General features: G+C 45.1%; 40 protein-coding genes. 18 read left to right on the forward strand and 22 right to left on the reverse strand.

The annotated features are described in order from the left end of the window. From L1D15_RS20605 to L1D15_RS20630, 6 genes are all read right to left on the reverse strand, one after another. The coding region (locus L1D15_RS20605) for a transposase domain-containing protein (RefSeq protein WP_239876879.1) at positions 1-302 on the reverse strand (302 nt) is incomplete at its 3' end. A gap of 524 nt (positions 303-826) precedes the next feature. After that, complete coding sequence (locus tag L1D15_RS20610) at positions 827-1,777, reverse strand: hypothetical protein (RefSeq protein WP_239876880.1); 951 nt, start codon at positions 1,775-1,777, stop codon at positions 827-829. Positions 1,778-2,160: 383 nt separating this feature from the next. Then, entirely contained in the window at positions 2,161-2,451 is a 291-nt protein-coding gene (gene yggU / locus L1D15_RS20615; protein WP_239876882.1) for a DUF167 family protein YggU, read from the reverse strand. Continuing rightward, the gene (locus L1D15_RS20620; RefSeq protein WP_239868989.1) at positions 2,451-3,008 is read right to left on the reverse strand and encodes a YggT family protein; all 558 of its coding nucleotides are present in this window, start codon (positions 3,006-3,008) and stop codon (positions 2,451-2,453) included. Before L1D15_RS20620 ends, yggU begins: the two co-directional genes overlap by 1 nt. Before the next feature lie 38 nt (positions 3,009-3,046). Then, positions 3,047-3,865 (reverse strand): pyrroline-5-carboxylate reductase, encoded by an 819-nt coding sequence (gene proC, locus L1D15_RS20625; RefSeq protein ID WP_239876883.1) that lies wholly within the window; start codon positions 3,863-3,865, stop codon positions 3,047-3,049. A 26-nt stretch (positions 3,866-3,891) separates the two neighbouring features. After that, entirely contained in the window at positions 3,892-4,608 is a 717-nt protein-coding gene (locus tag L1D15_RS20630) for a YggS family pyridoxal phosphate-dependent enzyme (protein ID WP_239876884.1), read from the reverse strand. 24 nt (positions 4,609-4,632) lie between these two features. Here L1D15_RS20630 and L1D15_RS20635 point away from each other — a divergent pair, with 24 nt between their 5' ends. Together L1D15_RS20635 and L1D15_RS20640 are read left to right on the forward strand one after the other, a co-directional pair. Next, positions 4,633-5,670 (forward strand): type IV pilus twitching motility protein PilT, encoded by a 1,038-nt coding sequence (locus L1D15_RS20635; RefSeq protein ID WP_239868974.1) that lies wholly within the window; start codon positions 4,633-4,635, stop codon positions 5,668-5,670. An 11-nt stretch (positions 5,671-5,681) separates the two neighbouring features. Then, complete coding sequence (locus L1D15_RS20640) at positions 5,682-6,788, forward strand: PilT/PilU family type 4a pilus ATPase (protein WP_239876900.1); 1,107 nt, start codon at positions 5,682-5,684, stop codon at positions 6,786-6,788. A gap of 95 nt (positions 6,789-6,883) precedes the next feature. On the opposite strand, the gene ruvX is transcribed toward L1D15_RS20640, so the two are convergent. From ruvX to metK, 8 genes are all read right to left on the reverse strand, one after another. Beyond that, entirely contained in the window at positions 6,884-7,306 is a 423-nt protein-coding gene (gene ruvX / locus L1D15_RS20645) for a Holliday junction resolvase RuvX (RefSeq protein WP_029236265.1), read from the reverse strand. 17 nt (positions 7,307-7,323) lie between these two features. Continuing rightward, entirely contained in the window at positions 7,324-7,887 is a 564-nt protein-coding gene (locus L1D15_RS20650) for a YqgE/AlgH family protein (RefSeq protein WP_239876885.1), read from the reverse strand. A gap of 56 nt (positions 7,888-7,943) precedes the next feature. Beyond that, on the reverse strand, positions 7,944-8,894 hold the full coding sequence (gshB, locus tag L1D15_RS20655) for a glutathione synthase (RefSeq protein ID WP_019277263.1): 951 nt from the start codon (positions 8,892-8,894) through the stop codon (positions 7,944-7,946). A 13-nt stretch (positions 8,895-8,907) separates the two neighbouring features. Continuing rightward, positions 8,908-9,639 carry a 16S rRNA (uracil(1498)-N(3))-methyltransferase gene (gene rsmE / locus L1D15_RS20660; protein WP_239876886.1) on the reverse strand — a complete coding sequence of 244 codons (732 nt, stop codon included), beginning with the start codon at positions 9,637-9,639 and terminating at the stop codon, positions 8,908-8,910. 108 nt (positions 9,640-9,747) lie between these two features. Continuing rightward, positions 9,748-10,452: an endonuclease gene (locus L1D15_RS20665; RefSeq protein ID WP_239876887.1), complete on the reverse strand. Its 705-nt coding sequence runs from the start codon at positions 10,450-10,452 to the stop codon at positions 9,748-9,750. Between the two features lie 78 nt (positions 10,453-10,530). Continuing rightward, positions 10,531-11,028 (reverse strand): SprT family zinc-dependent metalloprotease, encoded by a 498-nt coding sequence (locus tag L1D15_RS20670; protein WP_239876888.1) that lies wholly within the window; start codon positions 11,026-11,028, stop codon positions 10,531-10,533. Between the two features lie 67 nt (positions 11,029-11,095). Beyond that, positions 11,096-11,890 carry a DUF2189 domain-containing protein gene (locus L1D15_RS20675; RefSeq protein ID WP_239868949.1) on the reverse strand — a complete coding sequence of 265 codons (795 nt, stop codon included), beginning with the start codon at positions 11,888-11,890 and terminating at the stop codon, positions 11,096-11,098. Positions 11,891-12,166: 276 nt separating this feature from the next. Next, positions 12,167-13,321, reverse strand: a complete 1,155-nt coding sequence (gene metK / locus L1D15_RS20680; RefSeq protein ID WP_239876889.1) for a methionine adenosyltransferase — start codon at positions 13,319-13,321, stop codon at positions 12,167-12,169. A 322-nt stretch (positions 13,322-13,643) separates the two neighbouring features. Here metK and tkt point away from each other — a divergent pair, with 322 nt between their 5' ends. The 5 genes from tkt to mscS all read left to right on the forward strand — a co-directional run bounded on the left by tkt (position 13,644) and on the right by mscS (position 20,700). Continuing rightward, positions 13,644-15,758 carry a transketolase gene (tkt, locus tag L1D15_RS20685; protein ID WP_239876890.1) on the forward strand — a complete coding sequence of 705 codons (2,115 nt, stop codon included), beginning with the start codon at positions 13,644-13,646 and terminating at the stop codon, positions 15,756-15,758. 133 nt (positions 15,759-15,891) lie between these two features. Next, the gene (gene epd, locus L1D15_RS20690) at positions 15,892-16,926 is read left to right on the forward strand and encodes an erythrose-4-phosphate dehydrogenase (RefSeq protein ID WP_239868945.1); all 1,035 of its coding nucleotides are present in this window, start codon (positions 15,892-15,894) and stop codon (positions 16,924-16,926) included. 182 nt (positions 16,927-17,108) lie between these two features. Then, positions 17,109-18,269: a phosphoglycerate kinase gene (locus tag L1D15_RS20695; protein WP_239838571.1), complete on the forward strand. Its 1,161-nt coding sequence runs from the start codon at positions 17,109-17,111 to the stop codon at positions 18,267-18,269. A gap of 153 nt (positions 18,270-18,422) precedes the next feature. Continuing rightward, a complete protein-coding gene (gene fbaA, locus L1D15_RS20700) occupies positions 18,423-19,499 on the forward strand; it encodes a class II fructose-bisphosphate aldolase (RefSeq protein WP_239876891.1) in 1,077 nt (358 codons plus the stop codon). 334 nt (positions 19,500-19,833) lie between these two features. Then, positions 19,834-20,700, forward strand: coding sequence for a small-conductance mechanosensitive channel MscS (gene mscS / locus L1D15_RS20705; RefSeq protein ID WP_239868939.1), 867 nt, complete (start codon positions 19,834-19,836; stop codon positions 20,698-20,700). 42 nt (positions 20,701-20,742) lie between these two features. Here the strand turns inward: mscS and L1D15_RS20710 are convergent, their stop codons facing one another. Both L1D15_RS20710 and L1D15_RS20715 read right to left on the reverse strand, forming a co-directional pair. Beyond that, the gene (locus L1D15_RS20710; RefSeq protein ID WP_239876892.1) at positions 20,743-21,225 is read right to left on the reverse strand and encodes a YbaK/EbsC family protein; all 483 of its coding nucleotides are present in this window, start codon (positions 21,223-21,225) and stop codon (positions 20,743-20,745) included. 4 nt (positions 21,226-21,229) lie between these two features. Beyond that, positions 21,230-21,859 carry a LysE/ArgO family amino acid transporter gene (locus tag L1D15_RS20715; RefSeq protein ID WP_239868935.1) on the reverse strand — a complete coding sequence of 210 codons (630 nt, stop codon included), beginning with the start codon at positions 21,857-21,859 and terminating at the stop codon, positions 21,230-21,232. 112 nt (positions 21,860-21,971) lie between these two features. On the opposite strand from L1D15_RS20715, the gene L1D15_RS20720 reads away from it, so the two are divergent. The 3 genes from L1D15_RS20720 to L1D15_RS20730 all read left to right on the forward strand — a co-directional run bounded on the left by L1D15_RS20720 (position 21,972) and on the right by L1D15_RS20730 (position 25,673). After that, complete coding sequence (locus L1D15_RS20720) at positions 21,972-22,868, forward strand: LysR family transcriptional regulator ArgP (protein ID WP_239868933.1); 897 nt, start codon at positions 21,972-21,974, stop codon at positions 22,866-22,868. A 96-nt stretch (positions 22,869-22,964) separates the two neighbouring features. Continuing rightward, positions 22,965-23,657, forward strand: a complete 693-nt coding sequence (locus tag L1D15_RS20725) for an oxidative stress defense protein (protein WP_239838566.1) — start codon at positions 22,965-22,967, stop codon at positions 23,655-23,657. A 129-nt stretch (positions 23,658-23,786) separates the two neighbouring features. Then, positions 23,787-25,673: a sensor domain-containing diguanylate cyclase gene (locus L1D15_RS20730; protein ID WP_239876893.1), complete on the forward strand. Its 1,887-nt coding sequence runs from the start codon at positions 23,787-23,789 to the stop codon at positions 25,671-25,673. A gap of 35 nt (positions 25,674-25,708) precedes the next feature. On the opposite strand, the gene L1D15_RS20735 is transcribed toward L1D15_RS20730, so the two are convergent. Both L1D15_RS20735 and pykF read right to left on the reverse strand, forming a co-directional pair. Further along, complete coding sequence (locus tag L1D15_RS20735; protein ID WP_239838564.1) at positions 25,709-26,368, reverse strand: GntR family transcriptional regulator; 660 nt, start codon at positions 26,366-26,368, stop codon at positions 25,709-25,711. A gap of 168 nt (positions 26,369-26,536) precedes the next feature. Next, the gene (pykF, locus tag L1D15_RS20740; RefSeq protein ID WP_239838563.1) at positions 26,537-27,949 is read right to left on the reverse strand and encodes a pyruvate kinase PykF; all 1,413 of its coding nucleotides are present in this window, start codon (positions 27,947-27,949) and stop codon (positions 26,537-26,539) included. A gap of 432 nt (positions 27,950-28,381) precedes the next feature. On the opposite strand from pykF, the gene L1D15_RS20745 reads away from it, so the two are divergent. Together L1D15_RS20745 and glmS are read left to right on the forward strand one after the other, a co-directional pair. Beyond that, positions 28,382-29,143, forward strand: coding sequence for a DeoR family transcriptional regulator (locus tag L1D15_RS20745; protein WP_239876894.1), 762 nt, complete (start codon positions 28,382-28,384; stop codon positions 29,141-29,143). A gap of 110 nt (positions 29,144-29,253) precedes the next feature. Then, a complete protein-coding gene (gene glmS, locus L1D15_RS20750) occupies positions 29,254-31,086 on the forward strand; it encodes a glutamine--fructose-6-phosphate transaminase (isomerizing) (protein ID WP_239876895.1) in 1,833 nt (610 codons plus the stop codon). A 195-nt stretch (positions 31,087-31,281) separates the two neighbouring features. On the opposite strand, the gene leuD is transcribed toward glmS, so the two are convergent. The 4 genes from leuD to leuA are packed head-to-tail and all read right to left on the reverse strand — an operon-like array spanning position 31,282 to position 36,048. Further along, entirely contained in the window at positions 31,282-31,884 is a 603-nt protein-coding gene (gene leuD / locus L1D15_RS20755; RefSeq protein WP_239838560.1) for a 3-isopropylmalate dehydratase small subunit, read from the reverse strand. Positions 31,885-31,895: 11 nt separating this feature from the next. Then, positions 31,896-33,296: a 3-isopropylmalate dehydratase large subunit gene (gene leuC, locus L1D15_RS20760; RefSeq protein ID WP_239868921.1), complete on the reverse strand. Its 1,401-nt coding sequence runs from the start codon at positions 33,294-33,296 to the stop codon at positions 31,896-31,898. A 54-nt stretch (positions 33,297-33,350) separates the two neighbouring features. Beyond that, positions 33,351-34,442, reverse strand: a complete 1,092-nt coding sequence (gene leuB / locus L1D15_RS20765; RefSeq protein WP_239838558.1) for a 3-isopropylmalate dehydrogenase — start codon at positions 34,440-34,442, stop codon at positions 33,351-33,353. Positions 34,443-34,500: 58 nt separating this feature from the next. Further along, the gene (leuA, locus tag L1D15_RS20770) at positions 34,501-36,048 is read right to left on the reverse strand and encodes a 2-isopropylmalate synthase (protein WP_239876896.1); all 1,548 of its coding nucleotides are present in this window, start codon (positions 36,046-36,048) and stop codon (positions 34,501-34,503) included. A gap of 605 nt (positions 36,049-36,653) precedes the next feature. Here leuA and L1D15_RS20775 point away from each other — a divergent pair. The 6 genes from L1D15_RS20775 to ilvN all read left to right on the forward strand — a co-directional run bounded on the left by L1D15_RS20775 (position 36,654) and on the right by ilvN (position 44,217). After that, positions 36,654-37,184, forward strand: coding sequence for a phosphatase PAP2 family protein (locus L1D15_RS20775; RefSeq protein ID WP_239868917.1), 531 nt, complete (start codon positions 36,654-36,656; stop codon positions 37,182-37,184). A gap of 3 nt (positions 37,185-37,187) precedes the next feature. Next, complete coding sequence (locus tag L1D15_RS20780; RefSeq protein ID WP_239876897.1) at positions 37,188-38,234, forward strand: MJ1255/VC2487 family glycosyltransferase; 1,047 nt, start codon at positions 37,188-37,190, stop codon at positions 38,232-38,234. Between the two features lie 392 nt (positions 38,235-38,626). Then, complete coding sequence (gene leuO, locus L1D15_RS20785) at positions 38,627-39,586, forward strand: transcriptional regulator LeuO (RefSeq protein WP_239868901.1); 960 nt, start codon at positions 38,627-38,629, stop codon at positions 39,584-39,586. A gap of 165 nt (positions 39,587-39,751) precedes the next feature. Beyond that, positions 39,752-41,560: a long-chain fatty acid--CoA ligase gene (locus L1D15_RS20790; RefSeq protein WP_239876898.1), complete on the forward strand. Its 1,809-nt coding sequence runs from the start codon at positions 39,752-39,754 to the stop codon at positions 41,558-41,560. Between the two features lie 436 nt (positions 41,561-41,996). Continuing rightward, positions 41,997-43,721, forward strand: coding sequence for an acetolactate synthase 3 large subunit (locus L1D15_RS20795; protein ID WP_239876899.1), 1,725 nt, complete (start codon positions 41,997-41,999; stop codon positions 43,719-43,721). 1 nt (position 43,722) lies between these two features. Next, positions 43,723-44,217, forward strand: a complete 495-nt coding sequence (gene ilvN / locus L1D15_RS20800) for an acetolactate synthase small subunit (RefSeq protein WP_006957816.1) — start codon at positions 43,723-43,725, stop codon at positions 44,215-44,217. The last annotated feature ends 209 nt before the right edge of the window (positions 44,218-44,426 follow it).

Here is a 44,426-nt window from a genome sequence, read left to right on the forward strand (position 1 = left end):
CGTTGTCTTGCTTGGGTTAAGGCGCTCTTTGCCAATAGCTCTTCATCAGCCAAACCGTCAGCACAGACGTTCATTCTTCGAGCGACTTCGGCAATGGGTTCATTGCGGAAAAAAGCCATACCCACAATCAGCCACAACACCATATCGCTYGGTAATCGGCGTCGACGGATAGTCGCTTTATCGGACAGTGAGGCTGCTTTAGCTACCCACGCATCGGGAATGTGTTCAGAAAAGGTGGTGAGTTGGGCRACATCAACAGGGTTTTCTTCGAGGAAGTCGGCAAAGAAGTTTTGAATAGACATAAAAATCGGAAACCTATAAACAGGTTTCCGATTGTCTCTCATCAGAAGGATCGGTCAACCGATCCTTATCTGATCTACATTGCGCTTCAAGAGCGGGATGTTATCATTTATTGGTTTCTAGCGTATACACATCGTAATCAAGTTTAAATAGGCCGCGCCTTTCTCGTACTTTTTCAAAAGAATAGCCATTCTTTATGAGTACGTTCTCTTTGTATTCTTTGTAGATGTATCCGCATGGAATTGATACGGCTAACAATCCGATTATTACTATTGTTGTTTTGTTGTTAGATAAGGTGGCCCACAATTCAACTGGCTCACTTCTTCTTCTAAAGTTATACAACAAAAAGGCTATGGAGTAGGCCAAAAATAGAACACTTGAATATAGAGTTATCCCACTACCAAAAGACACCTCGATTACTTCTAGTTTTTGGGCAATGTCTTCTTGAAACCCAATGTATATATTGCTGTAGGAAAACCAACACATAAACAAGCTGAAAAGTAGGAAAAAGCACATTCCTAGATATCTATACTTCAGTGGCACTTTCTAACTCCGTTGTTATTTTCTCTTGAACTTTATACTCTTCCCAAACCTCATCAACTACAAGACCAACAACAATGGCTAGTGCGGCAATTACTAATATTGGTAAGCTTGACGGGATTGCAATTAAGGCAATGACACTCACCACTCCCAATTTTAGCAATTCACTTCCCATCTCTCCGTACCAGTCGGTCATGTGGTATTCATCATTATTTACAAGCTGTTCTGTAGCTATTGCTGCACTAATAACGATGGACAAAGCTCCAGCCTTTAATGCACCTCGAATTTTTGTTTTCCGAGCAAAGCCTAATTGGTGCATTTTCGGGTTATCCATAAGGTAAGGATGATTTTTCTTTATGTTAACGCCATTTACTGTTGCGTAGTGCATTTTACTATCATTCCATACGCTAGAGATGATAATCGCAGCCTTTCCATTTTTAGTCTTGGTTTCCTTCGCCACAATACCTAACCCGCCTAAGGCTTTTGCTAAGTATGCTGCGTGAAGAATTTCTTTACCGTTGTCCAGATATCCTCGAATTTCATTCATTGTTTCGATGATTTTTGTACTGAATATCTCCCCGTCTTCTGTTCTGGCCGTCCAGTTATTCACAACATAGACCATCGTATCCCAGATAGTCATGATATGAACTTTTATGTGATTGCGTTCAAGAGCTTCTTTTAGTTTGCTGGATAGATCTTTCTCGCCTTCAGGAGCCAAAGGGTTATAAGGAGGCCACGCCATGTTTGATTGTGTTTCTGCAAAAGCAGTCTGTTGGGGTGAAGGTGTTGCAGGTGCAGCACTAGATGATTCAGCAATACGGTTTATTCTCTTGGCTTCTAAAGCTTGGCTCGCAGGTGACTTTATTGGGTTACGCTGCATCGTCTTGGCAACGCCTTGTTGAGACTCGTATAGAGAAACAGCCTCATCATAGCTCACTGAGGTACTGTGACTTTTCCAGTAGGCGGACGTTGGGGGTGGGAATGGATATTCAGGTTTATGCATTTAAAAAAGAACAAAAGGTTATCAACAGTAATTTGAATCCTACCGTGCCTCATAGTATTTCTGAGGTATTCAGTTGTTAATTAGCATAATTTTTTGAAAATTGAGTGATGATCGAAAAACATCCGAATACTAATGTTCAATAACTTAATAACTATAGAGTTACCAGTATTCGTTCTAAGCAATTCTATAATTAGAAACGTTACTTATTTTCAGTAAGTGTGTAACCACATAAAAATGACCAAGTGCTTCTGTGTATTTGTGTGCTCGTGGTCTTATTTGGTTATACATTTTCAATGTTTTTATAAATAAAAAGACCATCACAAGATGGCCTTTATTGTTTCGGGGATATGAGTTGGGGACTGGATTCGGACTTGTTTATGTCGCCCGAGTTCCCCTTTCTCTATGGTGACTAGCCCTTTTGCTACTTTGAACTGTTTGGACAGATATTTGCTCAGGTGAGCGTTTGCTTTTCCGTCTACAGGCGGGGCTGTGATGGCGATTTTTATTTCATCGCCATGCAGCCCAATCAGCTTATCTCTGCTTGCTTTGGGCTGAATGTAGAGCCTGAGTAGGAGAGTATCACCTTCTAACCAAGCGGCTTTTGCCATTATAGCTGGAACCAAACGGGACCAATGAGATCACCCATTAGGAAGTTGGCAAACTGCAGAGCAATAAACAAAACCAGCACACTTAAGTCGAAGCCACCCATGGCTGGAATCACACGACGAATCGGCGCCAGCATAGGCTCAGTTAGTTGGTGAAATACGTACTCGATAGGGCTTCGTCCTTGGCTTACCCAGCTCAGAATAGCTCGGATAAGTAGCACCCAAAATAGTAAGCCACCAGCGGCTTTGATGAGGGATAGCAGGCCAAGGTAGAAAAATTCTGCACTGAAGGAAACAGCGCCACTGGAGGCAAGCAGGATCAGAGCGACAAATTTCAGTACGCACAGCACATAGGCAAAGAGTACAGTGGCCAGATCGATACCACCAACTGAAGGTACAATCCTGCGCAGCGGTGCAATCACTGGTTGAGTGGCTTTGACGATAAATTGTGAGAATGGGTTGTAGAAGTCTGCACGTGCAGCTTGCAACCAAATACGTAAGATCACCACCATGATGTAGAGATCAAACAGGGTGGAAATCAGAAAACTTATTGAATTCATAGGTTACCCTTATTTCGTAGAGCTATAGCTCAATCTAATTAAAACAGTTTTTCCATCTCTTCAGCACGTGCTACGGCAGCTTGCATCGCTTTCGCTACTATATCTGAAAGTTGGTGTTCGTTGAATGTGCGTAGCGCTTCTGCCGTCGTGCCACCTTTTGAGGTCACATTTTCGCGCAGTGTAGACAACTCAACTTCAGGGTTGCCGACGACCATACTTGCCGCGCCCAGTGCGGATTGCTGAACTAATAGGCGCGCTGTCTCTTTATCAAAACCTTGAGCAATGGCTTCATTTTGCATCGCTTCCATAAAGCGGAAGAAGTAAGCTGGAGCACTACCTGCTGCCGCGATGATGTTATTAATGCCGGACTCTTGCTCCACCCAGCAGACCTTGCCACATGACTCCATTAGTTCAGCGGCAAACGCTTTATCTTGCTCAGAAACATTAGAAGGGGCGTATAGGCCACTCATTCCTAAGCCAAGCTGACTTGGCGTATTTGGCATTACACGGACAATGTTGAGTTGGTGATTGAGCATCTCGCACAGACGCTGGCTGCTGATGCCTGCAGCAATCGAGATAACCAATTTACCTGACCAGTCGATCGATTGAAGCGGTTTACATACCTCTGCCATCATTTGTGGCTTGACAGAAAGAACGATGACATCCGCCTCGCTGGCAGCGGCTAGGTTGTCGCTGGTGGTCTTAATGGCGAAATCCTTCTCCAGCGGTAGTCGTCGAGTTTCAGATGGGGCTGTCGCTGTGATCATTTCAGCGGGATATCCCCCAGATACCAATCCAGAGACGATAGCCTTGACCATATTACCTGCGCCGATAAAGGCAATGTTCTTATGTTCCATTGAGTCTGTTCTTCCTGTCTTACTAATTAAGCTTTATTGCTGTAGTCACGCGCGCCAAAAATAGCGGTACCGATACGGACCATGGTACTTCCTGCTTCAATCGCTGCTTCCATGTCACCACTCATACCCATAGAAAGCGTATCGAGGTTGAGATGCGGATAGCGTTGCGCCAATCGGTTTTTTAGTTCAGCTAGATGATGAAAAGCGGCAAGCTGAGACTGGTAATCGGAAACATTCGCTGGTATTGACATCAATCCTCTTAAGGTGAGGTTTGGCAGGGAAGAAATCAACTCTGCCAAAGTAAAGATTTCGTCATCGCTGGCGCCAGATTTAGAGCTTTCACTGCTGGTATTAACTTGAATAAGAACTTGCAGCGGCGCCATTCCTTCCGGCCTTTGATCGTTAAGTCGCTGTGCGATCTTGGTTCGATCCACGGTATGTACCCAAGCAAAATTCTCAGCTACAGGGCGTGTTTTGTTGGACTGGATTGGGCCGATAAAGTGCCATTCTAGGGCTAATTCAGGGTGGTTTTCTGATAAATAGGCAATCTTATCAATACCTTCCTGTACGTAATTCTCGCCAAAAGCGACCTGACCGGCGCGAGCCGCTTCTAAAATGGCTTCAGAAGGCTTGGTTTTACTCACCGCCAGAAGTTGCACTGAGCCTAGAGGGCGTCCACACTTTTGTTGTGCCGCTTCAATCTGTGAGGTGATCTGTTCAATGTTTTGTTGAATACTACTCATAGCTAACTTTATTAAGGATTTTAAATGGATATCGCTGAATTACTGGATTTTAGTGTAAAGCATAATGCTTCAGATCTACATCTTTCTGCTGGTGTATCTCCCATGGTACGCATTGATGGTGAAGTAAGAAAGCTTGGCGTACCAGCATTCAACCATTCTGAAGTGCATCGTTTGGTGTTCGACATTATGAATGATGCTCAGCGTAGTGAATTTGAAGAGCGTCTCGAAGTCGACTTCTCCTTTGAGCTGCCAGACGTTGGCCGTTTCAGGGTTAATGCTTTTAATCAGTCACGAGGTTGTGCGGCGGTTTTCCGTACCATTCCAACCGATATCCCGACTTTAGAGCAGTTGGATGCACCGGCCATCTTTGAAAGTATTGCTAACATGGAAAAAGGCCTGATTTTGGTCACAGGGCCAACGGGATCTGGTAAATCGACGACATTGGCAGCAATGGTGGATCATATTAATCGCCACCATAACAAGCATATCCTTACGATTGAAGATCCGATTGAGTTTGTGCATACCAATAACAAATGTCTGATCAACCAGCGCGAAGTTCATAGTAATACCCATAGTTTTAATAACGCGCTGCGCAGTGCTCTACGTGAAGACCCTGATGTTATTCTAGTAGGCGAGTTACGTGATCAGGAAACGATCAGTCTAGCGCTGACCGCTGCTGAAACCGGCCACTTGGTGTTTGGTACTTTGCACACCAGTTCGGCGGCGAAAACTATCGACCGTATTATTGATGTTTTTCCGGGCAGCGATAAAGGCATGGTGCGTTCCATGCTTTCTGAGTCTCTGCGTGCGGTGATCGCTCAGAAATTGCTCAAGCGCATTGGCGGCGGGAGAACGGCTTGTCATGAAATCATGATGGCAACGCCTGCGATTCGTAACTTGATCCGCGAAGATAAAGTGGCGCAAATGCAGTCTGTGATCCAGACAGGTGCAGCACATGGTATGCAGACCATGGAGCAGCACTCGAAACAGTTGATTGCTCAAGGTCTGGTTGATGCAGAAGAAGTGTCGAAAAAAATTGAAGTTGAGCAAGGTCTGTTCTGAGAGAGGTCATGATGGATATCAATGCTTATCTGCAAGACATGCTGACTGAGAAAGCGTCAGACTTATACATCACTGTTGGTGCGCCGATACTTTATCGTGTTGATGGTGAGTTGAAGCCGCATGGAGAGAGCTTATCGGAAGCCGAAGTGTTGACGCTACTCCACAGCACCATGGATGAAGAGCGCCAGAGTGAGTATAGCCACAGTCGAGAAGCGAACTTTGCTGTTGTGCGAGATTTTGGTCGCTTTCGTGTGTCCGCTTTCTACCAGCGAGAATTACCCGGTGCGGTTATTCGTAGAATTGAAACCACTATACCCACATTTGATGACTTAAAACTGCCCGAAACTCTGAAAGATCTTTCCATCGCCAAGCGCGGTTTGGTGTTAGTGGTGGGTGCCACAGGTTCTGGTAAATCCACAACAATGGCAGCGATGACGGGTTATCGAAATACTGAGCGCAGCGGCCATATTCTGACGGTGGAAGATCCGATTGAGTTTGTTCATGAGCATCAGAAATGCATCGTCACGCAACGTGAGGTCGGCTTAGACACAGAAAGTTATGAAGTCGCACTGAAGAACTCTTTGCGTCAGGCTCCTGATATGATCTTGATCGGTGAGATCCGCTCGCGAGAGACCATGGAGTACGCGATGACCTTCGCCGAAACGGGCCATCTGTGTATGGCGACGTTGCACGCCAATAATGCTAACCAAGCTTTGGAAAGGATCCTGCACCTTGTACCGAAAGAGCAAAAAGAGCAGTTCCTGTTTGATCTTTCAATGAACCTCAAAGGTGTTATCGGTCAGCAGTTGATTCGAGATAAAAACGGTCAAGGTCGGCATGGTGTGTTTGAAATCTTACTCAACAGTCCACGAGTATCGGATCTCATTCGACGCGGTGATCTGCATGAACTCAAATCAACCATGGCGAAATCTCAGGAAATGGGTATGCAGACGTTTGATCAGGCGCTTTACCAACTGGTGGTGAATGACAAAATTACTGAAGAAGATGCGCTGCACAGTGCGGATTCAGCCAATGATCTGCGTATTATGCTTAAAACTCAACGAGGTGAAAGCTTCGGTGGTGGTGCGCTGGCAGATGTGAAGATTGATATGGACTAGAGCCGTTTGAGGATTATATATTTCTATCGTGCTCTATTTGTAGTGCTGAAATGTAAAGGGTTGGCGCAATGTGCCAACCCTTTCTGTTTTCTCGCTTAGCCGTATTGAGCTTCAAACCAGCTTTCAAGGATAACGACCGCTGACTGGCAGTCTACATTCCCTTTGCTGAGCGCCTTGTAGCCGCCCATACTGAACAGCTCTGAGCGAGCTTCTGTAGTGGATAAGCGCTCATCGTGCAGCTCGACAGGAAGGCCGAAGCGACCGTGAAGGCGATTAGCAAACTTTTTCGCTCTAGGAGTAATCGTTTCCAGATCTTTGCCGTGAAGGTCTGTTGGCAGGCCGACAACCAGTAGATTTGGTTGCCATTCTTTGATCTGCTTTTCAATATCGTCCCAGTTGGGAATACCATCGTTGGCTTTAAAGGCTTTCAGCGGCGATGCCGTGCCTGTAATCTCCTGACCAATGGCACTGCCAATACTTTTAGTGCCAAAGTCAAAAGCCATAATTGTTCTAGACATAAATTTTAGTAGTGAGGTTATGCGTGACCAATATCACTGGACAGTTGAGACGCATCGATGCCAAGCATCTGCACGGCTTTCTGCCAACGTTCATTGATTGGTGTGTTAAACATGACATCAGGGTCGGCTTCAATCGTTAACCAAGAGTTTTCCGAAAGCTCGCTCTCCAACTGGCCAGCTTCCCAACCTGAGTAACCTAATGCAACAATGTACTCTGGTGGTTCGGCTTCTGTACCGAGTACCGCGAGAATATCCTTAGAAGTTGTAACAGAGATACAGTCAGTCATCTGAATGCTGGACTCATAATGATCTTTTGGTTGGTGAAGAATAAAACCGCGATCTCCTGACACCGGACCGCCATTGAGAACTGGTTTCTCAAGACTGCCGACTTTCAGTTGCGGTTGAGCCGCTTCAACGTCGACCTGTTTGAGCATTTTCCCTACTGTAATGTCGATTGGAGCATTAATCATTAAACCCATTGCGCCATCATCGTTGTGCTCACACACATAGATAACGCTGCGTTGGAAGTAGGGATCTTTCATCCCCGGCATAGCAACTAAAAAGTGGTTGGTTAAATTCATAGTTACTCCAGCGTATAGTGGGCAATACATGATCGCCCAATGATCCTGTGGGTAAATTACTGCTTATTGAGACGGCGCTCAATGGCATCCATCAATTTACCCGTGATTGAGATATCAAACGCAGCCTCAATTTCGCGAATACAAGTTGGGCTGGTTACATTAATCTCAGTCAACTTGTCACCAATGACGTCTAGGCCTACAAAGATCAAACCTTTTTCTTTAAGTGTAGGCGCTACAGCCGCTGCGATCTGTTTATCTGTTTCGCTCAGTGGTCGGGCTTCACCGGTGCCACCCGCTGCAAGGTTGCCACGCGTTTCTCCTTTTGCCGGAATACGTGCCAAGCAGTATGGCATTGCTTCACCGTCTACAACCAGAATTCTTTTGTCGCCATTGCTGATATCAGGAACGAATGTTTGTGCCATCGCATAGTTTTGACCGTGGTTAGTCAGGGTTTCGATAATCACAGAAACATTTGGATCGTTCTCTTTGACTCGGAAAATAGATGCACCACCCATGCCATCTAATGGTTTTAAGATCACATCTCCGTGCTGTTCGCGGAATTGTTTAATCTTCTCCGCTTTGCGGGTCACGATCGTGGTTGGGGTGAGTTCTGGGAACCAGGCTGTGAACAGCTTTTCGTTACAGTCACGCAGGCTCTGAGGTTTGTTGACGATTAACGTGCCTTTCTCTTCTGCGCGCTCAAGAATGTAGGTTGCGTAGATGTATTCAGTATCAAACGGAGGATCTTTACGCATCAATACCGCATCAAGCTCTGACAACTCAATAGTTTGCTCTGACTTAAACTGGAACCAGCCCGTTGGATCTTCTTTGAGTTCCACCACTTTGGTGTCTGCAACAGCAACACCTTGGTCTAGGTGCAGATCATGCATTTCCATGTAGTGGATTTCGTAGCCGCGGCGCTGCGCTTCAAGCATCATGGCAAAGCTAGAGTCTTTCTTGATGTTGATGGACTCGATAGGGTCCATCACGATACCTAATTTGATCATGGTTTTTCTCCGTTTAACCAAGGTCGCCAAAGCGAACTTGAAGGGCAGTAATTGCGGTAAGAGCTGCGGTCTCTGTGCGTAATACGCGTGGGCCTAGCAGAGTCTCTTCAAATTGATATTCTCGGGTTTTATCGATCTCTTCTGCGGATAAGCCACCTTCGGGGCCAATCAACAGGCGAACTTTCTCGACCGGCGCTGGTAGCGTATTGATTGAGTATTTTGCTCTGGGGTGAAGATTGAGCTTGAGGCCGTCATAGTCTTCGGCGCACCAGTCTTCTAACTGCATGATAGGGCGAATCTGCGGAACGATATTGCGTCCACTTTGCTCGCAAGCGCTGATGGCAACTTTCTGCCATTGGGCGAGCTTTTTCTCAAAACGTTTTTGATCTAGCTTGACGCCACAACGCTCAGAAATCAGTGGGGTAATGGTATTAACGCCCAGCTCTACGGACTTCTGAATGGTGAACTCCATCTTTTCCCCGCGAGAAATGACCTGACCTAAATGCAGGTCCAGTGGTGACTCGCTGCTGCGTTCAACACGTTCAGTGATATTCACCGTGACGGACTTTTTGCTGACTTCTTCAATTACGGCTGGAAACTCAGCGCCATAACCATCAAAAAGTAACACTTCCTGTCCAACCTTCATCCGCAAGACTCTTCCTACATGGCCGGCTGCATCTTCGCTAAGCGCTAAACTGCCAAGTTGGGTTATAGGTTCAGGGTGATAAATTCGAGGAATTCGCATCAGCTTTGTATCCGGCCAGATAATTGAGAATGAACTCCTAACATGGATGCTTTATGCCTAAAAAACAAGGGGCAGGCTGTACATATCGCTACAATTCATAAGGGGCAATTACAGAGCCTGACATGCCTTGAAAACGAAAGGGTTATGATTGCCCTGAATCTTGAAGATTCGACGCTCACGTTCACATTCCCATGTGTCGACAGGATAGAGTTTATTCCAAGCTGCCATGAGTTGGTTTTGTTGCTTCGATAGCTTGAATCCGTATTCCTCACTCATGTACAGGTAAGTACGAGCAATCGATCCTTTAGCGCGATCTGGCGGCATGACTCTGCGTTGTTTAAAGTTAACCTGCACTTCACATTGACCATAGGTGGCGCCATCCACGCCATTCCACTGGCTGAAATGGTAATTAGATCGGTCACCATTAACTTCACCGATAGCTGGTGTGAGGTTATGTAGATCTGCCTCCATCAAGCGAAAGGTACGATCGTTTTTGGTGCAGTTCTTTCTACCACCAGACTGCCAGCATTGTCGTTGGTGGCCAAACTGCCATGCAGGTACTACGTGCTCCCATTCAATTCTGGAGGCACGCTTTTGTTGCTTTCTTACTGAGTAGCCACATGAGGTTAAATCAGGAATACCTTTCTTTCCCTGCCAAGTGATATCACATCCGCAATAAAAGCTGGTGGGATGATCCGCGTATATCTTCAGCGCTTCTTTCTTGGCTTTCGAAAACGAAGATGGAGGGGCAGAGAGTGCCTGAGATGAAGCAATAAGTAAGGTTAAGAAAATGAAAAATGCACGAAGTTTCATGTCGATAAGTATTAGAAAAGTATGACTTATCGCAGTCTAACATGCATTTGTTGGGTTTTTTACTGATAGTGCGTTGAGTTATGAGAGTTGTTTGCCAGTAAACGTAAGGGGTTGTTGGCATTTCTGGCAGCGATAGCTGCTTTGCTGACGTAGAACTTTATTATGACGCCTGATGGTTAGCGGATAGATCTGGCATCCGCAGCGGTACTCGAAGGTTTTCCCTTGTACGGAAGTTATTTCAAAACTGTGTGTAGTACGAGCAGGGACGCCGAACACGCTTTCCATGACCGATTGCCATTCTTTACCGTGAGGTTTGACCCTGCCATAGACTTGATAGGTCACCAAGTGAGCGACTTCATGCGGAATCACTTCATCGAAAAAGGCTTGCTGGTTTTCGATAAATAAAGTTGGATTGAGACGAATTTCATTGAGCTGGAGGTAGGCTTTGCCTGCGGCTTTCCCCCGTAGTTTGTAGCTGATAGAAGGGAAAGAGAATGAACGCTGAAAAGCACTCTGGGCTTGAGTGATACAATGAGCGACGATTTGTTGTGTGCGATAGCTGAGTTCTTTATCCATCAATGATTCGAAAAAATTCGCCCCTTACTTTGCAGGGGCGAATCATATACTGGATTAGAAGTTGGTGCTAATGGTGCTTTTTCTTGATGGTTTCATGATAGGCGTGCCAAGTACCGTAGCCAAGAATGGGCATCGTAAATAACATGCCGATTCCGTAAGTCGCAAAGCCAATTAGGATACCGCCACAGATCACGCCGGCCCATACGATCATTGCAGGAATGTTTGACTTGACCGCGTTAAAGCTGGTGAACACAGCTGTCATCATATCAACTCGTCGTTCCATCATCAGAGGAATGGAGAAGGCTGAAATACTAAACACAATTGCTGCCAGTACCATGCCGACTAAAGAGCCGATAACAAGGAAGGGTAGGAAATCGGTTAATGGAGCACCTTGAACGGACGGGTAAAGCGCATGAAGCAGCGCGGCAATACGCATCCAGAAAATCATACACACGGCGAGCATCACAGCAAACGCCCATTGTGATGAAGAATTGCGTCCAATGGCTTTCATGGAGTGAATCAAGCTAGCGTTATGGCCTTTTTCTCGTTCCCAACTAGCGTCATAGAGTCCTAGAGCTAAGAAAGGACCAATTAACATATAAACGACCAAGCTAGGCATCACGACTAAGTGTGTGCCTTGCCATTGAACTAATAAAACAATACCAATCGCTGCTGCCATAAAACACAAACCGTAAAAGGCACTGATCAGTGGCATGCGAACAAAATCGTGTAGCCCTAGTGACAGCCAATGAAACGGGGCCGATATGCTGAGCTGATTGCACGGGATAGTACGTGCGTATTCGTTATCTGGGACTTCCTTGCGTTTCTCGTTGAAGTCTTGTGGATTCACCGTACGAGGCATACATCCTCCTTGATCGATTCTCGGTCATAGGCCACCCGTTATTTCAAGGTGACATGGAACTCGATGCTCGGCTTTGCGACTGCTGGGTAAGCTGCGCATCTGTTTGACTTGTTAGAAGAAACTCACTTAGCTTTAAGCTTGCTCTTTTAACATATTGTTAACTATTGACCCCATGACAAAAAAATACAAATTTGTTGTTTGATTTTTGCGCACAAAAAAAAAGGGCTTCTGGTTCCCCAGAAGCCCTTGAATAGCAAATTAGTGCGGTAATTTAAATTACTTAAGGCCAGCGAAGTCGCGTAGAAGTGCAGCCTTATCAGTCGCTTCCCATGGGAACTCTTCACGACCGAAGTGGCCGTATGCCGCTGTTTTCTTGTAGATTGGTTGAAGTAGGTTCAGCATTTCTTGTAGGCCGTATGGGCGAAGATCGAAGTGCTGGCGTACCGCTTCAACAATGATGTCTTGAGATACTTTTTCAGTACCAAATGTTTCCACCATGATAGACGTTGGATCAGCGACGCCGATTGCGTAAGAAAGCTGAATCTCACAACGGTCAGCAAGGCCAGCCGCAACGATGTTTTTCGCAACGTAACGTGCAGCGTAAGCCGCAGAGCGGTCAACTTTTGATGGATCCTTACCAGAGAAGGCACCACCACCATGACGAGCAGCACCACCGTAAGTATCAACGATGATCTTACGACCAGTCAGACCACAATCACCCATTGGGCCACCGATAACAAAACGGCCAGTTGGGTTGATGAAGAAGTTAGTGTCTTTGTTTAGCCACTCTGATGGTAGAACTGGCTTAATGATCTCTTCCATAACCGCTTCACGTAGGTCTGGAGTAGAGATTGAATCACAATGCTGAGTCGAAAGAACAACAGCATCAATACCAACGATCTTACCTTGGTCGTATTGGAAGGTTACCTGAGATTTTGCATCAGGACGTAGCCAAGGAAGTGTGCCGTTTTTACGCACTTCCGCTTGTTTTTGAACAAGTAGGTGAGAGTACGTAATTGGAGCTGGCATTAGCACGTCGGTCTCGTTAGTCGCGTAGCCAAACATGATGCCCTGGTCACCCGCACCTTGCTCTTTTGGATCCGCTTTATCAACCCCTTGGTTGATATCTGGAGACTGTTTACCGATGGTGTTCAGTACCGCACAAGAATCGGCATCAAAACCCATTTCAGAGTTTACATAACCAATTTCACGCACAGTTTGGCGAGTAAGCTCTTCGATGTCTACCCATGCTGAGGTGGTGATCTCACCACCGACCATTACCATGCCTGTTTTCACGTATGTTTCACACGCAACACGGGCTTTTGGGTCTTGTTCAAGAATCGCATCAAGGACTGCATCAGAAATCTGATCTGCAATTTTATCTGGATGGCCTTCTGATACCGACTCAGAAGTAAACAGGTGCTTAGCCATGTTAGCTCCACTTTAATTTGGTTTAGAGTCAGTGAATGTGTTTAATCACTGACATTGAATAATATTAATAATTGTAGGTGTATCTACATCTAGACGTCTATTCTAATTTTCATTGTTTGAATTACAAGCTCTTTTTTAATTTAATACATATCCAAACGTTTGCTTCTAAAGAGTTAAATATTAATAACTTTGATAGAAATGGTGGAAAATAGGCGGAAATCCCCTGTATTCAGACTGTAAAACGTTTGCAGAGCTCAGGCGCCTTTGAGAGAATAATCGCCCACCAAAATTAGTTTTTCGCTTAACGCACTCAGGAGCAGACATGTCTTCCCGTAAACATCTAGCAAATGCAATCCGTGCTCTTAGCATGGACGGCGTACAACAAGCCAACTCTGGCCACCCAGGCGCACCTATGGGGATGGCGGATATCGCTGAAGTTCTTTGGCGTGACCACCTAAACCACAATCCAGCTAACCCAGAGTGGGCTGACCGCGACCGCTTTGTGCTTTCAAACGGCCACGGCTCTATGCTGATTTACTCTCTGCTTCACCTTGCGGGTTACGAGCTGTCCATCGATGATCTAAAGAACTTCCGTCAACTGCACTCTAAGACTCCGGGTCACCCTGAGTACGGTTACGCACCGGGTATCGAAACAACCACAGGTCCTCTAGGTCAAGGTATTACGAACGCTGTGGGTATGGCGCTAGCTGAGAAGACTCTAGCAGCACAGTTTAACAAAGAAGGTCACGACATCGTTGACCACTTCACTTATGCCTTCATGGGTGACGGCTGTCTGATGGAAGGTATCTCTCACGAAGCATGTTCGCTAGCAGGTACACTAGGGCTGGGTAAACTGATCGCTTTCTGGGATGACAACGGCATTTCTATCGATGGTCACGTTGAAGGTTGGTTCTCTGACGATACACCTAAGCGTTTTGAAGCATACGGCTGGCATGTAATCCCTGCAGTAGACGGTCACGATCCAGAAGCGATCAATGCCGCTATTGCTGCAGCGAAAGCTGACCCTCGTCCTACTCTAATCTGTACTAAAACTATCATCGGTTTTGGTTCTCCAAACAAGTCTGGTTCACACGACTGTCACGGTGCTCCACTAGGCGCTGACGAAATTGCAGCAACTCGTAAAGCGCTAGGTTGGGAACACGGTCCTTTTGAAATCCCAGCTGACGTTTACGCAGAGTGGGATGCAAAAGAAGCAGGCGCAGCTAAAGAAGCAGCTTGGAATGCTAAGTTTGACGCATACACTGCAGCTTACCCTGCAGAAGCCGCAGAACTTAAGCGTCGTCTAAACGGTGAATTGCCAGCTGAGTGGGAAGAGAAAGCAACACAAATCATTGCTGACCTTCAAGCTAACCCTGCAAACATCGCATCACGTAAAGCATCTCAAAACGCACTAGAAGCGTTTGGTCAAATGCTACCTGAATTCCTAGGCGGCTCTGCTGACCTTGCACCTTCTAACCTAACTATGTGGTCTGGTTCTAAGTCAGTATCGGCTGAAGATGCGTCGGGCAACTACATCCACTACGGTGTACGTGAGTTCGGTATGACGGCTATCATGAACGGTATTGCTCTGCACGGTGGTTTCGTACCATACGGCGCAACCTTCCTAATGTTCATGGAATACGCACGTAACGCAATGCGTATGGCGGCTCTGATGAAAGTTCAGAACATCCAAGTATACACGCATGACTCTATCGGTCTTGGCGAAGATGGCCCAACTCACCAACCAGTTGAGCAAATGGCCTCTCTACGTCTAACGCCAAACATGAGCACATGGCGTCCATGTGACCAAGTGGAATACACGCATGACTCTATCGGTCTTGGCGAAGATGGCCCAACTCACCAACCAGTTGAGCAAATGGCCTCTCTACGTCTAACGCCAAACATGAGCACATGGCGTCCATGTGACCAAGTGGAATCGGCAGTTGCTTGGAAACTGGCAATCGAACGTAAAGATGGCCCAACATCGCTAATCTTCTCTCGTCAAAACCTTGCACAGCAAGAGCGTAACGAAGAGCAAGTGGCAAACATTGCACGCGGTGGCTACATCCTGAAAGATTGTGAAGGCAAGCCAGAGCTTATTCTTATCGCAACGGGTTCTGAAGTTGAGCTAGCGGTGAGCGCTGCGGCTGAACTAACTGCGGAAGGTAAGCAAGTACGTGTTGTGTCAATGCCATCAACGGATGCATTCGACAAGCAAGACGCAGCTTACCGTGAATCTGTACTGCCTTCTGACGTAACAGCTCGTATCGCTGTAGAAGCGGGCATCGCTGACTTCTGGTACAAGTACGTTGGTTTCGGTGGCAAGATCATCGGTATGACAACCTTCGGTGAATCTGCACCAGCAGGTGAGCTATTCAAGATGTTCGGTTTCACGACTGAAAACGTAGTAAACACAGCGAAAGAGCTATTGGCTTAACTGTGGTTAGCTATGAAAGCCGAGTCCTCGTGACTCGGCTTTTTTGTTTTGACCCGATAGGATGAACCGGATGAGTTTTATAAATCTATCAGGTACTATTTGTGACACGAAAAAGATGTAGAGCGATGGAATCATGCTAAAAGTTGCGATCAACGGATTTGGACGTATTGGGCGTAATGTGTTACGAGCAGTCTATGAAAGTGGCAAGAGTCAAGAGATTAAAGTAGTAGCAGTCAATGAGCTGGCACAGCCTGATGCGATGGCCCATTTGCTGCAGTATGATACGAGTCATGGCCGTTTTGGTAAGAAGATTACGAACGATCAAGAACATATCTATGTTCACCATGAAAGTGGAGAGTTTGACTCCATTCGCATTCTCCACCTGGCGGAAATCGACTTGCTGCCATGGCGTGATTTAGAAGTTGACCTAGTTTTGGACTGTACTGGCGTATTTGGCTCGCAAGCCGATGGTCAAGAGCATATCAAAGCAGGAGCTAAGAAAGTTTTATTCTCACACCCTGGTGCCAATGATCTCGACAATACCATTATCTATGGTGTGAACCACGACACGTTGAAAGCGGAACACAAGGTGGTATCAAACGGCTCATGTACGACTAACTGTATTGTTCCGATAATTAAGGCATTAGATGAAGCCTTTGGCATCGAGTCAGGAACCATCACTACTATTCACTCTTCAATGAATGATCAGCAAGTTATTGATGCTTACCATTCAGATCTGCGACGTACCCGAGCCGCGAGCCAATCGATCATACCTGTGGACACCAAGTTGCATAAGGGTATTGAAAGAATCTTCCCGAAATTTTCTAACAAATTTGAGGCAATTTCAGTCCGAGTGCCGACTGTAAACGTCACAGCGATGGATTTAAGCGTCACAATTAATACAAATGTGAAAGTTAATGACGTAAATCAAACCATTGTTAACGCATCTCAGTGTACATTACAGGGCATTGTTGACTATACTGAAGCGCCGCTTGTTTCCATCGACTTTAATCATGATCCCCATAGTGCGATCGTTGATGGTACTCAAACCCGAGTCAGTAATGGCCATTTAGTTAAAATGCTGGTTTGGTGTGATAACGAATGGGGTTTTGCGAACCGTATGTTAGATACGGCCCTCGCGATGCAAGCCGCTCCCCGTCATGCTTGACGCTGCAACGCCAACTATCTTAGGGCTGTTGTAGACAGGTGGCGATGGAGAAATGTTTATTTCCAGCCTTGAAATAAATATTGATAATCTCCATATCTAAATCAGTTTGAAGAATTATTGAGCTTGGCAGGGTCGCCGAGCTTCTAAAAACTTTACTTTTTGAATATTTGAGAGGACACATCATGTCTGTAATCAAGATGACTGACCTGGATTTAGCAGGTAAACGTGTATTTATCCGTGCGGACCTAAACGTACCTGTGAAAGAAGGCAAAGTGACTTCTGATGCACGTATCTTAGCATCTCTACCAACGATCAAGCACTGTCTAGAAGCTGGCGCTAAAGTTATGGTTACGTCTCACCTAGGTCGTCCTACTGAAGGTGAATACGCAGAAGAGTTCTCTCTACAACCTGTCGTTAATTACCTAAACGACGCACTAGATTGCGATGTTAAGCTAGCAAAAGATTACCTAGAAGGCCTAGAGCTGAACACTGGTGAGCTTGTTGTTCTAGAAAACGTTCGCTTCAACAAAGGCGAGAAGAAGAACGAAGAAGAGCTATCTAAGAAGTACGCTGCACTATGTGACATCTTCGTAATGGATGCATTCGGTACTGCTCACCGTGCTCAAGCATCTACTCACGGTGTTGGCATGAACGCACCTGTTGCGTGTGCTGGTCCTCTTCTAGCCGCTGAACTTGAAGCCCTAGGTAAAGCAATGGACAACCCAGAGCGTCCACTGGTTGCTATCGTAGGTGGTTCTAAAGTTTCTACTAAGCTAACCGTTCTAGAATCTCTATCTAAAGTTGCTGACCAACTCGTTGTTGGTGGTGGTATCGCAAACACATTCATCGCAGCTGATGGTCACAATGTAGGTAAGTCTCTATACGAAGCAGACCTAGTTGAAACAGCGCAAAAGCTAATGAAAGAGTGTTCAATCCCAGTAGCAACTGACGTTGCATGTGCGAAAGCATTTGATGAAAACGCAGAAGCTGAAATCAAGCACGTTTCAGAAGTGGCTGATGACGACATGATCTTCGACCTAGGTCCAGAATCAACTGCAGCACTAGCTGAAATCATCGCTAATGCAAAAACTATCCTATGGAACGGTCCTGTAGGTGTATTTGAATTCAAGAACTTCGAAGCTGGTACAAAAGGTATCTCAGAAGCAATCGCTCAGTCTGCAGGTTTCTCTGTAGCAGGTGGCGGTGACACGCTAGCAGCTATCGATAAGTTCGGTATTAAAGCTGACGTTTCTTACATCTCTACGGGTGGTGGTGCATTCCTTGAGTTTGTGGAAGGCAAAGTCCTACCAGCCGTAGCTATGCTAGAAGAGCGCGCTAAGTAATTAAACCAAAGCGGGGGAGTCTCTCCCGCTTTGTTGTTTGCTGCAAGTCACATTATTCTTTGTTAGAATGGCGCACGTTGTGAGCAAACGTTTGCAAGAATTTAAACTTAACAAGTTTTATTTTTAAAACGACAGATAAATAGGATTACATCCATGTCTAAGATCTTCGATTTCGTAAAACCAGGTGTTATCTCTGGTGATGACGTACAGAAAGTTTTTGAAGTAGCAAAAGAAAACAACTTTGCGCTTCCAGCAGTAAACGTTGTTGGTACTGACTCAGTTAACGCAGTACTTGAAGCTGCAGCAAAAGTAAAAGCGCCTGTTGTTGTTCAGTTCTCTAACGGTGGTGCCGCTTTCTTCGCTGGTAAAGGCCTAAAACTAGAAGGCCAAGGTGCTCAAATTCTTGGTGCTGTTGCTGGTGCTAAGTACGTTCACGCAGTCGCTGAATCTTACGGTGTTCCAGTAATCCTACACACTGACCACGCAGCTAAGAAACTTCTACCATGGATCGACGGTCTTCTAGACGCAGGTGAAGAGTTCTTTGCTCAAACGGGTAAGCCACTATTCTCTTCTCACATGATCGATTTATCTGAAGAATCTCTAGAAGAGAACATCGAAATCTGTGCTAAATACCTAGAGCGCATGGCTAAGATGAACATGACGCTAGAAATTGAACTAGGTTGTACTGGTGGTGAAGAAGACGGCGTTGATAACTCTGACATGGACGCTTCTGAGCTTTACACTTCTCCAGAAGACGTTGCATACGCATACGAGAAATTAAGTGCAGTTAGCCCACGTTTCACTATCGCAGCATCTTTTGGTAACGTACACGGCGTTTACAAGCCAGGTAACGTTGTTCTAACTCCAACTATCCTACGTGACTCTCAAGCATACTGTGCAGAGAAGTTTGGTATCGCACCAAACGCTCTAAACTTCGTATTCCACGGTGGTTCAGGTTCTACTGAAGCTGAAATCCAAGAGTCTATCGGCTACGGTGTTATCAAGATGAACATCGATACTGATACTCAGTGGGCAACTTGGGATGGTATCCGTAAGTATGAAGCTGAGAACCGTGATTACCTACAAGGTCAAATCGGTAACCCAACAGGTGAAGATGCGCCAAACAAGAAGTACTACGATCCACGCGTATGGCTACGTGCTGGTCAAGCTTCAATGGTAGCTCGTCTAGAGAAAGCATTTGCTGACCTAAACGCAGTAGACGTTCTATAATTCGTCTCAAATCAGCACTCTGTTAATGCTAAAACCCGTTCTAAGAACGGGTTTTTTTGTATTTATCGATTTGTTTTATGAATGGGAGCGTGCGCACTAAAAATAATGGCGAAAAGATAAACCATTGCGTATCTTGTAACGAGTCTATATCAGTTTGCTATAACCCTTTGTTTTTGCATTCTTTGCATAAACTTCACTTTATGTATTGTCATAACTGATATATGGTGCCAAAAATCTGACTTATATCAGATGAGCAATAAGGGCACCATCGCCTATTCGTGATAGAAAGCAGTGTGATTCATAGGATCGCCAGAACTTGTAGAGGAAATATATTATGGCAGGAGAGTCGGTGGAGATTGAAACTCCATTAGTTGATGGCTTGGCGCAGGCTGAATCTTGGATTACCAATAATTCTGACTTGCTGATTCAGTATAGCGTGAATGTACTTGCAGCCATCCTTATTCTATTCATCGGTAATATTTTTACTAAGATGGTGGCGAACAGCGTTGCGAAGATGCTGAAAAAGAAAAATATGGATAAGGCGGTTATTGAATTTATCCATGGCTTGGTGCGCTACTTGTTGTTTGTGATTGTACTGATTGCGGCACTCAGCCGTATCGGTGTGCAGACCGCCTCTGTAGTTGCTGTTATCGGTGCGGCAGGCTTAGCGGTTGGTTTGGCGCTTCAGGGATCATTATCTAACTTTGCTGCTGGGGTACTGATTGTTGCTTTCCGTCCATTTAAATCTGGTGATTATGTCGAAATAGGTGGAGTAGCGGGTAGCGTTGAGTCTATCCAAATCTTCCAAACGGTTTTGAAAACACCGGATAATAAAATGATTGTTGTCCCGAATGGTAGTGTAATTGGAGGCCCAATTACTAACTACTCGCGTCACGAAACTCGCCGTATTGATTTGGTGATCGGAGTGTCTTATAACGCTGATTTGCAGAAAACCAAAGAGCTACTAACGAAGATTTGTGAGTCGGATGAGCGAATCCTTAAAGAACCTGCGATTCAGGTTGGTGTCCATACACTGGCAGACTCCTCGGTCAACTTCGTTGTTCGCCCATGGGTTAAAACTTCCGATTACTGGGGGGTGTATTTCGACCTAATGCAAGCTATCAAAGAAGGTCTAGATAACGAAGGTATTGAAATTCCGTTCCCGCAGATGGATGTTCATTTAAATAAGGTTGAATCTTAATCGGTTTCATCTATGCAAAAGCGAGGCTTCTAGCCTCGCTTTTTACATTTCAGTGATGGAGTTTGGCAGAGCGTTAAGCAAAGTCGGCAGGACAGCCCCTTGAATACCTATGGTCCGTTCTGGGTAGCCGGGTGTATAGAGAATTTCAGGATGATGGTATAGCGAGCGATCGACTAGAATTTCGATACTTTCAGGCATCCCAAAGGGGCATACGGCACCGGGCATGCAACCGAGCTGCTGCATCATTTCTTCATCACTGCATATAGACGGGCGTTTTCCCAGTTTTTGTTTGATTGCTTTACTGTCTAAACGCGCATCTTTGTGAGTTAGAAATAGGGCGTGTCCAGCGCCTTTGAACTTAAGAAACAGACTCTTACTATGCGTACCTGTCCAACCTAGTTGCTCAGCGACGCGTAAATCGGTGGCAAAATCTAGAATTGGCTTATGTCGCCACTCTTTGTATTGAACATTAAGCCGCTTAAGAAGTGCTGTATTGTATTGATAAATACTTTCAAGTCTATCCATGTTGCTATCCGTGTTGAGCTATTAATTCGTTGATCAGCATGAATGCGATGGAGAACATCATTAGTGCTATCGCAATGTCTATCCCTTGTTTTACTTTTGGTTTTGACAGTGTCGGACCAAGTTTAGCTGCGCCTATCGATAAGGTATAGAACCACACGAATGAGGCCAAGATAGTGCCAAGAGCAAAGGCCATTCGGTCTTGTCCTTCGAACTGACCACCAATTGAACCTAGGATGACGACAGTATCAAGATACAGGTGTGGGTTGAGTACTGTGACAGCTAATGCCCCAAGGATCACGGCACGACGGCCGCGAGCAGACACTTGATGTGTTGACTCTGACATCTGGTCACTTTGTCGTGCACTTTTGAGTGAAAGTAAGCCATAGAAGGTCAAAAATGCAATACCGCCCAGAGTCACTACGGTCAGTAGCGTTTTGTTTTGTGATAACAAAGCTCCACCACCGAAAACACCGAGTGAGATGAATATCACATCGAGAACACTACAAATCGTTGCAGTGGTTAAGTGATGGTTTCTCTTAATACCTTGATTAAGAACGTAAGCGTTCTGTGCGCCAATAGGAATGATCATGCTGGCACCGAGCCCAAAGCCTTGTAATAACACCCATAAGTTCACGTTTTTCTCTCCAAGTGAGCTGACAATTTGAGTGTTGAGAATAGAGACAGTAAAGTTATAAGTATAATTAATGATTTTAATATATTATCAGTTTTTCTTATTAGGTAGGGCGATGCGAGGATTAGATTACAAATGGATTGAAGCTCTTGAATCTGTGGTCACTCAAGGTAGCTTTGAACGAGCGGCAGAATCGCTCTACATTTCTCAGTCTGCGGTATCACAACGTATTAAACAGCTCGAAAAATTTCTCGCTCAGCCAGTACTCGTCCGTGAGCAGCCGCCTCGCGCGACTGTAGTTGGTAAAAAGCTGCTGGGCCTTTACCATAGGGTACAATTGCTAGAAAGTGAGCTGGTTCCAGAATTAACCAATAGTGATTCAGAGCGGCCACTCGCGATTTCTATTGCTACCAATGCCGATAGTTTGGCTACTTGGTTACTACCGTCATTACAGCAGGTACTAACCACTCGTAACATTGAGCTCAGGCTTGCTGTGCTTAATGAGGTTAGAGCGATAGAAAAACTGAAAAGTGGTGAAGTCACAGGAGCGATCAGCCTAGAATCAAGACCGATTCCTGGCTGTCAGGCTGATTACCTTGGTCGGGTCGATTATGTCTGTGTAGCGAATCCACAGTTCGTTGCGCGTTATTTTTCTCATGGTGTAAATTATGACTCTTTGCTTCAAGCCCCAGCCGTAGCGTACGATCAACATGATGAACAGCATCAGCAATTTCTCAAAGAACACTTTAATATTTTGCCAGACAACGTGAGAACACATCGAGTAGCCAGTTCTGAAGCGTTCGTGAAAATGGCTGTTGCAGGAGTGGCATATTGCTTGATCCCCAGCTTCCAAATTAAACGCGAGCTGGAGGAGGGGACTTTAGTTGATATATTACCTGGCTTCTTGAGCTCTTATCGCATCTATTGGCATCACTGGCAGTTAGAGTCTGGTGTGTTGGAAGAAGTCACGCAAGCCATTGTCACTTATGCGAAAAAGGTATTATCGAGCTAGTGCTTGGTCAAAGTTATGTCAGAACACGGAACAAGGCTCCTCAATTAGTATCTAAACGCTATGATGTATGTAACTAGTTAAATAAGGTGAACAATAATGAAGAGAGTTTCTAGCCTAGCGATTGCTGTTTCAGGCTTAGTGAGTATCGGTGCTTATGCGGATACACCTAACTTCCCACACCTAGCAACGACCGGTTATGGTGAAGTCGTAGCAAAGCCAGACATGGCTAAATTTACAGTTCGTGTGGTGGAAACCACAATGACGGCAGAGCAAGCTAAGCAGACGGTGGATAAAGTTGTCTCTGACTTTTTGTCTGAGCTGAAAGATGAAGGCATGAGTGCGGATAACATCACGAGTTCTAACCTTTATATCTCTCCTCAATACCATTACCCGAAAGATGGCAAACCTGAGCTGGTAGGCTATCGTGCATCGAGAACGGTCAACGTGACGGTTGATGAGTTGGCTAATCTTAACCAGTACCTAGATATTGCGCTGAACTCCGGTATCAATCAGGTGGAAAATATTCAATTAAAGGTCAAAGAGCAGGCTAAGTACCAAGAACAAGCGCGTCAAGCGGCCATTAAGGACGCCAACAGCAAGGCTGAGTCATTAGCTTCTGGTTTTGGTAAAGATATCAATGGTGTATGGCGAATCGATTATAATATGCCAAGTTCTCAGCCCGTCCTCATGCGTTCTATGGCGATGGATGCGAAAGCGGAGTCTAATACCTACCAAGATTCAACAATTGTGATTCGTGATCGAGTTGACGTCATTTACCAGTTAGATTAACCATCAAAAGCGCCTTTTTTAGTAATAACTAAGGCGCTTTATAAAATTATCAATTGCCGTTCGGGTTATTCTTAACCACTTTTTTATTCGGTGATATACTGCCCCGCCTTCGATTTAGGAGCAGTGGTAGTGAGACAACAAAAAAACATCTTTTGGCACTTGTGCATTACCACTATTGTGTTGGTGTCAGTGGTGCTTGCTTACTATGCCCAGCGCTACCAAACCCTCCAAAAAGACACTGTCGAGTTAACAGCTAAGCAGGCCATGCATCAATTGGCCTACAGTGAGCGTGAATATCAGGGTGTCCGCAGTCAGTTTGTTTCCATTATTAAACTTCTTTCGCATAGTCGAAGTTTGTACGATTATATCTTAGTGCCGAATGATGATAATCGTCAGGTGGTGGAAGAAATTTGGTCATCGGTTGCTATTAACCAAAAATGGTATACCCAAATTCGTTTCCTTGATAATTCTGGCTATGAGAAACTCAGACTTAACTACTTACTGAGTGGCAATCGCGCCAGCATTGTAGACCAACTGCAAGACAAATCGCATCGTGGTTATTTCCGCTACGCTCAACAGCTGAAAGATGATCAGATTGGTGCATGGGGCATTGACCTCGAGATGGAAAATGGCGAACTGGTTTATCCTTATAAACCCGCCTTGCGTTTGATCACGCCCGTTGAAGTTGGAGAAGAACGAGTAGGTTATTTGATCCTCAATATTGATGTTTGGTATCTGAGCTCTCGTCTTAACTATTCGCCTGATGACTTCTTTCGTCCAGAGCTTGTTGGCGAAAAAGGTTTTTACTCGGTGAGTGACGATCCGAGTAAATTATTTGGTAATTTATTAGCCAGTCGTAGTCAGCATAACTTAGCGAGTCTCTACCCTAAGACTTGGCAAACCATGCAAACGAAAAAGTCGGGTTATGTGATAGAAAATGATCATCTGGTGGTATTCAATCTACTGCAGATATCCCCTCGCCATAAATTGTATCTGGTAATCGATTTAAGTCGTGACGAGCTCAAAGCCCGCAGTGAAAGAGACTACCAGTTGTTAGTAAAAGAAGCTTCGATTGTACTGCTGGTGGTGCTCGCTTTTACGATTCCTGCAACCTGTATCTTGGTTTACTATCGCAAACGCAGCCTTGAAAGTCAGCTAGCCAGAGCTGCACTAAGTGGTATGTCAGCCGTGGTGATCTCAGACAAGCGCCACCGAGTCGTGCTTGTTAATCATGAGTTTGAAAAGCTGACAGGTTATCGCCAAAAAGAGATCTCCTCCAAAAATATAATTCAAACATTGGTAGGAGAGAAGACGTTTGCTTCCATGCTTGCCTTGTTCAAGAAAGCGACTTCTAGCCAAACGTGGGAGGATGAAGTCAGCATTGAGAATCCCAAAACAGGCTCTAAGGTGACAGCAATAATGCGAGTGCAGTGTGTGTTGGCGAAAGGAAAAAAAGTCAGTTACTACATTACCTCGCTGGTGGATATTTCAGAGCGTAAGGAACTTGAAGAGCGTTTACGTATTTTGAGTGAGAAGGATGAATTGACGCAGCTCTGGAATCGCCGGAAATTTGAGCAAGAACTGCGCCGCAGTGCCAAGTTAACGCAACGCTACCCTAAGGTGCAGGACACTTGCTTGGCGTTACTGGATATTGATTTCTTTAAGCGAGTGAATGATGAGCAAGGTCATGATGAAGGTGACAGAGTGATAAGCCGTGTAGGCGCTATTATTATTGAGACCTTGCGTGAGACGGATTTTATTGCTCGTATTGGCGGTGAAGAGTTCGCGATTATCATGCCGCATAGCAGTATTGATGAAGCAGAGCAGGCGCTGAACCGGGTGCGAGTCGCGGTTGAAATGGCTTCAGATGTCCCTGTCACTGTCAGTGTTGGGTTGACGGATCTGACGGCAGATAGCACTCGCTGTTATAAATGTGCAGATATTGCTCTGTACGAGTCTAAGACGCTAGGGCGAAATCGAGTCTCTGTGTGTAAAAGCAGTGATGAGATTGCTTAAAAAATCGAGCCGAGGCTCGATTTCTCTTTTCAGGATTAAGCCGCGTGCTCAATGGTGGTTTGGATTTGTTCCATTGAACGATGAAGGTGACGATCAAATTGCTCGGCAGCTTGTTCTGTATCTTTGGCCAGTACCAACTTCATGATTTTCTCACACTCATCGATTTCAAATTGACGTGGGTCTAGTCCGTTGTTACGCGCAAAGTAGCGATAACGCTTAATTTGGTTGATAAGATCTGTGAAAAACTCAAACATATTGCGTGAATTGGCACCTTCGAGCAGGGCGATATGGAATTGATGCAGACGCTCTTCCCATTCTTTCCAGTCGAATTCATCATTGGTTAGGCTGACTCGCGATAACTTATGAAATGATGTTAGCACTTCCAGCTCCCACTCTTCTCCTCCTGAACGAATCGATTTTTTCAACAATACGGCGGCGACAGTGCGTAGGCTTTCGTAGAGATCAGCCAGTTCATCAACACATACTGGCGACACCCAACAGCCCTTTTGTGGCTCTAAACTTACATACTTCGTCCATGAGAGTTGCACAAGTGCTTCTCTGATTGGTGAGGCCCCCACGCGGTATCGGTTTTTTAGATCTGCGACAACAAGCTTTTGGTTTGGTTTGAGCTCACCACTTAGGATGTCTTGGTAGATCATTTTCGAGACTTTATCAGTCAACGTTGGGCTAGACACTTTCCTTTCCTCATATGCATAAATACCGCGTTATATAAAACCGCGGTGAATTTAATGGTACGCAATACTTTGATTGATAATACAGCGTGCTGAATAGTGAGACAAGGGGAGGGGATAAAAAAAGAGGGCTAGAGCCCTCTTTTATAAATATGAATTTTTATTCAGTTCTTACAGAACGTGTACAGAAGCTGTATTAGTTGTACCAGAAGCGACTAGAGCACCTGATACCATAACAACGATATCACCTTTTTTGCCTAGACCTGAATCTAGTGCTAGCTCTTTACCTAGAACGTAGAACGCGTCAGTACTATCGATAGAATCAACCAATACAGGACGAACGCCTTTTGTTAGTACAAGCTGAGCAGCAGTTTTTGCATTATTAGTCAGTGCAAGGATGTTTGCTGTTGGGAAGTACTTACGTACTGAGCGAGCTGATTTACCACCTTCAGTTGCAACAACAATCAGTGGAGCTGCTAGCTTTTCAGCAGTGTCTACCGCGCCTTTACATACTGCTTCTGTGATACGTAGACGAGGGCTGTCTAGGCGAGAACCTAGTTCAGCTTTTAGTGCTGCATCTGTGCGGTTTGCGATCTGAGCCATGATAGTAACTGCTTCAACAGGGTACTTACCTTTGGCTGTTTCACCAGAAAGCATCACAGCATCAGTACCGTCCATCACAGCGTTCGCTACGTCACCTGCTTCTGCACGAGTAGGACGTGGGTTGTTGATCATAGAATCAAGCATTTGAGTTGCTGTGATAACCATCTTACGTGCACGGTTACATTTCTCGATCATCATCTTCTGAGCGAAGATCACTTCTTCCGCTGGGATTTCAACACCTAGGTCACCACGAGCAACCATGATACCGTCAGACAGCTCTAGGATCTCATCGAAGTTATCAACACCTTCTTGGTTTTCGATCTTAGATATGATGTGGATGTTTTCACCGCCGTTAGCCGCAAGTACTTCGCGAATTTCTTTTACGTCAGACGCTTTACGGATGAAAGAGGCTGCAACGAAGTCAACGCCTTGCTCACAACCAAACTTAAGGTCGTTCTTATCTTTTTCAGATAGAGCAGGTAGGTTTACTGAAACGCCAGGTAGGTTAACGCCTTTGTTTTCGCCTAGTGCGCCGTTGTTCAGTACCTTACATTTCACTTCAGTTTCTGAAGTTGCTAGTACTTCCATTTCGATTAGACCGTCGTCCACTAGGATCGTGTTACCAACGTTAAGGTCTGCTGCGAAACCTGCGTAAGTTACCGCTACTTTGTCTTTGTCGCCCACAACTGAAGTGTCAGTTGTGAAAGTGAACTCCTGACCAGCAACCAGATCAACATCGTCGCCATTTTCTAGCTTGATAGTACGGATCTCTGGACCTTTAGTATCTAAAAGGATAGCCAGTTGCTTACCAGACTCTTCCATTACTTTACGGAAGTTCGCAATACGAGTGCCGTGCTCTTGGTAGTCACCGTGAGAGAAGTTTAGGCGCATTACGTTCATGCCTGCATTTACGAGTTCAGTTAGCTTCTCTACAGATTCAGTTTTAGGGCCAATCGTACATACGATTTTGGTCTTTTTCATGGAAGATATTCTCCGGTCAATAATAGTTACAATCTGAAAGTCATTTATCTCGCTGAAGTCGAGGGTTCCCGCCTGGCATTTCGTGCCTTCTATATACAAGAGAACATCAATGTTGTCGTCGACTTCAGAACTGAAAGTCTTTCAACAAGTTTAGTCATTTTATGACCAAACTGTCTGGATAATACTCAGCATTTCTGTGACTAACCTAGGATATATGCGGTTAGTTGCAAAAAAATAACGGTCAATTCTGTAATTTTTTTTCTTTTCGGTGGCGAATTCTACCACTGATTCACGCCAATATCACTGTTTAAGAATTGTCTTAGGACAAGGTTTTGCCGCTATTTTTTATTTTTTGGTTCAAAATAAATGGACTTTAAAGTTTCGGTTTGACTATAATTTCTTTCACAACGAAACTTATTAAATGAAATTAAGATGTCGAAACGAAACACGCAACTAAGAAGACACGCAATTTCTAATTTGGTAAATGAAAAAGGTGAGGTCAGTGTTGAGTCTTTGTCTCTCCAATTTGAGACTTCTGAAGTCACAATTCGAAAGGATCTTGCCTCTTTAGAGAAAAATGGCCAATTATTGCGTCGCTATGGTGGTGCTATCGCATTACCAAAAGAAGTCGTCAGCGATGAATTGAGCGAAAATGTTTCGATTCGTAAGAATGAACTCGCCCAAGCGGCCGCCAAGCTGATCCGCGAGCACAATCGCATTGTGATCGACAGTGGCAGCACAACCGCTTCATTGATCAAGCAACTGGATGGTATGCGTGGTTTGGTTGTGATGACTAACTCACTCAATGTGGCGAACGCGCTTAATGAGCTTGAAAGTGAGCCTACGTTATTGATGACGGGCGGGACTTGGGATGCACATTCTGAGTCTTTTCAAGGACAAGTGGCTGAGTCGGTACTACGCTCATATGACTTTGACCAGCTATTTATTGGTGCTGATGGCGTTGACTTAGAGCGAGGTACGACAACATTTAATGAATTGGTCGGCCTAAGTAAAGTGATGGCTGAAGTGTCACGTGAAGTCATTGTGATGGTCGAATCGGGAAAAATTGGTCGTAAGATTCCAAACCTCGAACTGGCTTGGACTTCCATCGATATCTTAATTACTAACAAAGACTTGAATCCTGAGTTCAAACAGCAAATTGAATCTCAAGATGTGAAAGTTATTTGCGTATAAAGCTATTTAAAACAATGTAATCAATTTAATCCCGTCAATTTGGCTTTTTTGCTTGCTGTCTAGATTGCGTACCTCGGATGAGGAAGGGATACCAAAACGGAGATACAAATATGTGTGGAATCGTCGGTGCAGTAGCACAACGAGATGTGGCTGAAATTCTGGTGGAAGGCTTACGCCGCCTTGAATACCGTGGTTATGACTCTGCAGGTGTTGCTGTAGTTGATGGTGATTCTAATCTGACTCGCCTTCGTCGTCTGGGTAAAGTTCAGGAACTGGCGGACGCTGTGGACGCAGCGGAAGTGGTCGGTGGGACAGGTATCGCACACACGCGTTGGGCAACCCACGGTGAGCCTTCAGAGACTAACGCACACCCGCACATGTCAGGTGATATTGCTGTTGTGCATAATGGTATCATTGAAAATCATGAAGAGCTGCGTGAGCTGCTAAAGTCTCGTGGCTATGTATTTGACTCCCAAACGGACACTGAAGTTATTGCTCATATGGTTGAGTGGGAGCTACGCACTGCTGACTCATTACTTGAGGCGGTTCAGAAAACAGCCAAGCAACTTGAAGGCGCTTACGGTACAGTTGCTGTTGATCGCAAAGATCCTTCACGCATTGTTGTTGCTCGCTCTGGCAGCCCGATCGTCATTGGTTTCGGTGTCGGTGAAAACTTCCTCGCTTCAGATCAGCTTGCATTGCTAAATGTGACCCGTCGCTTTATGTATCTGGAAGAAGGCGATGTGGCTGAAATCACTCGTCGTGAAGTGAACGTATTTGATCTTTCTGGTGAGCGTGTCGAGCGTGAAGTGATTGAATCAAACGCAGAGCACGATGCGGGTGACAAGGGCCAGTACCGCCACTTCATGCAAAAAGAAATCTATGAGCAACCTACTGCTCTGATTAACACAATGGAAGGACGTTTGACGTCTGATTCTGTGGTGACGGAAGCGATTGGTGTCAATGCCGCTGAGATTTTGAGCAAAGTTGAACACGTCCAGATCGTTGCGTGTGGTACGTCTTACAACGCGGGTATGACTGCGCGTTATTGGTTTGAAGATATTGCTGGTGTAAGTTGTGATGTCGAAATTGCATCTGAGTTCCGCTACCGTAAATTTGTGACTCGTCCAAACAGCCTACTGATCACGCTTTCTCAGTCTGGTGAGACAGCAGATACTTTGGCGGCACTTCGTCTTGCCAAAGAGAAAGGCTACATGGCGGCGATGACGATTTGTAACGTTGCAGGCTCTTCGTTAGTTCGTGAGTCTGATTTTGCTTTCATGACACGTGCTGGCGTCGAAATCGGCGTTGCATCTACTAAAGCCTTCACCACTCAGCTTTCAGCACTGCTAATGCTAGTGACGGCACTCGGTAAGCAGCAAAACCGTGTAAGCAAAGAGAAAGAAAAAGAGATCGTTGAAGCGCTACATGCATTGCCAAAACAGATCAACTCGGCACTTTCATTTGAGAAAGATATTGAAGCTTTAGCGGAAGATTTTGCGGATAAGCATCACACTTTGTTCCTTGGTCGTGGTGAGTTTTACCCGATCGCCATGGAAGCGTCGTTGAAACTTAAAGAGATTTCTTACATTCACGCTGAAGCTTATGCAGCAGGTGAATTGAAGCATGGTCCACTGGCACTCATTGATGCTGACATGCCAGTCGTTGTCGTCGCACCGAGCAATGAACTGCTGGAAAAACTTAAGTCGAATATTGAAGAAGTGCGTGCTCGTGGTGGCTTGCTGTATGTATTTGCGGATGCGGATGCGGGCTTTGAAGCTGATGAAACCATGAAGATCATCACTATGCCTCACGTAAGCGAAATCACAGCCCCTATCTACTACACGATTCCGATGCAGCTGCTATCGTACTATGTCGCGCTCATCAAAGGGACAGATGTAGATCAACCACGTAACTTGGCAAAAGCGGTAACGGTAGAGTAACTTAATCCAGAAAACAGAGTTTCATACTGTAATTAAGGCTCAAATATAAACCAAGATTCTCAAGTTGAGAGTCTTGGTTTTTTTATGTGCGCCTTTCGGGAGCCCACGTTGCGTGTGACAAGAGCAGTCACTCAGTGACTGCTCTATTACTTTCAGCTTACGCTTTTACAAACGGTTTAGTTTTACGCTTCTCAACTATTTAAGAAACGAAGGAATGCGATTTTCGTATTCAGCGATTTTGTCTTCGTGTTGAAGAGTTAAGCCTATGTTATCTAAACCGTTTAATAGACAGTGGCGACGGAACTCGTCAATCTCAAATGTGTATTCTTTTCCATTTGCGCGAACCACGTTGGCTTCTAGATCAACTTCTACTTGCGCGCCTTCATTGGCTTCAACAAATTGGAAGATCTCATCGACTTCTTGCTCTGTGAGACGAACTGGTACCATCTGGTTGTTGATAGAGTTACCGTAGAAGATATCGGCAAAGCTTGGTGCGATCATTGCTTTGATGCCGTAATCTGCTAGTGCCCAAGGCGCGTGTTCACGGGATGATCCACAACCAAAGTTTTCACGAGCAAGAAGAATCGAAGCGCCTTGATAACGAGGAGCATTCATTACGAATTCTGGATTGGGTTGCTCACCTGCATCATCAAGGAAGCGCCAATCATGGAATAAATGTTTACCAAATCCTAGGCGAGAAACCTTTTGTAGAAATTGTTTGGGGATAATAGCATCGGTATCGACATTCGCTGCATCTAGAGGAACAACCAAACCTGTGTGTTGTTTAAAACCTGACATTTGTTCTCTCCTTAGTCCAATTCACGAATATCAACAAAGTGACCAGCAATAGCGGCTGCCGCTGCCATCGCTGGGCTCACTAGATGGGTACGACCGTCACGGCCTTGGCGACCTTCAAAGTTACGGTTTGAGGTTGATGCACAACGCTCATGTGGACCTAGGCGGTCATTGTTCATTGCCAGACACATAGAACACCCTGGTAGGCGCCACTCAAAGCCGGCGTCTTTAAAGATGATATCCAAGCCTTCAGCTTCTGCCTGCGCTTTTACCTGTTCAGAGCCAGGTACGATAAGCGCCTGTACGTTGTCAGCGACTTTGCGTCCTTTGGCGATTTCAGCCGCGGCACGCATATCTTCGATACGAGAGTTCGTACAAGAGCCGACAAAAACTTTATCTACTTTGTAGTCAGATAGCGCTTTGCCTGCTTCTAGCCCCATGTAGGCTAAGGCTTTTTCTGCTGATGCTTTTTCTACAGGGTCCGCAAAGCTTTCAGGAGCAGGGATTGGCTCATCGACAGCGATGACCTGACCTGGGTTTGTTCCCCAAGTGATCTGAGGCTTAATGTCTGCTGCGTTAAGTGTGACAACCGCATCAAACTCTGCATCATCATCCGTTTTTAGTGATTTCCAGTATTCAATTGCCGCGTCTAGATCTTCACCTTGTGGTGCGAACTTGCGGCCTTTGATGTATTCGAATGTGGTTTCATCGGGTGCGATTAGACCCGCTTTCGCCCCCAATTCGATAGCCATGTTACAGACTGTCATGCGACCTTCCATTGTAAGATCGGTAATCGCTTCACCGCAGAACTCGACCACATATCCCGTACCGCCAGCCGCCGTGGTTTCACCGATGATGGCGAGTACGATATCTTTTGCTGTGATGCCCGGTGCGACTTTGCCTTTCACTTCGATTTTCATGGTTTTGGCGCGCGCTTGCTTTAGCGTTTGAGTCGCTAAAACGTGTTCCACTTCTGACGTACCGATACCAAAAGCTAGCGAGCCAAATGCACCATGGGTTGCTGTGTGTGAGTCACCACAGACAATCGTCATGCCCGGAAGCGTAATGCCTAGCTCTGGGCCCATAACGTGCACAATGCCTTGGTATTTGTGATTAATGTCGTACAGGGTGACACCAAATTCTTCACAGTTTTTCGATAGTGTTTCCATCTGGATACGTGCCATCTCGCCGGAGGCATTGATGTCTTTCGTCTGGGTGGAAACGTTGTGGTCCATGGTGGCAAACGTCTTGCCAACTTGACGTACTTTACGGCCTTTTTCGCGCAAGCCATCAAAAGCTTGTGGAGAAGTCACTTCATGCACTAAATGACGGTCGATGTATAAGATAGGGTTTTCACCCTCTGCGGCCACAGCAACGTGTGCGTCGTAGACCTTTTCGTATAGTGTTTTGCCCATTATTACTGTCCTGTGTGTCGCTCCTGACAACGGCTTATCAGGAGCAAATAATTATTATGAATTTAGAATGTACTCGGCGATTTTGTCGCCCATTTCTGCAGTTGAAAGTGCTGGATTATTACCTGCTAGATCCGCTGTCAGCTCTCCAGCAGAAAGGGCTTTGGATACAGCAACTTCGATATCCTGAGCAGCAGCTTCTTCACCTAAGCTATACCGCAGCATGAGTGCGGCAGAGAGGATTTGCGCAACTGGGTTGGCGATGTTTTTACCTGCAATGTCTGGTGCACTACCCCCTGCTGGTTCGTAAAGGCCGAATTTACTCTCATTTAAAGAGGCTGAAGGCAACATGCCCATAGAACCAGTGATCATGGCACATTCATCAGAAATGATATCGCCGAAAATATTTGAGCAAAGCATAACGTCAAACTGGGCTGGATCTTTGATGAGCTGCATGGTCGCATTGTCTATATACATGTGTGATAGCTCGACATCTGGGTAATCTTTAGCTATTTCTTCGACTACTTCTCGCCATAGAATCGAGCTCTGCAGAACATTGGCTTTATCGATAGAACATACTTTCTTGTCACGCAAACGCGCGGACTCAAAGGCAATCTTTGCAATGCGCTCAATTTCAAAACGATGATAAACTTCAGTATCAAACGCTTTTTCATTTGCGCCTTCACCCTCACGGCCTTTTGGTTGACCGAAGTAGATTCCTCCAGTCAGTTCACGTACCACAACAATATCAAAGCCGTTGCCAGAAATATCTGCGCGCAGTGGTGAGAACGCCTCTAGACCCTTATGAATTTGTGCTGGGCGTAAATTACAGAAAAGTTGGAAGTGCTTACGAAGTGGGAGTAGAGCGCCACGTTCCGGTTGATCATTTGGTGGTAAATGTTCCCATTTAGGGCCACCAACAGAGCCAAATAATACTGCATCGGATTCTTCACAGGCTTTGATTGTGCTGTCCGGAAGTGGGCAACCGTGATTGTCAATAGCGATACCACCAACATCGTGTTCATCGCGAGTCAATTCGATAGAGTGTTTCTTTTCGATGGCATCTAGCACTTTGTGTGCTTGCTGCATTACTTCTGGGCCAATACCGTCTCCTGGTAACACGGCAATTTTGTAAGATTTGTCTGTCATGGTAATCCTTTAATTTTTTATTTTGGTTCCAGGAACGACTCTCGTCCCCGGAGTCTATTTATACTGTTGCGATTTTTTTCTGTTTAATTTCTGCAATTTTGTCGGCACGGTGAATGCTGTTGATTACATGCAATAGCGCCTGACCAGAAGCTTCTACGATATCGGTGGAAACACCGGTACCGTGGTATTTTCGGCCTTTATAGTTAGCGATGATGTCTGCTTGACCTAAACCGTCTTCACCTTCGCCTTTCGCGGTTAAATCAAACTTGTCTAGCACGATATCATATCCGGTGACGCGATAGATACATTGGTATAGAGCATCAACTGGGCCATTACCTACCGCGGCTTCGCATTGCTCTTCATCACCACATTGCAATTTGATACTGGTGGTTGCCATGACGCTGCCGGACTGAACGCTTAGGTAGTTTAGCTTGTAGAAATCGTCTTCTTCGCGAAGGTTTGAGAAGTGCATCAAGGCTTCTAAATCGTAGTCGAACACTTGTCCTTTACGATCTGCAAGCTTCAAGAAATCTTCATACAAAGCATCTAGGCTGTATTCTTCCTCTTTGTAGCCCATGCTATCCATGTGGCTTTTTACTGCGGCGCGACCACTCCGACTGGTTAAATTCAATGCCTGATTCTTAAGGCCAATTGACTCGGGTGTCATGATCTCATAGGTGTTTTTATTCTTTAGCATGCCATCTTGGTGGATGCCGGAAGAGTGGCTGAATGCGTTGGCACCAACAATGGCTTTGTTGCTTTGGATTGGCATGTTACATAGCTGACTGACCAATTTGCTGGTGCGATGAATCTCATCGTGCTTAAGACCCGTGTGAACCCCTAAGAATTCCTGACGAGTTTTGATGATCATGGCTATTTCTTCTAGAGAACAGTTACCGGCACGCTCACCAATACCATTAATCGTCCCTTCTATCTGGCGTGCTCCTGCTTGAACGGCAGCAATCGAGTTCGCAACCGACATGCCCAAGTCGTCGTGACAGTGAACAGAAATGATGGCTTTATCAATGTTAGGAACACGGTTAAATAAGGTTTGAATGATACCGCCAAACTCATTGGGTACTGTGTAGCCCACTGTGTCTGGGATGTTGATAGTCCTAGCACCTGCATCAATTGCCGCTTCGACCATGCGACATAAGTTGTCAATTGGAGTGCGTCCTGCGTCTTCACATGAGAACTCGACATCATCCGTATATTGACGAGCATGTTTAACTGCTTTGACTCCCATTTCTACGACATCATCGTAACTGCGGCGTAGTTTATCTTGAACATGAACAGTGGAAGTAGAAATGAAGGTGTGAATTCGGAATTGCTCAGCAACTTTTAAAGCTTCAGCCGCGGCATCGATGTCTTTCGCAACGGCACGCGAAAGGGCACAGATTCGGCTGTCTTTAATGTGTTTGGCGATGGTTTGTACTGACTCGAAATCACCAGGCGAAGACACAGGAAAGCCGGCTTCAATCACATCAACGCCGAGTCTTTCCAGCGCATAGGCAATCTGCAGTTTCTCTTTAACTGTCAAGCTTGCTGACAACGCTTGTTCGCCATCACGTAATGTGGTGTCGAATATTATGACTTGATCGTTCATGTTGCTTCCTTCCTGATGTTTGTGTTTTGTACGCAGTAAATCGTTTTCTTCCGCTTAGCTATAAAAAGCTAGGTATAAAAAAACCCGCATCTGTGTGCGGGTTTGTGAAATCTTGTTGTGGTTATTTTTCTTCCACAGCCTACCCGCGCGATCTGGTCACGATAAGGAGGAGGCTCAGCAGGATAGAAAAACGCTTCATCATTGTTAACGGTTCCTGTAAGGGCGTTAAATAAACCACAAAATTAAGTTAACAAATTAGTACCGCACTCCACAGTGCACGTCAACCCTTAAGTTGTTTTTTTATTCATCAATAAGTAAATGAAAAGAAATAGTGGGATTATTCATAGTGAATTTGCTGGATTAAGCCAATCAAGCATAGAAGCAATCAATGGTAAGGCCTGTTCGCCAGTTACATCTTTGGTTTACCCCTCGCGCGCTATTGTGGACGACAAGATCAAATAACAAGAGAAAAGTGGTCGTGCACTCTTGTACCCATCGTTAGATTGGATTTTGACAATGTAACTGAATCAACCTCAAAGCTTCACTGATTTGTCATTTCAGTCTCTTAAGTTTGAAGGCATAACCGCGGTAACAAGGAGCCGGTCATGCGTTCAATCGAGCCTATTGCCAAGTTTGATCTGGCGTTTTCACTATTTTGCTTGCAACATAAATTCTCTTATCCGCTTTCCCGCTTGAGTAAAGCGATATCGCATACAGGGGATGGGCATTTGTATGCTGTTATTGGTTTGCTCGCTTGGGGGCTAGGTGGGGAAACAGGCACGCTCTTTCTGCTGGCTGGTTTACTTGCTTTTGTGGTGGAGCTTCCGATTTATTGGGCAGCGAAAAATGTCTTCAAGCGTCGCCGTCCGGAAGAGCTGTCTGAGTTGGTCACTTCGTTCATCACCCCTTCAGATCGTTATAGCTTACCTTCAGGCCATACCGCCGCCGCTTTCTTAATGGCTACATTGATCAGTGTCTTTTATGTCGAGCTCGAATTGTTTGCTTTTGCTTGGGCTACGTTGATTGCTACTTCGCGTATTTTACTCGGCGTACACTTTTTGACTGATGTAGTGTTGGGGGCTCTGCTGGGTATTGGCTGCGCGCAAATGGCACTATCTGTGATTATGGGAGCGTAACGAATGAGAATCCTCTACGGTGTTCAAGGAACAGGTAATGGTCATATCGCTCGTGCGAGAGCGATGAGCTATGCACTTAAGAAGCGTGGTATTGAGGTAGAGTTCCTCTTCTCTGGCCGTGCCGCCGATAAGTATTTCTCTATGGAAGCGTTTGGTGACTATCAAACACGTCGTGGCTTAACATTCGTAACTGAAAATGGTCAGGTCAACTATCAAAAAACCTGTTTCAGTAATAACCTGTTAGCCTTCTACCAAGAAGTGAAGCAGCTTGATTTAAATCACTTTGATTTAGTGCTGAATGACTTTGAGCCAGTGTCTGCTTGGGCGGCGAAAATGCAAGGTAAAGCGTCTATCAGCATTAGCCATCAAAATGCATTTCGTTACTCAGTGCCACTCAGGGGAGCAAGCTGGCTAGACAAAAAAATCGTCAAGTACTTTGCGCCTGCGCAGCATCATATCGGCTTACATTGGTATCATTTTGATCAGCCCATTCTTCCTCCTATCGTTCATACCCATAAAGAGCACGTCGTAGGCGAAGATTTTGTCCTCGTATATCTGCCGTTCGAAAGCATTCATGATATTGCCGAATTATTGCTACGTTTCTCACAGCAGCGATTTGTTTGCTTTCATCCTGAGGTGATAGAAGAACAGATTGTCGACAATGTTCACTATTTGCCACTTAGTTTCCAAAGGTTTCAATATTCGCTTAATCGTTGTAATGGTGTCATTGCCAATGGTGGTTTTGAGTTGCCCTCTGAAGCGTTGACACTAGGTAAGAAGTTATTACTCAAACCACTCAGCGGGCAATTTGAACAGATGAGCAATGTTGCAACACTGGAGGAGCTGGGATTAGCCAGCTGTATGGAGATGCTTGATGCCTCGGTTGTACGTCGTTGGTTAGATGAAGAGCAGGCTGAAAGTGTCAGCTACCCTGATGTGGCTGACGCGATTGCAGATTGGCTGCTCAAAGGGGACTGGGAGAATAAGATGGAGTTGACTCAGAGTCTCTGGGATAAAGTTGATTTCCCTAGTTACGTTACTAATATTTAGCTCACTATTATGTCTTCATGACTTCAACAGCATCAAATTATTGATGCTGTTTTTGTTTCAACCTATGGAATTATTTTTCTTGCAAATAGTTCCGGTCTGACTCTTCACACTCCCCCATAGACTTAATTGATCCATTAAATCCTTACAGTATGAGAGATTTATACTTTTTTATATATAGCGTAAGTTGATGATTAATAAGCTTAATTTTATGACTTAAGTAAAAAATACTGATTAATTATCAATCTTGTTGCTAATCATTGATTGATTCGTTGATAGTAGAAATCCGCCAGAACATATCTGACGGATAAATATAACAAGATCTGGGTTATCTATTCCCAACCAACATTCATTTTAAGAACCATTTACATTGACGAATACAAGAGGCTTGCCTGATGATTGATAAAAAAGAGTCTATGAGTGCGATTGCTAGCTACCGAATGGAAAGCACTCTACGTGGAGTAGATCTAAACCTTCTCACTGTGTTTGATGCAGTAATGCAAGAGCAAAATATTACCCGTGCCGCTCATAACCTTGGCATGTCTCAACCCGCAGTTAGTAATGCTGTAGCACGTCTAAAAGTTATGTTTAATGACGAGTTATTTATGCGTCAGGGACGTGGCATTCAGCCGACTCAGCGTGCACGCCAGCTATTTGGTCCTGTTCGCCAAGCACTGCAACTTATCCGTAATGAGCTGCCAAGCTCTATTTTCTCGCCTGAAACATCAACGCGTTTGTTCAAACTGGCGATTTGCAGCCCATGTGATATGCGCTTTGCACCAAAGATTATGTCGACAATTCATGATCAGGCTCCTAATGTTCAACTTCACCTTGATGCGGAATTTGATCGCCAACTGGCTGAAAGAATGCGCTACCAAGAAATCGACTTTGTGATTGATTACGCTCGCTTTGATGAGCAAGGTTTCTCAAGCACAGAAATCTTCCAAGATGAGCTAGTGGTAGTGGCGTCTAAGTCTCACCCACGTATCCAAGAAGCCGTAACGGCAGACCTTCTGAAAGGTGAACGTCATGCGAAACTGTCTCGCGTACATGGTCAACGTAGCTTCTCAGAGCAAGCATATTGCGACTTAGATGTTCAGGCATACTATGAAGGCACCAGCCTGAGCAATGTTCTTTATGTTGTAGGTCAGTCTGAACTTGTTACGATTGCACCACGCTGGATGGTAGAAAACGCAGCGAACAAAGATCAGTTACAAGTGTTGGATTTCCCATTCGAGAATAGCAAAATTAGCGGCTTCCTAAGCTGGCATGAATCAAGCGAAAAAGACAAAGGTCATATCTGGCTACGTGACCAGTTAATGATGATCTGCGGTGAAGTCGTTGCTCTAGACTAATTAGCTGTTATTTAAGAGAAGAATGAAACCTTGGGTGTCGATAAGGCATTCAAGGTTTTTTACTATTTAATTGATAAGTTTGATACCCGTCAGTTGCCTTTTACGAACTGAAATGTACACTTGTGCGCTGAAAAAGCTTACAGGTGTAAGCTAAAGGTAGAAGAGATGACCAACTTAGATTTTCATGTTGTAAAAAGAATTCGTGAACAGATTGCCAAGAGTGGTGATCGTATTGCTCTCAAACACAAAGTGGGCGATATGTGGAATGGCATTAGTTGGAAGCAGTTTGGCCAGCAGGTGGATGCTCTATCACTGGCGTTGTTGACGCACAATATTAAAGTCCAAGATAAAATCGGTATCTTTGCCAACAATATGCCGCAGTGGACAATCGCAGATATTGCGGCGTTACAAGCTCGTGCTGTGACTGTGCCTATCTACCCAACCAATACAGCGGCTCAATCCTCTTATATTCTGCAAAATGCCGATGTTCGTATTCTCTTTGTCGGTGAACAAGCGCAACTGGATGCGGCCATCTCTATTTTTGAACAATGTCCACAGTTGGAACTGATTGTGGTCATGTCTGACGATATTAGTACGGGTTTACCTTCATTTGTCCGTACTTGGCAGCAATTTTTAGCTGCCGCAGATGGTGCAATGCAAAGCGAGTTAGATGAGCGTTTAGCCAACGCTAATATTGATGACCTACTGACTCTGATATACACCTCTGGCACGACAGGTCAGCCTAAAGGGGTCATGCTGGATTATCGTAATATTGCCGCTCAACTCGAAGGACATGACTCGCGCCTGAGCTTAACCCAAGACGATGTTTCGCTTTGTTTCCTTCCTTTGTCACATGTGTTTGAACGAGCGTGGACTTTCTATGTGCTCTACCGTGGTGCGACGAACTGCTATTTGCAAGATACCATGCAGGTGCGTGAAGCACTGAGTGAGGTTCGCCCAACAGTCATGTGCGCGGTTCCGAGGTTCTACGAAAAGATCTTCTCCGCGATTCATGAAAAAGTCGCTAAAGCACCCATTATTCGCAAAGTTTTGTTCACATGGGCTGTGAATATGGGGGCCAAAATGGCGGCTTGTGCTCAGGAAGGGCGAGAACCATCCTTAGTCTTGAAAAAATCTCATCAGTTAGCCGATAAGTTAGTGCTTTCTAAGTTACGTGCACTATTGGGTGGACGAATTAACTTTATGCCTTGTGGTGGAGCGAAACTGGATGAAACAATTGGTCGCTTTTTCCATGCAATGGGGATCAACGTCAAGCTGGGCTATGGCATGACAGAAACTACGGCCACGGTCTCCTGTTGGGGGGATAGTCGTTTTAACCCAGACTCTATTGGGACGGCGATGCCCGGTGCACAAGTGAAAATCGGCGAGAATAATGAAATTCTCGTGCGTGGCCCTATGGTGATGCGTGGTTATTACAAGATGCCGGAAGAAACGGCGAAGACTTTTGATGAGCATGGCTTCCTCAAAACTGGTGATGCGGGCCATATTGATGAGGATGGTCATCTGTTTATTACCGACCGCATCAAAGAATTGATGAAGACGTCTGGTGGAAAATATATTGCGCCTCAGATGATTGAAGGAGCAATCGGTAAAGACCACTTTATCGAGCAGATCGCCGTGATTGCGGATACGCGCAAGTTCGTTTCCGCATTGATAGTGCCGTGCTACGACAGTCTGGAGGAGTACGCGAAAGAACTGAACATCAAGTACCATGATCGTGTTGAACTGATTAAGCATCATCAAGTGGTGGAGATGTTGGAAAAGCGAGTGAATGATCTACAAAAAGAGCTTGCCAAGTTTGAACAGGTGAAGAAGTTCAAGCTGCTACCCAAAGCATTTTCGATGGACGAAGGGGAGATGACGCCTACTCAAAAACTGCGGCGTAAGGTCATTAATGACAAATACCAAGATGAAATCGAAGAAATGTACACTGATAATGCAGTAAAAAAGTGATTCTTGAACAGGTTAATTTTTAAAGTGCTTAAAAATCCCTCAATCTAGCTTTAGTGGCTGATGAGGGATTTTTTATACCTCACGTTTACGAGATAGGTTGGTTTCAATGTTGTAAAAGTGCATTACTGGATAATATTTTATTCTGTATTTCTACTGTTAATTTTGCAAACTATCTATTTGTTTCTGTGTGTTTGGTGTTCCTTCCTTATATTAGTTTGATAAGTAGCATCTTGTTTAAAATGAGAGTTAAGTCGCATTAGATCCTTTGATAAGAAAACGTTACATTTGTTGCGTGAACTTGTTTTCTGTTACGACAGAGCAAGACATAGCCGAAAAAGTGGAAGTATTTCGATTAGGCTACGAATAAGCCCTAGACTATGTAAAACCAGCCCAATACGTTGACCTTACGAATTGGTAGCTTGGTGAGGAGAATAATATGGCAGCAATGTTGTCCGGTGCAGAGATGGTTGTCCAATCTCTGATCGAAGAAGGTGTTGAACAAATTTTTGGATATCCTGGCGGCTCCGTTTTGGATATTTACGATGCACTTCATGCTAAGACAGATCAAATCAAGCACGTCCTCGTTCGTCATGAACAAGCCGCTACCCATATGGCAGATGGTTATACTCGCGCAACAGGCAAGCCAGGTGTCGTTCTGGTGTGCTCTGGTCCAGGCGCAACCAATACTGTAACGGGTATTGCGACCGCGTATATGGACTCAATTCCAATGATCGTGATTTCAGGTAACGTACCTAACAACCTGATTGGTAATGATGCCTTCCAAGAGTGTGATATTGTCGGTGTCTCGCGTCCGATTGTTAAGCATAGCTTCTTGGTTAAGAAAGCCGAAGATATTCCTGAAATCATGAAGAAAGCTTTCTATATTTCGACAACAGGGCGCCCTGGCCCAGTTGTTATCGATCTGCCTAAAGATGTAATGAATCCGCAGATCAAACTGCCATATGAATACCCTGCGACTATCTCAATGCGTTCGTACAAACCAACCACATCGGGGCATAAAGGCCAAATCAAAAAAGCTTTGAAAGCATTACTTGCAGCGAAAAAACCTGTGCTTTATGTCGGTGGTGGCGCGGTTATTTCAGAAGCCGATGAGCAGATTCTGAAGCTATCAGAGGCGTTAAACTTACCTGTCGTTAGTACCTTGATGGGGCTAGGCGCCTTCCCGGGTACGCATAAAAATTCTCTTGGTATGCTGGGGATGCATGGTGTGTATGAGGCCAATATGGCCATGCACAACGCAGACTTAATCTTTGGTATTGGTGTGCGATTTGATGATCGAACCACCAACAACTTGGAAAAGTACTGCCCGAATGCCAAAGTAATGCATATTGATATTGACCCGTCATCTATCTCGAAAAACGTCAAAGCAGACCTACCAATTGTTGGCTCTGCAGAGAAAGTGCTGGCGAGTATGGTGTCACTGCTCGAAGAGCAAGGCGCGACCAATGATAGTGATGCGATGCAGAGCTGGTGGGATGATATTCAGACTTGGCGTGATCGCGAATGTCTATCCTATGAATCGACATCTGAGCGTATTAAGCCTCAGCAAGTTATCGAAGTGCTACATAAATTGACCAATGGTGATGCCTACGTTGCGTCTGATGTCGGCCAGCATCAAATGTTTGCCGCGCTTTACTATCCGTTTAATAAACCACGTCGCTGGATTAACTCAGGTGGTCTTGGCACGATGGGTTTTGGTTTACCGGCCGGCCTCGGGGTTAAGTTTGCCAAGCCCGAAGAAGAGGTTGTGGTCGTGACCGGTGATGGCAGTATCCAGATGAACATTCAGGAACTGTCGACGGCGCTGCAATATGATATCCCAGTCAAGATCATTAACCTGAATAACCGTTTCCTAGGTATGGTGAAACAGTGGCAAGACATTGTTTACCAAGGAAGACATTCTAACTCATATATGAGCTCCGTTCCGGACTTCGTTGCGATTGCAGAAGCGTACGGACATGCGGGGATTCGCATTGAAACTCCTGACCAGCTTGAGTCTGGTTTGAAACAAGCATTAGAAATGAAAGATCGTTTAGTGTTTGTTGATATCAATGTTGATGAAACTGAGCATGTGTACCCAATGCAAATCAAAGGCGAAGGTATGGACAAGATGTGGCTAAGCAAAACGGAGAGAACATAATATGAGACACATTATTTCACTGCTAATGGAAAACCAACCGGGGGCATTATCCCGAGTGGTAGGTTTGTTCTCACAACGTGGCTACAACATTGAGTCACTAACCGTATCACCGACAGATGATGAAACGCTGTCGCGCTTGAACATCACAACGATTTCCGATGATATGCAGCTTGAACAGATCCAGAAACAGCTCAATAAGTTGATTGATGTGCTCAAAGTTCAGGAAGTCACTGAGCTTGATCATATTGAACGTGAGCTGATGATGGTCAAAGTGAAAGCCAGCGGTTTTGCTCGCGCCGAAGTAAAGCGTACAGCGGATATCTTCCGTGGTCAGATTGTTGATGTCACCGCTTCTCAATACACGGTTCAACTAGCGGGTACCAGTGAAAAGCTCGATGCGTTCATTCAAGCGATTTCAGAGGTGACTGATGTCATTGAGGTTGCCCGAAGTGGTGTGGTAGGGATCGCACGCGGTGAGCGTTCACTAAAACCTTAGCTTGATACGAGTTGTTAAAGAAAAGCCTTAGCATGGACTAAGGCTTTTTTGTTTAGGGATTTGTCCCGTCCTGAGATAAGTTGACACTTCGGAGACTTATCAATGAACTCTTCAAGCAATACAACACCAAAGCGCTCTCAACGAGATTACACAATGGGCTTTAAATTGGCTGTTGTTGCCCAAGTTGAAAAAGGCGAAATGACATACAA

Origin of the sequence: Vibrio sp. Isolate25 (assembly GCF_022398025.1) — a bacterium.
GTDB classification, from domain to species: Bacteria; Pseudomonadota; Gammaproteobacteria; order Enterobacterales; family Vibrionaceae; genus Vibrio; species Vibrio coralliilyticus_A.

What these genes read in the sequence shown, in the direction of transcription:
- yggU (WP_239876882.1), bottom strand. Translation starts at nt 2,451, where the DNA reads ATGGCAAAAGCCGCTTGGTTAGAAGGTGATACTCTCCTACTCAGGCTC.
- L1D15_RS20620 (WP_239868989.1), bottom strand. Translation starts at nt 3,008, where the DNA reads ATGAATTCAATAAGTTTTCTGATTTCCACCCTGTTTGATCTCTACATC.
- proC (WP_239876883.1), bottom strand. Translation starts at nt 3,865, where the DNA reads ATGGAACATAAGAACATTGCCTTTATCGGCGCAGGTAATATGGTCAAG.
- L1D15_RS20630 (WP_239876884.1), bottom strand. Translation starts at nt 4,608, where the DNA reads ATGAGTAGTATTCAACAAAACATTGAACAGATCACCTCACAGATTGAA.
- L1D15_RS20635 (WP_239868974.1), top strand. Translation starts at nt 4,633, where the DNA reads ATGGATATCGCTGAATTACTGGATTTTAGTGTAAAGCATAATGCTTCA.
- L1D15_RS20640 (WP_239876900.1), top strand. Translation starts at nt 5,682, where the DNA reads ATGGATATCAATGCTTATCTGCAAGACATGCTGACTGAGAAAGCGTCA.
- ruvX (WP_029236265.1), bottom strand. Translation starts at nt 7,306, where the DNA reads ATGTCTAGAACAATTATGGCTTTTGACTTTGGCACTAAAAGTATTGGC.
- L1D15_RS20650 (WP_239876885.1), bottom strand. Translation starts at nt 7,887, where the DNA reads ATGAATTTAACCAACCACTTTTTAGTTGCTATGCCGGGGATGAAAGAT.
- gshB (WP_019277263.1), bottom strand. Translation starts at nt 8,894, where the DNA reads ATGATCAAATTAGGTATCGTGATGGACCCTATCGAGTCCATCAACATC.
- rsmE (WP_239876886.1), bottom strand. Translation starts at nt 9,639, where the DNA reads ATGCGAATTCCTCGAATTTATCACCCTGAACCTATAACCCAACTTGGC.
- L1D15_RS20665 (WP_239876887.1), bottom strand. Translation starts at nt 10,452, where the DNA reads ATGAAACTTCGTGCATTTTTCATTTTCTTAACCTTACTTATTGCTTCA.
- L1D15_RS20670 (WP_239876888.1), bottom strand. Translation starts at nt 11,028, where the DNA reads ATGGATAAAGAACTCAGCTATCGCACACAACAAATCGTCGCTCATTGT.
- L1D15_RS20675 (WP_239868949.1), bottom strand. Translation starts at nt 11,890, where the DNA reads ATGCCTCGTACGGTGAATCCACAAGACTTCAACGAGAAACGCAAGGAA.
- metK (WP_239876889.1), bottom strand. Translation starts at nt 13,321, where the DNA reads ATGGCTAAGCACCTGTTTACTTCTGAGTCGGTATCAGAAGGCCATCCA.
- tkt (WP_239876890.1), top strand. Translation starts at nt 13,644, where the DNA reads ATGTCTTCCCGTAAACATCTAGCAAATGCAATCCGTGCTCTTAGCATG.
- epd (WP_239868945.1), top strand. Translation starts at nt 15,892, where the DNA reads ATGCTAAAAGTTGCGATCAACGGATTTGGACGTATTGGGCGTAATGTG.
- L1D15_RS20695 (WP_239838571.1), top strand. Translation starts at nt 17,109, where the DNA reads ATGTCTGTAATCAAGATGACTGACCTGGATTTAGCAGGTAAACGTGTA.
- fbaA (WP_239876891.1), top strand. Translation starts at nt 18,423, where the DNA reads ATGTCTAAGATCTTCGATTTCGTAAAACCAGGTGTTATCTCTGGTGAT.
- mscS (WP_239868939.1), top strand. Translation starts at nt 19,834, where the DNA reads ATGGCAGGAGAGTCGGTGGAGATTGAAACTCCATTAGTTGATGGCTTG.
- L1D15_RS20710 (WP_239876892.1), bottom strand. Translation starts at nt 21,225, where the DNA reads ATGGATAGACTTGAAAGTATTTATCAATACAATACAGCACTTCTTAAG.
- L1D15_RS20720 (WP_239868933.1), top strand. Translation starts at nt 21,972, where the DNA reads ATGCGAGGATTAGATTACAAATGGATTGAAGCTCTTGAATCTGTGGTC.
- L1D15_RS20725 (WP_239838566.1), top strand. Translation starts at nt 22,965, where the DNA reads ATGAAGAGAGTTTCTAGCCTAGCGATTGCTGTTTCAGGCTTAGTGAGT.
- pykF (WP_239838563.1), bottom strand. Translation starts at nt 27,949, where the DNA reads ATGAAAAAGACCAAAATCGTATGTACGATTGGCCCTAAAACTGAATCT.
- L1D15_RS20745 (WP_239876894.1), top strand. Translation starts at nt 28,382, where the DNA reads ATGTCGAAACGAAACACGCAACTAAGAAGACACGCAATTTCTAATTTG.
- glmS (WP_239876895.1), top strand. Translation starts at nt 29,254, where the DNA reads ATGTGTGGAATCGTCGGTGCAGTAGCACAACGAGATGTGGCTGAAATT.
- leuD (WP_239838560.1), bottom strand. Translation starts at nt 31,884, where the DNA reads ATGTCAGGTTTTAAACAACACACAGGTTTGGTTGTTCCTCTAGATGCA.
- leuC (WP_239868921.1), bottom strand. Translation starts at nt 33,296, where the DNA reads ATGGGCAAAACACTATACGAAAAGGTCTACGACGCACACGTTGCTGTG.
- leuB (WP_239838558.1), bottom strand. Translation starts at nt 34,442, where the DNA reads ATGACAGACAAATCTTACAAAATTGCCGTGTTACCAGGAGACGGTATT.
- leuA (WP_239876896.1), bottom strand. Translation starts at nt 36,048, where the DNA reads ATGAACGATCAAGTCATAATATTCGACACCACATTACGTGATGGCGAA.
- L1D15_RS20775 (WP_239868917.1), top strand. Translation starts at nt 36,654, where the DNA reads ATGCGTTCAATCGAGCCTATTGCCAAGTTTGATCTGGCGTTTTCACTA.
- L1D15_RS20780 (WP_239876897.1), top strand. Translation starts at nt 37,188, where the DNA reads ATGAGAATCCTCTACGGTGTTCAAGGAACAGGTAATGGTCATATCGCT.
- leuO (WP_239868901.1), top strand. Translation starts at nt 38,627, where the DNA reads ATGATTGATAAAAAAGAGTCTATGAGTGCGATTGCTAGCTACCGAATG.
- L1D15_RS20790 (WP_239876898.1), top strand. Translation starts at nt 39,752, where the DNA reads ATGACCAACTTAGATTTTCATGTTGTAAAAAGAATTCGTGAACAGATT.
- L1D15_RS20795 (WP_239876899.1), top strand. Translation starts at nt 41,997, where the DNA reads ATGGCAGCAATGTTGTCCGGTGCAGAGATGGTTGTCCAATCTCTGATC.
- ilvN (WP_006957816.1), top strand. Translation starts at nt 43,723, where the DNA reads ATGAGACACATTATTTCACTGCTAATGGAAAACCAACCGGGGGCATTA.